The organism is Kitasatospora sp. NPDC028961, assembly GCF_055564815.1.
Window position 1 is genome coordinate 286539 of the sequence record NZ_JBVHVO010000006.1, and the last position, 49285, is coordinate 335823.

The 49285-nt window shown below is 72.2% G+C and carries 41 protein-coding genes and 4 pseudogenes; 22 read left to right on the plus strand and 23 right to left on the minus strand.

Features of this window, described 5'->3' with window-relative positions; translation table 11 throughout:
• The first annotated feature begins 666 nt into the window (after window positions 1-666).
• The 4 genes from ACZ4UX_RS15110 to ACZ4UX_RS15125 all read left to right on the plus strand — a co-directional run bounded on the left by ACZ4UX_RS15110 (window position 667) and on the right by ACZ4UX_RS15125 (window position 4532).
• Window positions 667-1203 carry a hypothetical protein gene (locus tag ACZ4UX_RS15110; protein ID WP_465706944.1) on the plus strand — a complete coding sequence of 179 codons (537 nt, stop codon included), beginning with the start codon at window positions 667-669 and terminating at the stop codon, window positions 1201-1203.
• A gap of 255 nt (window positions 1204-1458) precedes the next feature.
• Complete coding sequence (locus ACZ4UX_RS15115) at window positions 1459-1806, plus strand: VOC family protein (protein WP_465706945.1); 348 nt, start codon at window positions 1459-1461, stop codon at window positions 1804-1806.
• A gap of 170 nt (window positions 1807-1976) precedes the next feature.
• Window positions 1977-3089, plus strand: a complete 1113-nt coding sequence (locus ACZ4UX_RS15120; RefSeq protein ID WP_465706946.1) for a hypothetical protein — start codon at window positions 1977-1979, stop codon at window positions 3087-3089.
• A 1053-nt stretch (window positions 3090-4142) separates the two neighbouring features.
• Window positions 4143-4532 (plus strand): hypothetical protein, encoded by a 390-nt coding sequence (locus tag ACZ4UX_RS15125; protein ID WP_465706947.1) that lies wholly within the window; start codon window positions 4143-4145, stop codon window positions 4530-4532.
• A 783-nt stretch (window positions 4533-5315) separates the two neighbouring features.
• Here ACZ4UX_RS15125 and ACZ4UX_RS15130 read toward each other — a convergent pair.
• The 5 genes from ACZ4UX_RS15130 to ACZ4UX_RS15150 all read right to left on the minus strand — a co-directional run bounded on the left by ACZ4UX_RS15130 (window position 5316) and on the right by ACZ4UX_RS15150 (window position 8743).
• Window positions 5316-5888 (minus strand): Asp23/Gls24 family envelope stress response protein, encoded by a 573-nt coding sequence (locus ACZ4UX_RS15130; RefSeq protein WP_465706948.1) that lies wholly within the window; start codon window positions 5886-5888, stop codon window positions 5316-5318.
• Window positions 5889-6343: 455 nt separating this feature from the next.
• Window positions 6344-6610, minus strand: coding sequence for a DUF4235 domain-containing protein (locus ACZ4UX_RS15135; protein WP_329485119.1), 267 nt, complete (start codon window positions 6608-6610; stop codon window positions 6344-6346).
• A complete protein-coding gene (locus ACZ4UX_RS15140; protein WP_352292540.1) occupies window positions 6607-6924 on the minus strand; it encodes a hypothetical protein in 318 nt (105 codons plus the stop codon). The genes ACZ4UX_RS15135 and ACZ4UX_RS15140 overlap by 4 nt, the downstream gene beginning before the upstream one ends.
• Before the next feature lie 715 nt (window positions 6925-7639).
• The gene (locus ACZ4UX_RS15145) at window positions 7640-8011 is read right to left on the minus strand and encodes a hypothetical protein (protein WP_465706949.1); all 372 of its coding nucleotides are present in this window, start codon (window positions 8009-8011) and stop codon (window positions 7640-7642) included.
• A 354-nt stretch (window positions 8012-8365) separates the two neighbouring features.
• Complete coding sequence (locus ACZ4UX_RS15150) at window positions 8366-8743, minus strand: nuclear transport factor 2 family protein (protein ID WP_329485116.1); 378 nt, start codon at window positions 8741-8743, stop codon at window positions 8366-8368.
• A 327-nt stretch (window positions 8744-9070) separates the two neighbouring features.
• On the opposite strand from ACZ4UX_RS15150, the gene ACZ4UX_RS15155 reads away from it, so the two are divergent.
• From ACZ4UX_RS15155 to ACZ4UX_RS15175, 5 genes are all read left to right on the plus strand, one after another.
• The gene (locus ACZ4UX_RS15155) at window positions 9071-10327 is read left to right on the plus strand and encodes a serine hydrolase domain-containing protein (protein ID WP_465706950.1); all 1257 of its coding nucleotides are present in this window, start codon (window positions 9071-9073) and stop codon (window positions 10325-10327) included.
• Window positions 10328-11010: 683 nt separating this feature from the next.
• Complete coding sequence (locus ACZ4UX_RS15160; RefSeq protein ID WP_465706951.1) at window positions 11011-12174, plus strand: hypothetical protein; 1164 nt, start codon at window positions 11011-11013, stop codon at window positions 12172-12174.
• Between the two features lie 1012 nt (window positions 12175-13186).
• Complete coding sequence (locus ACZ4UX_RS15165; protein ID WP_329491774.1) at window positions 13187-13636, plus strand: SRPBCC family protein; 450 nt, start codon at window positions 13187-13189, stop codon at window positions 13634-13636.
• A gap of 395 nt (window positions 13637-14031) precedes the next feature.
• Window positions 14032-14769, plus strand: a complete 738-nt coding sequence (locus ACZ4UX_RS15170) for a hypothetical protein (protein ID WP_465706952.1) — start codon at window positions 14032-14034, stop codon at window positions 14767-14769.
• Between the two features lie 583 nt (window positions 14770-15352).
• Window positions 15353-17494, plus strand: coding sequence for a hypothetical protein (locus ACZ4UX_RS15175; RefSeq protein ID WP_465706953.1), 2142 nt, complete (start codon window positions 15353-15355; stop codon window positions 17492-17494).
• Window positions 17495-17862: 368 nt separating this feature from the next.
• On the opposite strand, the gene ACZ4UX_RS15180 is transcribed toward ACZ4UX_RS15175, so the two are convergent.
• Window positions 17863-18165 carry a DUF4236 domain-containing protein gene (locus ACZ4UX_RS15180; protein WP_465706954.1) on the minus strand — a complete coding sequence of 101 codons (303 nt, stop codon included), beginning with the start codon at window positions 18163-18165 and terminating at the stop codon, window positions 17863-17865.
• Window positions 18166-18351: 186 nt separating this feature from the next.
• On the opposite strand from ACZ4UX_RS15180, the gene ACZ4UX_RS15185 reads away from it, so the two are divergent.
• A complete protein-coding gene (locus ACZ4UX_RS15185) occupies window positions 18352-18480 on the plus strand; it encodes an RICIN domain-containing protein (RefSeq protein ID WP_465707018.1) in 129 nt (42 codons plus the stop codon).
• A gap of 837 nt (window positions 18481-19317) precedes the next feature.
• On the plus strand, window positions 19318-20007 hold the full coding sequence (locus tag ACZ4UX_RS15190; RefSeq protein ID WP_465706955.1) for an SDR family NAD(P)-dependent oxidoreductase: 690 nt from the start codon (window positions 19318-19320) through the stop codon (window positions 20005-20007).
• A 118-nt stretch (window positions 20008-20125) separates the two neighbouring features.
• Here the strand turns inward: ACZ4UX_RS15190 and ACZ4UX_RS15195 are convergent, their stop codons facing one another.
• Window positions 20126-21019: a LysR family transcriptional regulator gene (locus ACZ4UX_RS15195; protein ID WP_465706956.1), complete on the minus strand. Its 894-nt coding sequence runs from the start codon at window positions 21017-21019 to the stop codon at window positions 20126-20128.
• Between the two features lie 102 nt (window positions 21020-21121).
• Here ACZ4UX_RS15195 and ACZ4UX_RS15200 point away from each other — a divergent pair, with 102 nt between their 5' ends.
• Window positions 21122-22213, plus strand: coding sequence for an alcohol dehydrogenase catalytic domain-containing protein (locus ACZ4UX_RS15200; RefSeq protein ID WP_465706957.1), 1092 nt, complete (start codon window positions 21122-21124; stop codon window positions 22211-22213).
• A 113-nt stretch (window positions 22214-22326) separates the two neighbouring features.
• On the opposite strand, the pseudogene ACZ4UX_RS15205 reads toward ACZ4UX_RS15200, so the two are convergent.
• Window positions 22327-22437, minus strand: a pseudogene (locus tag ACZ4UX_RS15205) (dienelactone hydrolase family protein); the annotation flags it as partial.
• Window positions 22438-22648: 211 nt separating this feature from the next.
• Window positions 22649-23449: an SDR family NAD(P)-dependent oxidoreductase gene (locus ACZ4UX_RS15210; RefSeq protein ID WP_465706958.1), complete on the minus strand. Its 801-nt coding sequence runs from the start codon at window positions 23447-23449 to the stop codon at window positions 22649-22651.
• An 87-nt stretch (window positions 23450-23536) separates the two neighbouring features.
• Between ACZ4UX_RS15210 and ACZ4UX_RS15215 the strand changes: the two genes are divergently transcribed.
• Complete coding sequence (locus ACZ4UX_RS15215; protein ID WP_465706959.1) at window positions 23537-24388, plus strand: helix-turn-helix transcriptional regulator; 852 nt, start codon at window positions 23537-23539, stop codon at window positions 24386-24388.
• A gap of 290 nt (window positions 24389-24678) precedes the next feature.
• On the opposite strand, the gene ACZ4UX_RS15220 is transcribed toward ACZ4UX_RS15215, so the two are convergent.
• Window positions 24679-25344 carry a TetR/AcrR family transcriptional regulator gene (locus tag ACZ4UX_RS15220; RefSeq protein WP_465706960.1) on the minus strand — a complete coding sequence of 222 codons (666 nt, stop codon included), beginning with the start codon at window positions 25342-25344 and terminating at the stop codon, window positions 24679-24681.
• Between the two features lie 187 nt (window positions 25345-25531).
• Here ACZ4UX_RS15220 and ACZ4UX_RS15225 point away from each other — a divergent pair, with 187 nt between their 5' ends.
• Together ACZ4UX_RS15225 and ACZ4UX_RS15230 are read left to right on the plus strand one after the other, a co-directional pair.
• The gene (locus ACZ4UX_RS15225; RefSeq protein ID WP_465706961.1) at window positions 25532-26149 is read left to right on the plus strand and encodes an NAD(P)-dependent oxidoreductase; all 618 of its coding nucleotides are present in this window, start codon (window positions 25532-25534) and stop codon (window positions 26147-26149) included.
• Window positions 26149-27114, plus strand: a complete 966-nt coding sequence (locus ACZ4UX_RS15230; protein ID WP_465706962.1) for an amidohydrolase family protein — start codon at window positions 26149-26151, stop codon at window positions 27112-27114. Before ACZ4UX_RS15225 ends, ACZ4UX_RS15230 begins: the two co-directional genes overlap by 1 nt.
• 1148 nt (window positions 27115-28262) lie before the next feature.
• Here ACZ4UX_RS15230 and ACZ4UX_RS15235 read toward each other — a convergent pair.
• The 3 genes and pseudogenes from ACZ4UX_RS15235 to ACZ4UX_RS15245 form a co-directional block, all read right to left on the minus strand.
• Window positions 28263-28430 (minus strand): annotated as a pseudogene (locus ACZ4UX_RS15235) (IS256 family transposase); the annotation flags it as partial.
• A 98-nt stretch (window positions 28431-28528) separates the two neighbouring features.
• Entirely contained in the window at window positions 28529-29425 is an 897-nt protein-coding gene (locus ACZ4UX_RS15240; RefSeq protein ID WP_465706963.1) for an SCO6745 family protein, read from the minus strand.
• 33 nt (window positions 29426-29458) lie between these two features.
• Window positions 29459-29992 carry a YbhB/YbcL family Raf kinase inhibitor-like protein gene (locus tag ACZ4UX_RS15245; RefSeq protein WP_465706964.1) on the minus strand — a complete coding sequence of 178 codons (534 nt, stop codon included), beginning with the start codon at window positions 29990-29992 and terminating at the stop codon, window positions 29459-29461.
• Between the two features lie 99 nt (window positions 29993-30091).
• On the opposite strand from ACZ4UX_RS15245, the gene ACZ4UX_RS15250 reads away from it, so the two are divergent.
• Together ACZ4UX_RS15250 and ACZ4UX_RS15255 are read left to right on the plus strand one after the other, a co-directional pair.
• Window positions 30092-30784 (plus strand): GntR family transcriptional regulator, encoded by a 693-nt coding sequence (locus tag ACZ4UX_RS15250; protein ID WP_465706965.1) that lies wholly within the window; start codon window positions 30092-30094, stop codon window positions 30782-30784.
• A 605-nt stretch (window positions 30785-31389) separates the two neighbouring features.
• Window positions 31390-31734, plus strand: a complete 345-nt coding sequence (locus tag ACZ4UX_RS15255) for a cupin domain-containing protein (RefSeq protein ID WP_465707019.1) — start codon at window positions 31390-31392, stop codon at window positions 31732-31734.
• Window positions 31735-31819: 85 nt separating this feature from the next.
• Here the strand turns inward: ACZ4UX_RS15255 and ACZ4UX_RS15260 are convergent, their stop codons facing one another.
• The 7 genes from ACZ4UX_RS15260 to ACZ4UX_RS15290 all read right to left on the minus strand — a co-directional run bounded on the left by ACZ4UX_RS15260 (window position 31820) and on the right by ACZ4UX_RS15290 (window position 39192).
• A complete protein-coding gene (locus ACZ4UX_RS15260) occupies window positions 31820-32407 on the minus strand; it encodes an SMI1/KNR4 family protein (RefSeq protein ID WP_465706966.1) in 588 nt (195 codons plus the stop codon).
• A gap of 43 nt (window positions 32408-32450) precedes the next feature.
• Complete coding sequence (locus ACZ4UX_RS15265) at window positions 32451-34052, minus strand: ISL3 family transposase (protein WP_465706967.1); 1602 nt, start codon at window positions 34050-34052, stop codon at window positions 32451-32453.
• A 185-nt stretch (window positions 34053-34237) separates the two neighbouring features.
• Window positions 34238-34672 carry a DUF4259 domain-containing protein gene (locus ACZ4UX_RS15270; protein WP_465706968.1) on the minus strand — a complete coding sequence of 145 codons (435 nt, stop codon included), beginning with the start codon at window positions 34670-34672 and terminating at the stop codon, window positions 34238-34240.
• A 57-nt stretch (window positions 34673-34729) separates the two neighbouring features.
• Window positions 34730-36325, minus strand: a complete 1596-nt coding sequence (locus tag ACZ4UX_RS15275) for an ISL3 family transposase (protein WP_465707020.1) — start codon at window positions 36323-36325, stop codon at window positions 34730-34732.
• Window positions 36241-36936, minus strand: a complete 696-nt coding sequence (locus tag ACZ4UX_RS15280; protein WP_465706969.1) for a hypothetical protein — start codon at window positions 36934-36936, stop codon at window positions 36241-36243. The genes ACZ4UX_RS15275 and ACZ4UX_RS15280 overlap by 85 nt, the downstream gene beginning before the upstream one ends.
• A 650-nt stretch (window positions 36937-37586) precedes the next feature.
• Window positions 37587-38066: a hypothetical protein gene (locus tag ACZ4UX_RS15285; RefSeq protein ID WP_465706970.1), complete on the minus strand. Its 480-nt coding sequence runs from the start codon at window positions 38064-38066 to the stop codon at window positions 37587-37589.
• Window positions 38067-38655: 589 nt separating this feature from the next.
• The gene (locus tag ACZ4UX_RS15290) at window positions 38656-39192 is read right to left on the minus strand and encodes a hypothetical protein (RefSeq protein WP_465706971.1); all 537 of its coding nucleotides are present in this window, start codon (window positions 39190-39192) and stop codon (window positions 38656-38658) included.
• A 296-nt stretch (window positions 39193-39488) separates the two neighbouring features.
• On the opposite strand from ACZ4UX_RS15290, the gene ACZ4UX_RS15295 reads away from it, so the two are divergent.
• The gene (locus ACZ4UX_RS15295; protein WP_465706972.1) at window positions 39489-40151 is read left to right on the plus strand and encodes a hypothetical protein; all 663 of its coding nucleotides are present in this window, start codon (window positions 39489-39491) and stop codon (window positions 40149-40151) included.
• Window positions 40152-40850: 699 nt separating this feature from the next.
• Window positions 40851-41525 (plus strand): hypothetical protein, encoded by a 675-nt coding sequence (locus ACZ4UX_RS15300; RefSeq protein WP_465707022.1) that lies wholly within the window; start codon window positions 40851-40853, stop codon window positions 41523-41525.
• Window positions 41526-41561: 36 nt separating this feature from the next.
• On the opposite strand, the pseudogene ACZ4UX_RS15305 reads toward ACZ4UX_RS15300, so the two are convergent.
• Window positions 41562-42186 (minus strand): annotated as a pseudogene (locus ACZ4UX_RS15305) (transposase family protein); the annotation flags it as partial.
• 35 nt (window positions 42187-42221) lie between these two features.
• Between ACZ4UX_RS15305 and ACZ4UX_RS15310 the strand changes: the two are divergent.
• Window positions 42222-42698 (plus strand): hypothetical protein, encoded by a 477-nt coding sequence (locus tag ACZ4UX_RS15310; protein WP_465609303.1) that lies wholly within the window; start codon window positions 42222-42224, stop codon window positions 42696-42698.
• Window positions 42699-42749: 51 nt separating this feature from the next.
• On the opposite strand, the pseudogene ACZ4UX_RS15315 reads toward ACZ4UX_RS15310, so the two are convergent.
• A pseudogene (locus tag ACZ4UX_RS15315) lies at window positions 42750-43016 on the minus strand (NF041680 family putative transposase); the annotation flags it as partial.
• An 832-nt stretch (window positions 43017-43848) separates the two neighbouring features.
• Here ACZ4UX_RS15315 and ACZ4UX_RS15320 point away from each other — a divergent pair.
• Window positions 43849-44391 carry a hypothetical protein gene (locus ACZ4UX_RS15320; protein ID WP_465706973.1) on the plus strand — a complete coding sequence of 181 codons (543 nt, stop codon included), beginning with the start codon at window positions 43849-43851 and terminating at the stop codon, window positions 44389-44391.
• A gap of 154 nt (window positions 44392-44545) precedes the next feature.
• Entirely contained in the window at window positions 44546-45013 is a 468-nt protein-coding gene (locus ACZ4UX_RS15325) for a hypothetical protein (protein ID WP_465706974.1), read from the plus strand.
• Window positions 45014-48357: 3344 nt separating this feature from the next.
• On the opposite strand, the gene ACZ4UX_RS15330 is transcribed toward ACZ4UX_RS15325, so the two are convergent.
• A complete protein-coding gene (locus ACZ4UX_RS15330) occupies window positions 48358-48822 on the minus strand; it encodes a barstar family protein (protein ID WP_465706975.1) in 465 nt (154 codons plus the stop codon).
• Between the last annotated feature and the right edge of the window lie 463 nt (window positions 48823-49285).

The window sequence follows — 49285 nt, forward strand, 5'->3', positions numbered from 1 at the left end:
CGTGGGGGGGGGGGGGGGGGGGGGGGGGGGGGGGGGGGGGGGGGGGGGGGGGGGGAGGTGGGGGGGGGGGGGGGGGGTGGGGGTTGTTTCTCCCCCCCCCCCCCCCCCCCCCCCCCCGCCCCATCTCGGGCCGATCGACCGGCAAGGAAGTGTGGTTCTGCGGGACCCGGGCAGGCGTGCGGACATGGTGAGATTCGGCTACACGGTGATGAGCGGGCGGGCCGGGCCCCGGCAGCTGGTGCGGGACGTCGTCCACGCCGAGCAGGCGGGCTACGACTTCGCTGCCATCTCCGACGACTACTCTCCGTGGCTGGACGCGTCGCCGAGTCGATTCCTCGCGGCTCCCTGCGGCGACCGCGTCGAGGGCTCCGTCGAAGCGGTCCGGGCGTCCGCCGACGCGGGGTTCGACGAGGTGGCGCCGGTCCAGGCGGCGGTGACCACCGGGAGGTCTACCTCGACTGGTCCGAGCGCACCCTGCTCCCCGCCCTGCGTGAGCTGCGACGCGGTTCCCGTCCCACGCCCGGGCCCCACCGGGCCGCGTCCGTCCGGGAGAACCTGCCCGCCGGCCCTGCGCTGACGTCAACCGCACGACCGCCCCTGCAACCCATCCAGTTGACCGCCCCGTCCACCTGACCGACATCGACGTGACCGAGGAGTGTGCCCCCGATGGACGCCGACCACAGCACCAATGAGTCTGCCCGCACCATGGCGGAGCTGAGTTCGCAGGCCGAGGAGGCCCGCGACCGTCTCGCCGACACGGGCGAGGAGCCCGAAGCCGGCAGCGACGTCGCAGCCCGGGCGCGCGATGCAGCCGAACAGGCCCGGGAACGCGTGCTCCGAAGCACCGAGCAGGCCCGGGAACGGGTCAGCCACGGGGTGGCCGACGCACGGGAGCGCGTCAGCCACACCGCCGAGCACGCCCGGGAACTCGTCGGCCACGGCGCGGACCAGGCCCGGCACGCCGTGGAGGAGGGACTCGGCGGGGCCACCGACAGCCTTCGCGCCGGGGCGGTGCGGGCGAAGGCGGGTTTCGCGGGCTTCACCGACACGGCCGGGTCGGCGGTCGCGCGCGACGGGGAGGAGGGCCCGGCCCGGGACGTGGTGCTCCAGTCCGCCCGGTACGCCGGGCCGGTACTGGCCGCCGCCGGTGCCGCCATGCTCGTCGCCGCCGCTGTCGTGGCGCTCTCCCGCCGCCGGGCCTGACGCGCGCCCCTGAAGGACCGCCCGGCACCGGCCGCCCGGGTTGCGCAGCGCGGTCGCGCTCGCTCCGGGCGGCCTCCGGGGCCCGCCCGGCCGCCCTGCGGCTCTCACCTGCCCCCGTGGGCCGGCCGGGCGGGCCACGGCAGCGCGGTGGCCGCAGGGCCGGGCAGCCCGGGGGGCCGGAACGTGCGCGCGGGCGGCCGGCGTTTCCTGGTACTCCTGGGAGAACCAGAGGTCCACTCGCGTTTGGAGCCGTCGATGACCGTTCGCCGTGTCGTTCCCAACATCCGGTCGGAGGCCGCGGAGGAGAGTCGGCAGTTCTACGGCTTGCTGGGCTTCGAGGAGGTCATGAACCACGGCTGGATCATGACGCTCGCCTCCCCGGCCAGCCCGGCGGCGCAGATCAGCGTCATGACCGAGGACAGGACCGCGCCGGTCGCACCCGACATGAGCGTCGAGGTGGACGACGTGGACGCGGCCTACGCGCTCATGCGGGAGAGCGGTGCCGAGATCGTTCACCCCTTGCAGGACGAGGAGTGGGGCGTACGACGATTCTTCGTCCGCGACCCCAGCGGGCGCGTGGTCAACGTGCTGGGCCACCGCTGACGGTGCGTCCCGCGCGGCGACCGGGCCCGTCCCGCCAGGCGCCGCGCGGCACCGCCCGGGCGTGCCCGGCACCGCCCGGGATCCGCCGATCGCGTAGACAGGGTGACGGGGTGTCACTAGTGTCCCACCGCAGGGGGAGTGGAGTCGCTCGAAGCGGATGGGGGGCAGTGGTGTTCACGGTTGCTGGGCAGCACTACACGGCACGGGAACTTCTCGCCAGGATCGCGGGGTTGGCGGCGGAGAAGGGCAGCGACGTGCTCTGGCACGCCGGTTACGTCGCCGCACTGCCGGAGCTGGCAGAGGCCGGCCGGACGGAGTTCTCCTCGCTGGACGCCGTCCTGGTGAGCCTGGGCGGCTGCCTCGTCGGCGGTGACGGCTACGCCTACGCCTACCGGGGGCAGGTCGACCTCACCGCGCGCAGCATCCTCGCCGGAAGGCCCGTGTTCGAGAACAGCGGTCGGGACAAGACGTTCAACCGGCTGAACTGGGTGCAACAGGGGCACGGGGACGACGCCTTCCTTCGGCTGCGCACCGGCAGTTCGCCGTACAGCGCGGTGCGCGACCTGGTGGACCACTCCGCCGCCTGGACGCTGGACTGCGCCACGTTCGTGCAAGCCGTCCAACTCGGCGCGTGGGCCGAAGCGGTAGGGAGCGACGCGTTCGACCGGCGGGTCGCGCGGCCGTTCGATCTCAAGGAGCACGGATCCACCGGGCTGACTCACCGCAAGCTCTGGTTCAGGGACTCGCAGGGCGCCGAGTTCCGGTTGCGCACCCCCGCTTCCGACCGCCTCCGAACACTTGAGCCCGTCGTCGACACGGACGAGCCGCAGCTGCTGCGCCTGGCTCCGCCGGGGAGCCGGGTGGCGTTCGTCAACGCCGACCCGAAGGCCGAAGGCAGCGACTTCGAGCGGGAGAACACCGTCAAGCTGCCCGACGGGACCTACGCCTCGCACCCGTTCGGCATCCTCTCGGCCGGGGCGACGAAGCGGGCGCTCGCCCAGCAGACCGTGCTGCGCTACGGCGACGAGATCGACGTCACGCTGGCCCGCGCGGTGGCCGGCGAGCACGACTCGATCGGCCCGGACGAGGCCCGCTCCGCACAGGAGGAACTGGACCGGTTGCTCGCCGTCGACGACCGGGAGGCCCTGGTCACGTGGATCATGGACCACCGGATGTGGACGGAGAACCTGCTGTACGACGACTTCGACGAGTACGTCCACGACCTGCTCTACCTCGGCGAGGTGGAGATCTACACGATCACCCCGGAGAGCCACGCCCGGTAGCGGCCGCCGGGCGGCGGTGCGGATGACGGCTCAGCGGGCCACCTCCGCGGGCGTCGGATCTGTGACTCCCGCGGTCCCTGGCGTTGGAGTGATCGGGCCGGGTCGCGGGTCGCGCGCGGTGTGACGTTTCAGCTGTCCAGCCTCCACCGCCGACTCCGGCGGCGGTGGAGGCTTCGCCGTGTGCCGGTGGAGCGGACGGGCCGCCCCTCGCCCCGGGGCCGGTCCGCGAACCGCACGAGGACCTTACGGCCGAGCAGGGTGCCGCGAGCAGGATTTCGCAGGGCCGGGATCCACCGAACGCGTCTGTTCGCTCCCGAGGAGAGCGCCACCGGCGCATGACCGCACCATGATCCAGTACGAGGAACCAGCCAGTACGGCGTCCGAGGTCACATCCTGTCCACGCAGAGGAATTCAACCGACTGGACCGCGGTAGAGCGACGCTCTGCGCCCCCGCGAGCCGTAGCCCCGACAGCCTGCCGTCGCCTCGTGAGGGTCCGGACCCGCCGAAGGACGAGATCAAGCAGTTGATCATATGTGGTGGGAGTCCGATAAGGTGTCCCGCTGTCTGGGAGGGCGTACATGAACGAAAAGGCACGGAATCTCATCCCGTGGGTAGTGCTCGTGGCCGCGGTCGGCGGCCTGGTCACCTACCGGAATCCGTGGCTCGACCCGAACCGGTCCGATTCTCCGGGGCCGGCATCTGCCTCCGGGCCCGCCTTCTCGGCCTGGCCTCCGGCCCCGGCCCTGCCCACGACTGCGCCGAGGCCGACGGCCGACGCGGCGCTGCCGGGCGGCGGCACGTTCATCGGGAGCCGGTGCGGTACCAAGAACTTCCACCACTTCACACCGCCGGTCACATCTGTCCCCGAGCCCACCGGCCGGGGCGAACAGCGGGGTCGCCGCACACCGGGCCCACAGCTGGTCCTCGGCTCCTACGGCTTCGGGCGACACGGGGTCGACGACCAGGGGGAGTTCACCATCGATCTGCTACTGGGCCCCGGCACGGAGCGCGAGCTCGAACTGTCGGGCCCGCTCGGCCCGGAGGGCGTGGCCGTGGAGATCGAAGGACCCGAGGGGATAGTCGGCGGTGCGTACGGCCTGCCGGTCACGCTCTCCGATGACGAGGTCCCGTCCCCGGAAGGCAAGGTCCGCATCACGCCGGGCAGCGGCGGATCGGCGGGGGTCACGCTCCCCGCGCAGGCGCTGTGCCCGGGGTACGACGGCTTCGCGCTCCAGCGGGTGCTCGTCGCACCGATGGACTCGTCGAACACCATCATCGGCGACCCGCCCTACCGGCTCACGGTCTCCATCTCCGACCCCGCCGTCGGCGCGCTGCGACGCGCATCCGGATCACCCCTGACCGGCGACGTCCTGAGCGCGGACAACCGGATCGACCCGGCACACGGCTCCCCGGCCGACGACCCCGCGCGGGCGGCGGTCTGAGCTCCTCCCGAACCGCCCCTGCGCCGCACCGGCGGGGGCGGCGCGTGGCTGGGTGATCAGCGGGCGCGCGGAGGGTGATCGACTCCTTGGTGCAGCTGAGTGGTTGCGCTGGGTGGCCTCTCCAGCGGGGCCGCGGCCGGCCTCGCCCTCGCCGCCGTCCTCGGCACGGCGGATGCACCGCACCGAGCGGAGCCGCGCACGCCGCCCCGCTCGGTGCGGTGCGTCCATCGGGGCCCGAGGCGGCGAGTCGGCCGTCTCGGGCCTCCTGGGCGGCCCTCGCCCGCTTCCACCACCAGCGCCTCGACTGGCGCAGCTGCGTAGCCGGGCCCCGGACGGCCAGGAGGGCGCGGATCTTCAGAAGGCCGGCGCCACCCGCGCCGACGTCACCGTCCAGCTGCCGGCCCGGCTCGACCCTCCTGCTCTGCCTTGCTCTGCACCGCCGGGCTGGCCCGACCGCGCCCTCACGCCACCGCTCTGGCCCGCCACCCGCTGGGAACGTTCGGCGAACGCCTCCCCGACCACGATCCCGCCGGACAACCACGACGATGTCGCCCTCCTGGCCATGCGGGTGCCCTGCCGCTGGAGGAGAGGAGGCTCAGGGGTCGTCCGTGCCTGCGCGGGCGGCCGGTCGTTCCTGCTACTCGGTGCTCGAAGCCCGCCCGTGGATTGCGGGAGCGGACCTGCGGTGATCGGGCCGACTGGGACCGGTCGACCGGTCGACCGGTCGACCGGGCGCCCGGACAGGCCGTACGGGTGGGTCCCGGACGGCCCTGAGGGGCCGGGTCAGATGACCCGTGGTGTCTCGCCCGCCGCCGGGAGGTCGTCCTGCGGCAGGTGGACATCGGTGACGCGGAGGTTCACCTCGACCACCTCCAGGCCGGTCATCTGCTCCACTGCGGCGACCACGGCGGCCCGGAGAGCGTCGACCGTGCGCGGGATGGAGAACCCGTACTCCGTCACGACATCGAGGTCGACGGCGGCCTGCCGTTCGCCGACCTCCACCTCCACCCCGCGAGCGGGGTCGTTCCGATCGGCGCCCCCGTGATCGCCATGTGTGAGCGAAGGCCCGCCGCCCAGCCGGTGGACTCCCGGAACCTCGCAGGCGGCGGTGGCCACGATCCTCGCCACCGCGCCCTTCAGAACGGTCGTTCGGCCGGCGGGCGGCCCGGCGGCGTCCTGCTGCCGGACCGCGGCCACGGGACCGGGGCGCTTCGGCCCGGGGCGGCCGGGCCCGGTACCGGGCGCCGACGGGGGCTCGGCTGCTGCGGCCGCGTAGTCGCCGGGGGGCGTGGGGGCCGTCGTCGCGGGTTTCTGCACCGCACCGCTGCCCGTCGGGTTGGTGGGATAGGTCATCATCGTTCACCTGCCTGCACCTCGTGGCCGACCGTACCGGCCGACCACCGAGCACCTTCCCACCACCGGGTGGACCAACCCTGGTTCGACCGGCGATCGGGGTGCCGGGGCGCCGGGAGCAGGGCGGGCGGCTGAGGTTCGGCTACTGGAGATGACCGAGCAGGGCCGGCCTCGACTTCTTCCGACCCCGCGGACAACACGCCGCGTGCCGTCCCGCGGGGCAGCGGGCGCAGAACGCCCGGTGCCGGCTCGTGCTCGACGCCCCCGCTTGTGCTTCCCTCCCTGGTGGAACCGGTGGAACCAGTGGAAACGGGTTGGCCCGGTATCGGGCCGGTGGGGTCGAGGCCCCGTTCACGCCCGGTCCCCGGCCCGGGCGTGAACGGGGCGACCGCCGGGGGTCGTAGGGCTCGGCGCGAACCGGAGCCGGGGGCGCTGTTCCAGCTCGAAGGGGCCGTGGTTCAGGCGGGCCAGGTGCCCGTCAGGCGGTGGGTGGCGGCCGCGCCTCCCCGTTCGACGGCGGCCTTCACGGTGCCGAAGATCGCGCCCTGGAGGGCGGCCGCGACGAGTATCTCCAGCCAGGTACGGTGCTCGTCGGTCGCGTTCGGCGCGTCGTCGTCGTGGCCCAGGACCTTCCAGGTCTGCTTGAAGAGGGCGCCGGCCAGGAGGCCGGCGGATGCGCCCAGCAGCAGGCCGACCGGCCTGTAGGCGATCTTGGCGGCCTTCACCGGCGCCGTCCGAGCAGGCTGCGGAGCAGGACCACCGCGAGGACGGCTGCCGCGGCGGCTGCCAGCAGCGGCGACCGGTTGGCGCGGGCGGCGCCCACGGCCCGGCCCGCCTTCGAGCGGACCTGCGCCGGGGTGTGGTCCGCCGCGACACGCCCGGCATGCGCCGCCGTACCGCGGGCCTGGGCCGCCAGGTTTCCGGCGCGGTCCAGGACATCCTTCGGGGCGTGGTCACGCATGGTCCGGGCGGTTTTGGTGACCGTGTCGCGAACCGCCTCGGCGGCGTGCGCGACGGTCTCCTGTGCCGGGTTCTTCACAGCTGTCCCCTTTCGTCGGCGAGGGCCGGGTGCGTGGCCCGCCCGTCGGCGTCCGATGTACGGCCGAGTTCTCCGCAGGTGCGGCTGGGCCGGTACAACCCCGGCTACCCCCGAACGCGCCGCGCATCCGCCTTTGTTCGGCGCGGGCGGCCCAGGTGATCCCGTCCGGGTGGAAACGGGGTCGTGGGATGACGGGGTATCGGTGGCGAGGTAGGTCCGAAGCGGACGGCTTCGCCGCCGCGCCGTGGCTGCCCAGCGACAACGCCCTGCTTCTCCAGCGCCTTGCGCAGTGCCCGCACGGGGCCGCCGCTCAGCTCCCAGAGGATGCGCAGGCTCCACCGCCACCCGAACAGGTCGAGTGCGGCCATCAGGGGGAGCTCAGCGGTCGAACCGCGAACTGGCTTGCCTGGCTGCGGCGTTGGCGTGACATGGAGTGTGCCGCCGGCGGCGCGGGGGCGGCAGCCCGACCGCCGTTCTGGACCGGATCATAGGCAGTGCTGAGAGGCGATCCCAGCTTGATCTCCAACCTCGAGCGGGCCAGGCGCGCTTGGAGCGCGGGTTCGCGTTCGATGGTCTCGCCGACGTCATGGCGGGGCACTGGCTTGCGGTTCTTCGAAGTTAGTTTCGGCACGCTGGCCGGGGGAGCGGGGCGTCGGCGCGGATGTCGCGGACCCCGCGGGGGGCCCGGGCCGGGTCAACTCCGCAGCGGGCAGCCTCAGCCTGCGCGTCGGTGCGCGGAGACCAGCCACCGCCAGCGTCGACGCTCCGTGAAGAGGGTGGCGGCGGCCAGTACGGTCACGAGGGCCGCCACCCAGGCGGGCCAGGCCAGCCACGAGGAGACCACCGCCGCCGCGAGCTGGAGCAGTACCAGCAGGATCGTGGCCCAACCCGGCACCGCGACGACCACGTTGGCTTTGTCCCCCGGGGTGGAGAACAACGTCGGAAGGCCGATCAGTGCCAGTACGGAGAGGGTGGCCAGCAGCCACGAGTGGTCGGCCAGCGCCCAGGGGGTGGCCACCCAGGCGACGAGTTCCGTCGAGAAGCGGAGCGCGGACGCAACGCGGTCGTCCGGGCGTTCCGAGGTCATTGCCCCAGCAGCGGTGTCGGTCACCTGCGGACGATCTCACGGCGCGCGGCCGACGGCCAGGGGTCCGGGGCACCGCCGTCGCACCCCGGCTCCCCGCCCGTGCCCCCGGAAGGATGCGGCCCGCTGACGCTCAGGTGGGTGGGGGAGCCGTTCTCCACCGTGTCCCTGCACGGGCGGCGGTGGCACTGCCCGTGTCTGCCTGGGAGGTGATCCTGGCCGTGCGCGTGTCCGTAGTGAGAAGGGCATCCGCTGGGGCGGACGCCCCCTCAACACCGCGGCCTGAGCGACCGCGAACCGCAGCCCCCGAACGCCGGCGGGGCACGTCCAGGAGAAGGACAGCGACAGAAGGACGACTCAGGAGGCGGACGGCTCGATCTCCCCCGCAAAGACGATGAACTGGTCGATGAGGCTCCGCCGTAGATGGACGACGTCCGTTCCCGCCAGGCGGGGGCCTCCATCCGGCGTGGTGAAGACCCACTGGTACCGGGCCCACTCGTCAGGCATGTCCACCGCTGAGCAGCGCACCATCGTGCCGCTCCCCGCCGGGTGGCGCCGGATGTCCAGCACGAACCGTTCGACTGCCGCGATTCCTTCGCTGCGACCCAACGGTCCCCAGAAGACCACGTCTGAGGTCAGGGCCCGGGAGAGCAGGGCAGTCACATAGCTGTCGTCCGAAGTGTTGAAAGCGGAGATGAACGTGTCGATCGCGGAGCGTGCCGTCTCTTCCTGCATCCCCCAGTAATACCAGCCATTGCGCGTGCGCTCATCCCGCGAGCCGCCTTCCGATCACGGTGGACCATCCCGGGCACAGCACTTCGCTGCGACGAAGAGGTCCACCGCAACGGTGGGGGCAGAGGGAAGGAGGGGGTGCCGCTCGGGGCGGGGCGTCGGGCTCCGGGAGGACGGGTGGGTGGGACCGCGGTCCCGGAGGTGTCATCCCGGGGGCGCAGCGGCGAGGGGGTGGTCTCGTCCTGTGCGCGGACGACCCTCATGGGCGGTGGGTGGTTCGCTGGAAACCACCCGGGAGGCCCGGGAATCCTCCATCGACAGGAGTCCTTCGTGAACGAGCGTGTGTCGCCCCGGTTCCGCCTCCGTCTCCGACCCGGCGGGCGGGCCCGCACAGCGGTGGCCGTCATCGCCGGCGCACTGACGCTCGGCACGTTGACGATCGGCGTGCCTACCTCCGCCACGGCGTCCCCGGTCTCCACGGCGTCCCCGGGCTCCGGGGCTTCCACGGCCTTCGCCGCCGACCCGGCGACCGTCGGTGACGCCGCGTCCGGCTCGCGCCGGCCGGACGGAGTCCAGCAGCGGCTGGAGGCCCTGGTGAGGGACTTCAAGGCTCCGGCCGCGCTGGCCACCGTCACCGACCGGGACGGCCGGACCCGCCGGTACACAGCCGGAGTCGGTGACCTGACCACCGGGGCGAAGGTGCCGGTGGACGGCCAGGTGCGGGTCGGCAGCAACACCAAGGCCTTCACCTCGGTGGTCCTGCTGCAACTGGTCGGCGAGGGCAAGGTGGGGCTCGACGCCTTCGTCGACACCTACCTGCCCGGCCTGCTGCGCGGGGACGGCATCGACGGACGGAACATCACCGTCCGTCAGCTCCTCCAGCACACCTCGGGGCTGCCCAACTACACGGAATACCTGGAGGGCGACCGGCTGGACCGCTACTACGAGCCCCGGGAGCTCCTCGACCTCGCGCTCGCCCACACGTCCGACTTCACCCCTGGCGACGGCTGGAAGTACAGCAACACCGGGTACCTGGTCGCCGGGATGATCATCCAGAGGATCACAGGCCGGCCGGTGGGTGAGGAGATCACCCACCGCGTCATCGACCGGATCGGTCTGCGGCACACCTACTTCCCGGTCCCGGGGGACACCACCGTGCACGAGGCGCACCCCGAGGGCTACGACCGGCTGACGCCGGACGGCCCACTCACCGACGTGACGCGGCAGGACATGTCCTGGGGCTGGGCCGCGGGGGCGCTGGTCTCCACGAACACCGATCTGAACCGGTTCTACACGACGCTGATCGGCGGCGGCCTGCTCGCCCCGGAGCTGCTCGCGCAGATGCGCACGACCGTCCCGGCGGACGAGCACCTCGGCCAGGGGGCCCGCTACGGGCTGGGTCTGGTCAGCTTCCCGCTGACGTGCGGCGGCGTCTACTGGGGCCACGGCGGTACCCTCCCCGGCTATGTGACCCGCGGCGGCGTCACGGAGGACGGCCGCGCCGCCAACATCGCGGTGACCACCGTGCCCGCCGTCGAGGCCAAGCCGCGTATCGCCGCCGATGTGGACGCGGCCCTCTGCCGGTAGACCGCCGGGAGGGCCGGCCCCCCTTCGTACCGACTCCCGGGGGATGGCCCCCGCCCTGACGAGGAGAACGGGGCGGCGGCCCGGATCCGGACGTGGCACCTGCCCGGCCTTCGACCGGATCGTGTGCGCCTGCGAGGTGATCGCCACATCACCGCGGGTCGCTGTCCCGGGGCCGGGGCCGGGGCCGCGGTGAGGACCACCCTCAGCTCCCGTTCCCCCGTCCGGATAGCCAGTGCGGTGCGGCCCCGGCGGCACCGCACCCGACCCTGCACCGCACCCCTCCCGCGCAGCGTCCGGGCTGCGACCCGGGTACCGCGCGGCGGCGACCCGCCGGGCCCCGGGACGGCTGCGGAGTACGGGGCCGCTTTGTTGACGGACTGTCACAGGAGCGGCGGGAAAACCGGGCACCAAGGTCCGCCGCGTTGGTACCGTGTCGCGACCAGAACGGCTTGACCGGGGGTGCGCGCTGGTGCGCGTTCCCCTTCGGGGGAGGAGGTTTTCGGGTGCGGATCACCAGGGTGGCGGGCGTCCTACTGGCGGCGGGGGTGCTCACGGCGTGCGGGAGCGGCGGAAGTGGTGGGACCGGTGACGGGGCGAGTTCGGGGGCGGCTGCGGGAGCGGCCTCGACGACGCCGGCCGGGAACGGTGCACCGTCGGCTCCGTCGGATGCCCCCACGCTCGCGATGAAGGTCCCGGCGGCGTACGGGAACACCGCGCGCTGGCAGCTGACGGCCCAGCAGGCTGTGAGCTACGGGGTGTTGCCGAAGGCCGGGCTGGTGGTCACGCTGTCCGGCACGGAGCAGACGTATGTGCTGACCGCGCGGGAGGCCGGCACCGGGAAGGTCCGGTGGGCGAGCAAGCCGGTCAAGGGCCTCGGCGAGGCGTACGCGCCCAGGCTGATGGTGGTGTCCGCCGGGGGCAAGGAGTTCGTGGTGCTGTGGTCCACCGGCAAGTCCGGCGGGGACGCGCTGACGAAGGCCCAGCAGATCTACTCGATCGACGTCTTCGCCGCCGAAGGTTCGGGCCAGGACGCCGTCCCCGCCCAGCACCTGGAGATCCCGATGCCGAGCGGTGGCCGGCACGAGGTGCTCGACGGCGGTGGTGGCAAGCTGCTGCTGGACTCGGTGACCGACAAGGTCACGGTGGTCGACGCGGCCACCGGCGCGCAGCAGACCGTCGAGCCCAAATCGCTCACCGCGCCCACGGGTTGCCTTCAGTGCAACGGCCCGGTCGTGGCGATGACCGGCAAGGGCCCGGTGGTCAGCAACAGCCTGGACGCGACCAGGTTCTGGTCGCCGGCGGGCTGGGACAACACCACGGTGGCACCCCCCGAGGCGGATCCGGCCCAGGCGGCGGTCTGGCCGGTGGCCGGCGGCCAACTGCTGGCCCGCTGGCAGGAGAAGGACCAGGGCAGCCACAACGTGTGGGCCGTCCTGGACGGCGAGAGCGGCCAGGTCAAGGCGTCGGTGCTGTGTGACAAGCCGCTGATCGGCACCGGAGGGGCCCCCGCCTCGGCGCTCTCGCCGAACGGCCGCTACCTGGTCTCCGAGCACCTGGCCTTCGACCTCACCGCGAAGAAGGGCTACTGCTTCGAGGAGACGAAGAGCAGCAAGCCGCTGACCTTCACCGCCGTCACCGACGACGGAACGGCCTATGGCACCTCGCTCACCAAGGACGGCGGCGTCGGCGGCTCCAAGGCGCCCGTCCAGCTGTCGCTGGCCACCGGGACCGCGCAGGCGCTGGACGGTGTGGACGGCATCCCGGTGGCCGACCTGGCCGGGGTGGGCGTCTTCAAGCTCCCGTCGGTCTCGGAGGGCGGCCTGGTCGCCTACCCGCGCAAGGGCTGACCAGCCTTTGGGCCCGCTCCTTCGCACGGCGGCGGGCCCTCCCGGGGCACAGGGGCGGCGGGGAACCGCTGCGGGTACTCCGGCCGCACTTCGTGATCAGGTGGCGAGTCTGCGCCGGTAGCGGCTGTGGCGGGCTCGTCCTTGGTGCGTCCGGCGCCCGATCGACCCGTGGAGAGCGCGGCCGGTCGAGGATCAGTGCGTTCACCAGGTGGCGGATCTCGATGGGGGTCAGGTCGATCGTTGGCTGGCCCGGTCCTGCGGGAGCGGTGGTGGCTTGGGCCACCAGGAAGGCCAGGACGCCGAGGACCGGAGCACGGCCCACCCTCGCCTGATGGGGTTCACGACATCTCGTATCGGCCGCTTCGCTGGAGGTCAGGACCTCAGGCGTTGCGGGGCGCCGGGCCCGCCCATCCGTGGCGGCTCCTTGCGGGTCGGTGTCTCGCCCGCGCCGTAAGGAGTCCGACACCTCTGGCTTACGGCTCGGTCCTGCTGCTGGACCGGATTCGCGCCCCGGAGCAGGCCTGCAATCGGTGGTGTTCGCGTCTAGGAGTAGTGCGCACGTGCCCCTGGCCCGTCCCGCTCGCTGAACCCGCCGAGCGCCACGACCACGGCACGGGGCTGCACCTGCTCCATGCCGCCGTCACGCTCCCACGGCCCCGGCCCCGGCCCCGGCAGCGCACGGCGGGGCCGTGAGCGGCCTTCGGCCTGGCACGGCGAGTCGGCTGCGGCCCGGGCGCCGCACGGTGAGGACCCGCGGGCAAGGGCGAGAAGAGCGGACCCGCCCAACCGTAGGGTCGATCGGGCTCCAGGGCGGCGGCGCGTCAGCCGGTGCCCCGGGCTGCGGCACCGCCGTAAGGCGCACCGCGGCCGTAGGCGTTCGTACTCGGATGCGTGGCGGCTGCTGCCGGTTCGCCCGGGATGGGACGGAATCGGTAAGGGCCAGGCATACCGGCCGACGGTCGGGGCAGGTGCTTGCCCGACCGCGAAGCGATGCGAAGGCGAGTGAGCAGCGATGAGCAAGGTGCAGGAGCAGATCGACGTCGATGTGCCGGTCAGCACGGCGTACAACCAGTGGACGCAGTTCGAGCAGTTCCCGATGTTCATGGAGGGTGTCGAGGAGATCACCCAGCTCGACGAGCGGCACAACCACTGGAAGACGAAGATCGCCGGTGTGTCCCGGGAGTTCGACACCGAGATCGTCGACCAGGTGCCGGACGACCACGTGGCGTGGCGTACCACCAGTGGTGATGTGCGGCAGACGGGGATGGTGCGGTTCGAGCCGATCGACGCGACCCACACCCGGGTGATGATGGAGATGGACTTCCAGCCCGGCGGTATGGCCGAGAAGGCCGCCGACATGACCGGCATGCTCGACCGGCAGGTCAAGGGCGACCTCAAGCGGTTCAAGCACTTCATCGAGAAGCGCGGGACCGCCTCCGGCGGCTACCGCGACACCCTCTGACCCGGGCCACCCCTCCGGCCGCCCCCGGCCCCACCCCACGGATGGGGCCGGGGGCGGGGTCATGCGCGAGCGGGAGCGAAGCCGGCCGACGTCGCGTCGCCGGTGAAGCACCGCGTCACGCGCTGCGCCGGAGCTGACGGGCCGCAGGCGGGGGCACCTCACCCCGGCGCCTTGGGGGCCCGGTCCGCGAGAGGGGCTGGCTCAGCCGAAGGAAGCTGTCCGAGCGCCCCTGCACGAGATCCGCCGACGCTCCGCCCTTCACCTGGGTGGCGTCCACCTCGGCGCTCCGCCGGGATGTACCGGTTCGCTGTGCCTTACCGGCCCCCCCGGGAGCGTGAACCCCGTACGGCGGGGAACCCGCTGGTGACAGCCACGCCGCACACGGGAGACGCTCCATGGACTCAGGCAGGAAGACGCCCGCCAACCGGGCGAAGGCGCTGCAGCGCTTCCCGCGCCACGACCGCCGCGGCGAGGCCCGGCTGCCCGCGGTGCTCGCCACCCTGGCGGCCATGCTGCTCTACCTCGTCCTGCCGGAGCAACTGCTGTTCGTCCCGCGCTTCGTCGTGCCGGGCCTGGAACTGCTGCTCCTGATACCGCTGATCGCGGTCAACCCGCGCCGGATGACCCGGCAGAACCGCTTCTCCCGGATCGTGTCGCTGACCCTGGTCGCCCTCATCGGCATCAGCAACCTGATCTCGCTCGGCCTGCTGGTGCACGCCATGGTCACCGACAAGGCCCAGGAGGGCGGCCCCCTGCTGCTCGCCGCGCTCCAGGTCTGGGCCACCGGCATCATCGTCTTCGGCCTGGCGTTCTGGGAACTCGACCGCGGCGGCCCGGTGGCGCGCACCCAGGCCGAGCGCTCCGAACTGCCGCTGGCGGACTTCCGGTTCTCCCAGGACGAGAACGACGACGCCGTCGAGGAGGTCGCCGACGGCTCGTCCCGCACCAGCGACTGGGTCCCCACCCTGATGGACTACCTGTACGTCTCGGTCACCAACTCCACCGCCTTCAGCCCCACCGACACCATGCCGCTGTCCCCCCGGGCCAAGGCGCTGATGGCCATCGAGAGCATCGCCGCACTCATGACCTCGCTGCTCGTCATCGCCCACGCGGTCGGCGTCCTCGACAAGTAGCACGGCACACCGGTCGAGGTCGCCGCAGGGCGGGGCCGGCTTCCTCGGTGGCGATGTGGGCGCGCAGCAGCTCGATGTCGACCGGGTCTCCCTGCCGCACGCGCGTTGAACCGGGCCATCGCGGTCCAGCCGGCTCCTTTGACGCTCGTCGTCGACCTCGGTGCTGTCACGTTCACGGACTCCGCGGGCCTGCCCACGCTGCTGCTCGCCCGCACGGAGGCGTGCCGCCCCCTGCCCGTCGTCCTCGCCGGGTGAGCGTGGCGGCGACGGGACGGGGTTCGGCGGTGCGTTCGCGTTCGGCCGAGCTGTGACTGCCGGATCTGAGCGGCGGTGCCGCTGAGGTACAGGAGGTGGCCCCAGCCGCCGCTCTGCCCGAGCGGGGCGTGGGCAGCGCGGCGGCGTAGCCGACAGGGGGCCCGCGCGGGGCCGATGAAGAACGCGTCGTCGGCAGGGCAGTGCGGTCAGCCCCGAGGCAGAGCCCATCGGGCCTTTCCCAGCAATGGCCGTTCGTATGCTTCAGCCTATTGCGTTCGCCGCTTCGCTGGCGCTTCATGGAAACAGGGGGAGTGGAGAGGTCGCCGCCATGGGAATCTTCGAGATGCAGTACCGGAAGGACACCTTCCTCGCCCTGCTGAAGTCCAGACTCAGCGGGCTGCCGCTGCCGGTCGCGAACCTTCCCCTGTTACCCGGCCGCTGGCTCGACCGGCTGATCTGCACCGGGGTGGAGCTCGCGGACCCCGGTGAGGCGCCGCCGGGAGCCGGCTTCGCCCCCGGGGAGCTCGCGTTCCGCGCGACCATGGAGGTCCACCACACCACCTACCAGGACGCCCTCGACGCGGGCAGCCTCAACGAGCCCGCCACCCAGGTGGCGCTGGGCCACGTCTGGGTAGGGGCCGCGGCATCCCCCACCGCGTTCACCATGAGGCCGGCGGCGGCGGAGATCGAGGGCCACCCGATCCCCGTGTCGGTGCTTCCGGTGGAGCCGCTCGTCGCCCCGTGGCCGGCGACCGTCAACGTCTTGGCGGCGACCGTACTGGCGGACGGCGACGTGATCGTCATCCGCTGCGCGTCGGTCCCCACCCCCCTGACCGGCCCGGTGGTCGACCGCACCGGCGGATCCGACTGGGCGCTGTTCCTGGACGGCGCATACCTGGCCGAGGACGCCGTGGCGAACCAGCGCGAGCAGTTCGACGCAATGGCGGCGACGGGGGAGTACAAGGTCGAACGGCACCCGACCGGTGGGTGGGGCGCCGTGCCGGAGGGATTCGGCGTCAACATCTCCGGCAAGATCGAGGCGGTCGACACCCCCTGCTTCGACCTCGACATCTCCGTCACGGTGAACACCTCCCTCGCCTTCGTGCCGCAACCCGCGGAGGGAAACGCCCGGGTGATCGTGCGGATCGGCTGGGACACCTCCGACTGGGACTCGGCGGTCTGCGCGATCGCCGCGCTGGCGGCGGGCATCGGCGTCACCGCCATCCCGTTCATCGGCCCGCTGATCGGCGGACTCGGCGTCCGACTCGGCCTGATCTCCTTCATGGCCATCCCCTTCGTCATCGACGCGGAAGTGACGAAGAAGATCCAGGCCATGAATCCCACGAAGCCGACCTTCACCAAGGTCGCGCAGACCGACGACCTCGTGACCTGGGAGGGGACATTCCCCCTGGTCATGAACATGCCCAGCCTCACCCTCGCCATGCAGAGCGGCTTCGCAGACCGCGACGGCATGACCTCCCGCGGCAGCCTCTCCGCCCCGCAGCCCCAGCGCGAACTCCGGGGAATCGCACAAGCCGGCGAATGGCGAATCGAGACGGACTGCAAGAACGGCCGCGTCACCCGGGCGTACCACCCCGGTGCCGTCATCCTCTGGCACACCGCGCCCGAGCCGCTGCGCCTCCTGGGCCCCGGTGTCGTGACCAGCCCGCCCGACACCTGGGAGGCCGCCATCACCGTGGACGCGGGCGGCATCGACATCACGGCACCGGACTCACTGCCGCCGGGGACGGCTCTCGGCCTGTGGGCGCACACCGTGTCGGGCCTGCGGTGGGTGGACCTGGGCGCCGTCCCCGAGGAGCCGCCGCCACTCACCAGGGCCCAGGTCGCCGGCGCACTCTTCCAGTGCCGCGGGCCCCTGCAGGAACCGGAGCTCAGGAAGCACCTCGAATGGCTGGTCGACCCGCCGGACCTGTTGGAGCAGGACCGGCCGTACGTGCGTGAGTGGTCCGTCGCGGCCAGGGGGATCCGGGGGGACAGCCCGATCCACTTGGTCGCCGTGGGCGCGGACGGCCGGGAACGCGCGCTCGGCACTGTGCAGCCGCGCCGTGGTGGGATGTCGCTCCAGGTGGTCACGGCGGCGGACGAGAACCTCGAACTGCACACCGACGTCGTGGGCCACTCGGGCGTGCTCATGGGCCAGCGGTGGATCACCCCGTGGGCGCGGCTCCCGGTGGAGGGCGGCGTGGCATCCCTCGCTGTCTCCGACAGCGTGATCGAGGTTCACTCCCTTGCAGGCGAGACCCTCCTCGCCGACTTCAGCGGCGCGCTGCTGGCCGCCGGGCCGGGCCAGGGGCGAGAGCGACCGCAAGGCGAGGCTGTCCCGAACGGCTCCCCGCCCCGGACTCTCCAGGTCGGCCTGACGACCGTGGTCGCACTCGACGCAGCCCACGTGATCGTCGGCAAGGCCGGACCACTGCACCTGGTGGGCGTCCTCGGCCAGTCCGGCTGACCGCCGCACGACCCGTACCGAGGCGGCCCGTCCGTCCCCTGACGTCTCGTAGCCCGAGGGTACGGCGGCCAGCAGCCCGCTGGTGGTGAAGCCCTTCTCGGTGAGGGCCCGTAAGTCCACCACCGCCGAGCACGAACCGAGCGCCGCCGTCGGGCGCCGGGCACCTGCAGCGGCTCATGCGGCGTGGTGGAGTGGAGAGGTCGCCCATGCGTCAGGGCGGGTGGCCGCAGGGCTCACGGCTCACTGTGATCTGTTCTGAAACAACGCTGGTGGCGGCGCTTCGGCCCGTGATGGAGAGCCGGTGGACGAGCCAGAGGGCATGACATCCGCCTCCTGCCACGAGCCTGCAATCGGCTGGCTCGCCTCGGTCAGTGCAGGATGAGCACGAGCAGGAACAGTGCCAAGACAATGCCTGCGCTGATCCACTCACCCTTGCCGTGCTGCCGGCGGGAGCGCTGCGGCGCTGCGGGTGCGGGCCGCCTCGACGCCTTCCGTGCGCCTGCGGTCCGGCTGTGGGAGAAGCCAGTCCCCGGGACCGACACGGTGGTTCGGACGCGCCCGTTGGCCTGCTTGGTGACCCGGGCGCCCTTGACGCCCGCCGAATAGCTGATGCCACTCTTTGAGGCGGTGACACGCAGCCCTCCGGCCTTGAAAGACTTCCGGTAGCCCACCGTTCCTCCTCTCGCGGGCCGGCTCATCCGCCCCGATGGCCGGCATCGTCTCGCATCTTCCGCCGGGTGTCCTGGTTTCGCCTACGTCGATCGAGCCCTCGGGCCATCCTTGTCCACCAGTGGACCTGCAACGGCGGCGCCAACCAGCGTTGGGGGAAGGTAAACGTCGACGGCGACACCTAGGCGATCGTCAACTTCCACAGTGGCCTCGTCCTAGATGTCGCCGGCGGGAGCCCGGCCGACGGGGCTCCCGTGGTCCAGTGGGCCCCGAGCGGCGGGGCGAACCAGCGCTGGGCCCTCAATCCCGTCGGCTGACACGCTCCGGTACCCCGCCCGGCCCGCCTGCCTGGAGCCGGGCGGGGGAGACCCACCGCGAGCCTGTCCGCACCTGATCGCCGCCCGGGCCGAAGGGGGCGGCACCAGCGGGCTAATCCTTCGCCGACCGCTCGGGAGGCCGGTCGGCCCCGGAGCCTGAAGCCGTGTCTCCGGCCAGATGGCCAAGGCACACCCGGGTCACGCTCTCACCGACGGCGCCGACGGAACAGACAGGCTGGGCCGCCGCCGGGTGTTCCTGCCCGGTGGTGCGGGTGTAGCCGGTGGTGCCGGGGGTGGGGGGCTTGGCCGCTGATGCCGTCGGCGCCGGAGTTGTCGTTGGGGTCGAGCAGTTCCACCCGCGCGGGCCGGAGAACGCGGGCACTTTCGACACCCGTTTCCGCCTCGGCCACCGGCTGGGCGAGTCGCGCGACGCGCGAGGGGCGTGACCGTCCTGACCGACCTGCGGGATGGCCCAGGGGACTGGGGACACGAGGTCCTACCCGACCACCCGGCAGGCACTCACGTACTGGCAGGAACGGTCCCGGGGCAGGGGGTGGCTAGGAGGGAGGTAGCTCTGGCCGGCTGCCTACCACTCGGTCCGCGATTGAGGTCAGGACGTGTCGGCCTGAGAGGTCGGCTGGTGGGTGATCAGCAGGCCGCATGCCAGCCGAGCACCAGCTCGGTGCTCGGCTCGCGGCGGGTCGGCCGACGGGCGGAGCGGTCCGAGACCAGTGAGGCGACCACATGATGGGCCTCGACACCTTGGTCGAGCGGTATCGCGGGACCGCGCCGTAAACCGCTGGCCGATCGCATCATCGCGGAGGGAAGCTGTGTCCCATGACGACAACCTTGATCACCGGGGCCAACAAGGGCCTCGGCCGCGAGACCGCCCGCCGCCTGATCGCTGCGGGCCACACCGTCTACCTGGGAGCGCGCAACATCGAGCGGGGCTCGGCGGTCGCGGCCGAACTCGGTGCCCGGTTCGTGCAACTCGATGTCACCGACGACGCGTCGGTCGCCAGCGCGGTGGCCGCCATTGAGGCCGACGGCGGCCTGGACGTCCTGGTCAACAACGCCGGAATCGAGGTGCGGTCAGCCGAGGGCGACATCATCGGCGCCGCGGAGCTGACCGCCGACGTGATGCGGGAGGTGTTCGAGACCAACGTCTTCGGCCTGGTCCGGGTGACCCACGCCTTCCTGCCGCTGCTGGGACGCTCCGCTGCCCCGGTCGTGGTCAATGTCAGCAGCGGCCTGGCCTCGCTGACCCAGGCCGGCAAGGGGTACCCGGGGGTGGCCTACCCGACCTCCAAGACCGCGGTCAACATGCTCACCGTGCAGTTCGCCAAGGCGTTCCCGCTGATGCGGATCAACGCCGTGGAGCCCGGCTACACCTCGACGGACCTGAACCGGCACGAGGGCACGCAGACCGTCGAGCAGGGCGCCGAGATCATCGTCCGGATGGCTCAGCTGGGGCCCGACGGCCCGACGGGCGGCTACTTCGGCGCGGCGGGCCCCATCCCCTGGTAGGCGGCGACGTTCGGGACGCGGACCCGATGATCCCGACGGAGCCTCACTGAGGTCCACGTGATGGCGTGCGCCCTCGGCGGGGTTGCGGCACCCAATCCGACGGCTCCGGCAGCACGTATCAGGTGGTCGAGCTGATCACTCTGGTGACGGCCGTGATCGCAGGTGCGGGGCGGCCGGGGAGGCGCGCCACGAGCACCCGGCGGATTTCGGGGGGTGCGCCCTCGACGTGCAGCAGGCTGATCCCGGGCGGCAGCGCGGGCGAGAGTTGGGACGGCACCGTCGTCACGCCGAAGCCGCCGGCGACCAGCTGAAGCTTGGTCAGCCAGTCGCGCGCCGAGTGGACGATCCGCGGGCGTCCGGGCAGGCCGGGCCAGACACCGAGCAGCGGCTCGGAGTCCGATGACGGGGTGGCGATCCAGGGGGCGTCGACCAACTCGTCGATGTGCACGGTGGTGCGGCCGGCGAACTCTCCGGTCGACCGCACCGCGACGGCCAGCTCGGTGTCCGCGATGGTCTCGACGTGCAGGCGCGGCGACTCCCCGTCCGAGGGACGGTGGGGCGGACGGGACGTCAGCAGGGCAAGGTCGATCGAGCCCGCACGCAGCGCCCGGCTCAGGGTGGGCGTCGTGCCCTCGATCGTCGTGACCGTGATGTGGGGGTCGGTTTCCGCCAGGCGGGCGAGTGCGGCGGGCAGGATCGCCGCGCCCGCGCTCAGGAACACCCCGAGCCGCACCGGTTCGGTCTGCGGGACGGCGCCGGTGAGGTCGCGCTCGGCCGCCGCGACGGAGTCAAGGATCGTGCGGGCGTGCCGCAGCAGGGTCAGACCCGCGGGGGTGAGCCGTACCCCATCGGAGCGGCGTTCGAACAGGGTAGTGCCCGCGCTTCGTTCGAGGGAGGCGGCTTGGCGCGAGATGGCCGACTGCGTGTAGCCGAGCAGGGTGGCTGCGGCGGTGAAGCTGCCGGACTCGGCGATCTGCCGCAGGACCCGCAGGCCCGCCGTGGAGATGTCCATGCGTCCTACGCATACCACGGATGCCAGATCGTCGCTTCCCGCATGGCGGCGCGAATCCTAGGGTCGATTGCGACGAACTCGGACGAACCTGGAGGTCATCACGTGCGAGCAGCAGTTCTCACGCGGTTCGGCGCCCCGCTCACGGTGCGGGAGGTGCCCCACCCCCGGGCGGGCGGCGGCGAGGTGGTGGTCGAGGTGCTCGCCGCCTACGTGGCCCCGTACGCGGCCGAGGTCTTCAGCGGCGAGCGGAACTACCCTCTGGTCCCTCCCGTCGTGCCCGGGATCGGCGGCGTCGGACGGGTCGTCCACGCGGGCCCGGACGCCACCCGGCTGCGCCCCGGCGACTTGGTGTGGTGCGACTGCACGGTACGCTCGCGCGACGACGCCCTGACACCCGACATCACGCTCCAGGGCTGGAGCTCCCGCGGCGAGGGCGGCGCGCGGCTCGCCCGGTACCTGCACGACGGATCGTTCGCCGAGTTCATGCGGGTCCCGACGGAGAACGTCTTCCCGCTGCCCGCAGCGGCGGGAGACGACCCGGCGCGCTGGGCCGCGCTCGGCGTGCACGTCATCCCTTACGGCGGGCTGCTCGCCGGCGGACTCGCAGCCGGTGAGACGCTTCTCGTCAGCGGGTCCACCGGCAACCTCGGCAGCAGTGCGGTCGCGGTCGCGCTCGCGATGGGGGCGGGCCGCGTGGTCGCCCCGGGCCGCAACCGGGCCGCGCTCGACCTCCTCGCCGCCCGGTTCGGCCCGCGGGTGCGCCCGGTCCCGCTCACCGGGGACGAGGCCGGTGACCGCGCGGCGATGTCCGCGGCGGCCGACGGCCCGATCGACATGGTGATCGACCTGCTCCCGCCGAGCGCACCCAGCTCGGCGGCGCGCACGGCGGCGATGACCGTGCGCGAGTACGGCCGCGTCGTCCTCATGGGCGGCATCGGCATGCTCGGTGGCGACGACCTCGCAATCCCGTACCCGTGGATCATGCGCAACTCGGTCACCGTGCGCGGGCAGTGGATGTACCCGCGCACCGCGAACGCCGGTATCATCCGGCTCCTCTCCTCGGGCGCGCTGGACCTCGCGCCCGAACGGGTACGGTCGTTCGGCCTCGATGCCGTCAACGAGGCCATCGCGTACGCCGCCTCCCACGGCGGCCCGTTCGACCGCACCGCCCTCAGCCCACACCTGGCCCGCTGACCGGGCGACTGTTCCTCACATGTCGGCCCCACGGCCCACCGCCCGCACGGGCGCGGACCAGCGCGGCGGTTGCTCGCGCTTGATCGGGGCCTGGCTGTTCTACCGCACGAACAACCTCTGTGCACCGCGGGCCGACGGTCGACGCCGGCCGGGAGCGCGAGGTGCCCGATCATCGTCCAACCGTCGGCCGGGTACTCGACCGTACCCGTCGTGATCGTCGTCATGAGACTGGGCTGTAGTGATCGTCGAGCCCGGCCCGGCCGGTGTTCAGCCGCCGGCAGAACACCGCGGGTAGCGGCGTGGCTGGACCGCCGCGCCGGCCCGGGCCGGGGGGACGCCGCCGGTTCTCACGCGCCATGCGAGCGCCGGCCACGAGATGATCGGCGCCGCTGGGCGTGCGACGACTGTCTCTGCGGCCTTCGCCGGGCCTGCGGCTCATGCCTGCATGCCGCCGTCAACCGGAAGTACCGTGCCGGTCACATAGGATGCGCGGTCGCTCAGGAGCCAGGCGGCAGCCTGGGCGATCTCGTCAGGGTCGGCCGCACGACGCAGCGGGGTGCGGGCGTTGAGCTGGTCGATGACGCAGGGGGATCGGTCGTTCCATGCACGCAGCATCTCGGTCAGTGTGGTGCCGGGGGCGATGGCGTTGACGCGGATGCCTTCCGGGCCGTAGGTGACGGCGGCCGACTCGGTGAGGCTGTTGACCGCCCGCTTCATCGCACCGTAGGCGGGCAGCGTGGGATTGCCCATCAGACTGCCGACGGACGAGTTGTTGACGATCGCACCCGTGCCGGCGGTGGCCCGGATGGCGGCCACCTCGGCGGACATGGCCAGCCATGGACCCCTGAGGTTCACGGCATAGAGGTGGTCGAAATCCGCCTCGGGCACGTGGTCCATCGGGGCCGGCGGCACGCTGGTCGCCGCGTTGTTGAAGGCGACGTCGAGCCGGCCGTACAGGTCGACGGCGCGGTCGACGGCGGCACGGACACTGGCTCCGTCGGCCAGGTCGCACACCGCGTACTCGGCGGTGCCGCCGGCCGCCCGGACTTCCTCGGTCACCGCCTTGAGCTGGTCCTGCGTGCGGGCCGCGAGCAGCACCCGGGCGCCCTCCCGGGCGAACAGGCGCGCCGCGGCGGCGCCGATACCGCGGCCGGCACCGGTGATGAAGGCGACCTTGCCGGCCAGCAGGCCCATGGCGGCTGGGGCGGAGATGTCGGTGGTCTGTGCGTTGTCCATGGCAGCGAGCCTGCGTCCCGCCGCGGCGCCGATCCAGGTACCAGCGGTACCTGGATCGGCCCCCGGCACCCGCGCACACTGGGCGGCGTGGACAGACGAGAACTGGCTGGCTTCCTGCGCAGCAGGCGTGAACGCATCGACCCCGCCGACGTGGGACTGCCCGCCGGGCCGCGCCGCCGCACCCCGGGGCTGCGCCGCGAGGAGGTGGCGCAGCTGGCGTTCATCTCGACCGAGTACTACTCCCGGCTGGAGCAGGCACGGGGCCCGCACCCCTCACGCGAGGTCATCGCCGGTCTGGCCCGGGCCCTGCGTCTGTCGGACGCCGAGAACGACCATCTGCACCATCTCGCCGGCGCCCCGCCCGGTCCGCCGGCCGGGCCCTCACGAGAAGTGCGGCAGAGCATCCTCGACCTGCTGCGGCGGCTGCCGCACGCCGCGGCGATCGTGCTGTCCGCGACCTACGAGGTGATCGCCTGGAACGACCTGGCAGCAGCTCTCCTGGAGGACTTCTCCGCCCTGCCTCGGCGCGAGCGCAACCTCGTGCGCCGTGCCTTCCTCGCACCGCAATCGGGGGAGCGGCTGCCGTACGACCCGTCCGAGGCGCGGGCGTTCGCCCGCGCCGCGGCCCGGCACCTGCGTGCCACCGCCGCCCGCTATCGGGACGATCCCGAGGTGGCCGCGCTGGTGGACGACCTCCTCGCAGGCAGCGCGGAGTTCGCCCGGCTGTGGGCCGCCCACGACGTGAGTGCCGAGCCCACCCTGCGCAAGACCGTCCACCACCCGCTGATCGGCCCCATCACCGTCAACTGCGATGTCCTCGACATCACCGACCGAGACCAACAAGTCGTGATCTACACGGCCGAGCCCGGCTCCCCCGCGGAGGAGGCGCTACGGCTGCTGTCGGTGATCGGCACGCAGCGCATGGACGTACCCGGCTGAGTCGAGCCAGGGCGGCAGCCCGGTCGCGGGCGGTGCCCGTTCGCCGCGGCCGTGTTTCGGTCGGGCGGGGCATCGTCGAACCGGGCATGGACGACGGTTTCGGGTCCGGCGGGATGGGCTGCTCGACGGCGGGGACCGGCGGGTGCCGGGTCCACCACGTGGTGGCCGGCGCCTGGCGTTGTGCCTGCGTTCGAGTCCCTGAGGGGTGCGGCAGTTCCTGACGCTCGGTCGGCAGTGAGAGGCGGGCGACGGCTCGCTGCGTTCAGCCTTGGAGGGCGGGGGCGGGGTCTTTATCGCGCCGCGAGGCGGGCGGCGACCTCCTCGGCGGGACGGCCGGCGTGGAGGCCGAGCACGTCGGCGATCAGCGCGTCGAGCGGCGGCCAGGGCAGCTCGCCGTGGTCGTTGTAGAGCACGACCAGGCCGTGCAGCGCCGTCCAGAGCAGCAGCCCGTCCTGCCACTGCCGGGCAGGGGCGGACTGCCCGCCGCCGTGCTGCCGGACGGCGGCGAGGGAGGCGATGACGGAGCCCAGCAAGGCCTTGCCGGCGTCGTCGGCGCCGTGGTCCTGGAGGAGGTTGAGGTCGGCGGGCATCCGGCCACCGAAGAGCGTGCGGTACTCGCCGGGGTGCTCGGCCCCCCAGCGCACGTAGGCGGCGCAGCGGCCGGCCAGGTCGTCGAGGGGGTCGGCGGCCGGTGCCGCCGCCTCGTCCATCAGGCGGGCGAGTTCGGCGTAACGCAGGCGCAGCACGTGCTGGACCAACGAGCCGAGGTCGGGGAAGTGGCTGTAGATGCTGGCGGGGGCGACCCCGACCTCGCGGGCGACCTGCCGCAGGGTCAGCGTCTCCGGCTGGTCGAGGGTGGCCAGCAGGTGGGCCGCAGCCGCGACCAGCTCGGCCCTGAGCACCTGCCCCTGCCCGCGGGGGTTGCGTCGGCGGCGCGGGGCCTCCTCACCGGCCATTCCCGGGTCCTCCCTGTCGGCGACGGAAGATCACTTTACCTTTCGGCGTCGCGCAGCCGCCCCGGTCCGGCGCGGCGGACCACGATCGAGCGCGGCGGAGGCCGCGGAGCGCCCGGGACGGCCTTGACACCCATAACCAACACATGTTCACTCAAGTAACCAACACCTGTTCAGTTATGGAGTCGTCATGCGCATCGCAGTCCTCGGCGCGACCGGGCGGGTCGGCCGCCTGGTGGTGGAACAAGCGCTCGACCGGGGCCACCAGGTCGTCGCCCTCGTCCGCAGCCCGCAGCAGTACGACCCGCCCGCGCGGGGCTGGGTCGAGGTCCGGCGGGCGGACGTGACCAGGGCTCAGGAGTTCCCGGAGCTGGGCGACGTGGACGTGCTGATCTCCGCGCTCGGCATCCGCAAGGGCGACGGCCCGGGCACCCTGCTCGCCGGCGCGCGGCTGCTGGCGGGCCTGCCGGTCCGCACGCTCTGGCTCGGGGCGCTCGGCTCGGGCGCCTCGACCGGCGCCGGCGGCGGGATCTACCAGAGCGTGATGAGGATGTTCGTCGGCAAGGAGCTGGCGGAGAAGGGCGCGGCCGACACGATCGTGCTGGCCGGCGGCGCCACCGTCTTCCACGCGCCCGACCTGTGGGCCGGCGAGCTCAGCGCGGCCCGCCGCAACGTTCCGCTGGCGCAGTACCCCAAGCCGCTGCTGCCGCCGCACGCCTCCCGCGCCACCGTCGCCGCGCTCATGCTGGACGAGGCCGAGCTGCCCACGGTCGGAGCCGGCATCCTCGTCCCGACGGCGGGCGCGTGATGGCGGGCTACATCGCGATCGAGGAGGCCATCGCGATCCCGGGCCTCGCAGAGCGCCGCCCCCCGTTCCCGGTGCCGGACGGCATGGACCCCGCCTTCGTCGCCGACGTGACCCGGCGGCTGCCTGACGTCACCGGCCTGAGGCTGCCGGACATGGACGCCAACGGCATCGCCGTGCAGGTGCTGTCGCTGACCGTCCCCGGCATCGAGGCGGACCCGGACCCGGCACGCGCGGTGGCCAACGCCGGCTACGTCAACGACTCGCTGGCCACGATCGTCACGGCGCACCCCGACCGGTTCGCCGCGTTCGCCGCCCTCCCGCTGCAGGACCCGGCCGCCGCGGTAGCCGAACTCCGGCGCGCGGTCGGGGAACTCGGCTTCAAGGGCGCCCTGGTCAACGACCACGTCCAGGGCAGGTACCTCGACGACCCCGCCTTCGACGCCGTCTGGGCCGCCCTGGTCGAGCTGGGCGTGCCGCTCTACCTCCACCCGGGCATGCCACCAGCCGACTCCTGGCACGTGCTGTCCGGGCACCCGGAGATGAACGGCGCGCTGTGGAGCTGGCAGGCGACGACAGGCGGGCACGCCATGCGGATCGTGCTCTCCGGGGTCTTCGACCGCCACCCCGAGGCCCGGATGGTCCTCGGCCACGCGGGGGAGTTCCTGCCCTTCCAACTGTCCCGATTCGACTCCCGGTACGCCACGCTGAGCGCCCCGACGCCGCTGCTGCGTAGTCCGTCGCAGTACTTCGGGAGCAACGTGCTGGCCACCACCAGCGGAGTGCTCTCGCCGGCCACGGTCGAGGCGCTGGTGCACGTGCTCGGCCCGGAGTCCGTACTCTTCGCCGCCGACTACCCCTACGAGAACACCGGCGCCGCGGTCGCCGCCCTGGAGCGGACCGCCCTCCCGTCGGAGGTCAAGCGCCGCATCGGCTCGGCGAACGCCCGGGCCCTGCTGCGTCTCTGACCACCCGCCGAATCGCAGCGCCGCCGCCCCGGCCGAACGTCCGGCCGCGAAAGGCCCCCGTCCAGCCCCTCCACACCGCCCTCGACGGACCTGCGGCCTACGCCCGAGCGAGGCGCTGGAGGTGCAGACCAGCGAGCGCGGCCGCGAGCGCAAGGCCCAGCAGCTGGCCCGGCGCTGCACCGTCTCCGGCGTCAGCGCCCGGGTCGGGCGCGCGATGACGTTCGAGGTCCGCGGGCTCGGACGCGGTCCGGGCCCGCGACGTCCACCTCAACCTGACCGGCGAGCAGGCCGCCGCCCTGGCCCGCGCCGAGAACGAGGAGGGCGTCAAGGCCGTGATCGGCGAAGCCCTCGCCGACTACTTCAACGGCGGAGCCTACGGCGGCTTCCACCCCGACGACTTCGACCTGCACCGACCACCCCCGGTGTGGCTGAGCGCTTCAGCTGGCGGATGAGTACTTGAGTGGGATGCCTGCGTACCATCGGGTCGTTGTCCGCTGTGCGCTCCATAGCCGCAGCGAGGGCCTCGTGATCGCCTCTTCCGATCGGGCGGTGCAACCCGGAGAGCGCCGTTTGCCGGACCGTGCTGTCGATGTGACGGGTGAGCGCGGTGAGCGGCTCGTCGCGGCGCGGATCCTGAGCATCGGCCAGGCCGGCGGCGAGCGGCCGGGTCACGCGGGGATCCGGCTCGCTCGCCGCCCAGGGAACGAATCGGTCGACGAGAGGTCCGTCGAAGGGCGCGTCGTCGCTCTCGTCGAGGAGGTTGGTCAGGCGGAGGACCTCCGCGCCGAAGTAGCGCTCCAACGGGTCGGGCCGGTCGACCCTCGGCAGAGGGGGCAGCCGGCGGCGCCTCACCGGAAGTGATGCGACGCGGCGCAGCGGAGCGGAGCCAGCGTGCCCCGGGATGGGATCGGGGCCTTGACCCGTGGTTGAGGATCCGGGCCGGCAATGGCCGGGCCCCTTGGTGGGCCGCCCATGGTCCTGCGGCTGGATCCTCGGCCCGGCGCGCGACGGCGCCGGGCCGAGGACGGGCTACCGCTTTAGCCGGGCACGCAGGGCGCGGTAGGTGGCGGAGCCAGCGGCGAGGGCGAGGGCGGCGCCCAGAGCGCCGAGGAAGTCGGTCGTCGTACGCTTTCACGCCTGGACCTCCCGCGCGGTGTGAGCTGCTGGAGCAGGCCGCCGACGCCGGTGAGCTGCAGCCCGCTCGCGCGGGCACGGGCGACCAACTGCCCGGTCAACGGGTGGTCCAAAGCATCCGGCCGCAACGCCGGCGGCCGCATAGCCTCCACGCCTTCGGCCGAGCCGGTCACGTCTGGCATCAGGTGCTACTTCCTTGGTCGGGAGTTACACCGTGAGTGAGTCCGGGATCGGCGGGGCCCGGCGGATCGTGATTCGCGTTGCTCGTGCGAAGGACCGTTTATGCGGGATCAGACTGGCCGGGAACGGTCTGGAATGTCCCTGCTGGGGTGAACGCGTTGGTGATCGGCGCGATGAGGGAGGCGAAGCGGCGGGCGCCGGTGTTGCCGATCGGTGCCCATAGCGCGGCGCAGTGCTCGTCCGTCTCCACTTCGATGCGCTCGCGTGCCGCACTGCCGGTGTCGGTGACGACGCCGTGGGAGTCGAGCCAACCGCGCGCGACGAGGCGGGCCGTCGCCGCGTTCCACTCCTCGTCGTCCCACTGGCGGGTCGTTCGGGCGAGAGCTGTGGGGAGGCGGCCGGTCGCGGTGTGCAGGACGAGGCAGTCGCACGGTCCGAGGCCGTTGTCGGCGAGTACGACGAGATGGGCGTCGCCGCGCCACTCGCGTGCCACCGTGATCCGCTGCCACAGTGCGACAAGGGGATCGGAGGGAAGTGGGACCGACGCGTTCGCGGCGGCCAGTACCTTGCCGGCGTAGTCGGCACGGGTGAGGACGGCGTCGATCAGCAGGCGCGCCTCGGCAAGGTGGTCGTCCGTGAGATGTACGTTGGCGCGCCGCATCGCCCGGCCGGCGGCCAGGAGCCGGGCGGCCTGCCACCGCTCCGGCGGCGCGGCGTCCCATACGCCCGCCATGGCCCGCACCGACCGCGGGCTGAAGTTGTAGAAGGCCGCGAGCGTGACTTGCCACGGAACCGCGCCCATCGCGGCCGATCGGAAGGCCAGGTACGCCGGCCCGCGGTCGGTCACGCCGAGCTCGGCCGCCTCCTCGGCGGTCTCGGGGGCGAGGTAGATGAACAGGTGGGCGGCGCTGACAGCGCGGCTGACGTCGCGGACGGCGTTCAGGTCCATCGGGCCGGCGCCGGTACGGGCGGAGTGGGGAAAGGCGTCGAGGCGCATGGCGGTGGTGTCTCCGGGAGTCGGGTGGCGCTGTCAGGCGGGTGTTTCGGCAGTGGCGATCAGCACTGCGCGTCCGAGGGTGTGGCCGGCGATGGTGAAGCCGAGGACGGCCGGGGTGGCGTCGGCCGGGACGCCTGCCGTGGGGATGTCGAGGGCGTGCACCACGACGAAGTAGCGGTGCGGGCCGTGGCCGGCCGGCGGGGCGGCGCCGATGTAACGGGCCGCGCGGGTGTCGTTGGGCACCTGGTAGGCGCCCGCGGGCAGGCCCGAGCCGATGTCGTCGCCGGCGCCCTCAGGCAGGTCGGTGACCGTGGCGGGGATGTCGACGACCGCCCAGTGCCAGAACCCGGACCCGGTGGGGGCGTCGGGGTCGTAGACGGTGACGGCATAGCTCTTCGTGCCGTTCGGGGCACCGCTCCAGGACAGCTGCGGGGAGGTGTCCTTCCCGCCGGGCAGGCCGGAGGAGTGCTGCTCGGGCGGCCACGCGGCGCCGTCGGCGACGGTGGTGCTGGTGACGGTGAAGGAGGCCGCCTGGGGGAGGCGGGCGAAGGGATCGTTGGCAAACACAGTGGTCGTTCCTTACCGGACGGGGATGTCCTCATCGGCTACAGAATCGACAGTAACACTAATAATCGATTATCCACCCGATCGGTCTAGGATGGGCTCATGACGCAGACAGCGCACTCCTCGACCCCGCCGGGGAAACAGATGCTCTCCGAGCAGGTCTACGCACACCTGCGGGACGCGATCATGCGCGGGGACTACTCCCCAGGCGCCCCTCTCAAGCCGCAGGATCTTGCCAGGGAGCAGGGCGTGAGCCTGGCCGTGGTGCGCGAGGCGCTCGTGCGGGTGGTCGGCGAGGGGCTCGCCGACCGGCTGCCCAACCGCGGTTTCGCGGTCCCGTCCTTCTCCGACCAGCGCTGGCAGGAGATCGCGGAAGCCCGTCGAACCCTCGAACCGGTCGTCCTGCGCATGTCCATCGAGCGCGGCGACCTCGACTGGGAGGCCCGCGTGCGGGCCGCCCACCATCGTCTGGTGCGCACTCCGGCGTACGTGCCGGAGGAGGGCGAGTACTACACCGGCGCTTGGGCCGAGGCTCACCGCGTCTTTCACCGCACGTTGCTGGAGGGGTGTGGCAACCGCGCGCTGCTGGAGACCTTCGACCGGTTGTGGACCGCCAGTGAGCTGTCCCGCCGTTGGTCGGCGCACCGCAACCCCGACCGGGACGGCGCCAAGGAACACCGCAGGCTGGAGGAGGCGGCACTGGCCCGCGACGCCGACACCGCAGCCGCGGTCCTGGTCCAGCACCTCACCCTGACCGCGGCTGCTCTGACCGACGATTCAGGCCAGGCCACCTAGGCTTACGCCACCACAGAGAGGTCGAGGCGCGACGCCGGCGTCCTCGAGGCGATGCTGGAGGGCGTGACCGCCGAGGCTGCCAGGCGGGGCGAGGCTCGTCCCTGGTCAGCGTGGATTCCACGACTGTCCGGGCTCACCATGATGCGGCCGGGATGCATCTGGACCCCGAGTGCTGACCGCGCAGGAGGCCGCCGCCGAGGAAGGGAAGGCCGGCAAACGGGGGGAGGCCCGCAGGGACAAGCCGGACGGGACGGCTCGAACCGCCCGGAGGAGGAAGAGTGGCGACGCGTCGGAGCAGGCACAGGGTCCGTCAGAAGGCCGTCCTGCTCGGACGCTCGCGGGTCGGGCAGGCCGGCAAGGGATCATGCCGCCGATGACCGGAAGTGTCGCCCGCCGGCATTCGTCCTGACCGAGGCGCAGGCCGCCCGCTCCGCTGGACCTCCTGTCCGGTCGAGGGCCACGTCAACCGGACCAAGATGATCAAGCACCGATCTTCGGCCGTACCAAGCTCGACCTCCCGCGCAAGCGCGTCCTGCTGTCGGCACGTTGACCGTTCCCCCGTACGATCAATGCCTTCCAGATCTTACGAGGAGCCCCGCTTGGAGATGTTCCGCTTCGACCGCGCCGAGAAGGTCATCGACCGCTTCGACAGCGTGGGGGCCACCGCGACCCGTGTCGCAGCCGGCGAGGGGCCCACCCACCTGACCTGCCTGACCATCGAGGCCGGTGGAACCATCGGCAGTCATCCCTCCCCGGTCGGCCAGCTCTTCCTGGTGATCACGGGCGACGGCTGGGTCGCGGGCCCGGACGGACGCCGGATCCCCGTCACAGCCGGCGACGGTGTCCGCTGGGGACCCGGCGAGGAACACGCCTCCGGCACTACCACCGGCCTCACCGCCCTCGCGCTGGAAGGCCCGCCGCTGGCCCTCTTCCTCCCGGATCTGCCCTGACACCACCCGGACCGGCGGCTTCACGGAAGTCGCGCCAGAGCCAGTTCCGGTTCTGGCTCACTTTCCGTGGAGTGGTTACGGAGAGTCAGATCTTCGGGGCCATGCGATGGCGGTTTGGATGGGCGCGGAGCTGGGGTGAGGTGAGTTCGAGGGCCCGGTTGTCGCGTCCGGCGCTCATGTGGTTGAGCCAGCGTTCGTACCAGTCGAGGAAGTCGGTGGCGGAGGAGACGTTGGGGCCCCAGAACCCGTCACTGTTGCCGATGAGGACACGGCCGGCGAGGGGACCGGTCACCGCGATGACGCATACGTCGGTGCAGCCCATTTCGATGACGTGGAGGAAGAGGTCGCGTTCGTGCCCCCCGGGTTCTGCGTCGTCGAATCCGTGGGGTGCCCCCGGTTCCTCACGCGGGTTCATGACCAGTAGGGAACACCGCTCCAGCGGCATGAGGCCGTAGAACGGCGCCGCGCCTGAGCCGCCGACGTGCGTGAGGAACTGCCGGTAGGCGTCGGGCAGGGCGATGTCGTGCTCGGCCTCGAACGCAGCGACGCGTGCTTCTGCCAGCTTCGGACCGGGGCGGAACTTGTGTTGCTCTTCTCCGAAGGAGTGGCTGCGCAGCGGTTGGAAGGGGATCGCGGCCAGCTTGCGACGCAGGCGGGGTATGCGGGGATCCATGGTGCATCTTCTCTCGTCCCCGTCACCCTATGGGTGGCTCTGGTCAGCTGGCCAGAAGAACCCTCTTCCTCAGGAGAGCGAAGCCGGCGCGGCCGAACATCTGGCGTTTGAGCATCTTGATCCGGTTGACGTGTCCTTCGACGACACCGGAGCTCCAAGGCAGGGTGAGCCCGGCCATGACGGCATCGCGGTCGCGTTCGATGCCCGCGGCGAGAGTGTGAAGGCTGGGGAGATCATCGCGCCGGACGGCGTCGAGCCACTGCGGCAGCCGCTCGCCCTGGCGCTCGGTGAGCATCTCGGCGAAGGCCCGGACGTGACTGGTGAGGGCGTCGAGTTCGGGGCAGTGCACCAGGACGGCCTTGAGCCGAAGATGATCGATCTCCGGGAGGGTCTCGGAGCGCCGGAGGATCCAGCCAGCAACGACTCGGGGTGACGGCGGCCGAGCCGTGATCGGGTTGGGAGAGATCCGCTTCGCCCGGAAGTAGGCGCGAACGCGCTGGTAGCTGCCCTGATAGCCGAGTGGCACGATCTCCTCCCATACCGTCCAGGCGTTGGTGCAGCCCTGGTTCCAGCGGTCATCCAGGTACGGCTTGAACGCGTCCAGCTTGGACGGCCGGCCCTGCCACTGCCCGCGGAAGGGGTCCTCCGGGGTAGCTGCGTCGGCGAAGAGTTTGACGGTGCGCGAGGTCATGCGGAGTTGGCGGCCGATCGCCCTCCGACTGAGTCCGGCGGTCAGTAGTTCGTGGACAGTCGCGTGGTTGGCTCGGGTTCGGTCGGCGAAGCGGTGTCCCCTTGGCCAGGGCGATCCGGACGGGTCTTCGAACTTCTCCGGCCCGGGGGCAGGCTGGGCTGGATCTGGTGCCAGCACCTGCAGGCATCCGCGGTGGTCAGCGACGCACCGCTCGGCGGCTTCGCTGAGGTTGTGCCAAAGGTGCCACCTGTCCGCCACCTGCACCGCCTGGGGCGCCCCAGCGGTGGCGCCTTCGGCGAAGAACGGGGCCCGATCGCGGCAGACCACTTCGACCCCTGGCCGCTTCGCGAGCCAAGCGGCCAGGCTGGAGGCTTCCCGGTCGGGCAGCAGGTCCACCGGGCGTCGGCTTTCGACGTCGACCAGGACGGTTCCGTAGTGGCGGCCTTTGCGGGTCGCGTACTCATCGACGCCGACGACGCGCGGGGCGGGAACTTCCAGGTCGGGCAAGGACTCGACCAGCCGCAGCACCGTGCTGCGGCTGACGGACAAGCCGAAGACTCTCGCTATGCGGGCCCCGGCTCGACCGGCGAGCGCAAGGCCGACCGCGGCCAGCGTCGAACGCAGGCGCTCGGTCCGCCGGCCGTATCGACGAGTCAGCCCCGGCATCTGCTCGACGAAGGTTCGGCGCCCGCACGAGATGGCCGGGCAGAGGAACCTGCGGACACGCAGGCAGAGGACGACCCGTCTGCCACCGCTCGGCACATCAGCGGGAAACCGCAGGTAGGAGCTGTGAATCCGCCGAGACCAGCCTCCACAGCCAGGGCAATCGAACCCGGCCACCGTGCTCTGGGCCTCGATGCGTACCGCCTCTTCGTTCACGTCGACCGACAGCACAGCCACGTCTGCGATCGACGGGAACAGTAACTCCTCCAGCCGGAGCACTACTTCTTCCACGGGCCGAACTGTCAGCTACACCGCCCTGGGGACGGATCATTTTCAGGCAGCTTCCCAAAGGCCCGCCCTCCCGACGAACGTCACTCAGCGTGGCGATCCACGGAAAGTGAGCCAGAACCCGAGTTCGGTTCTGGCTCAACTTCTGTGACCGGTAACGCTGGGTTATTCGGTCAGAGACCGAAGAGTCAGGTTTCCTGAGGCTCAGGCTCAGGCTCAGGCTCGGGTGCGAGGGCGGCGCGGATGCGGCTGATGGTCTGTCGCCACTTCGGTCCGTCCACTGTCTGGTCCCAGAGGTCGGCGAGCTCGGAGTTCTCGGCAATCACGCGGTCGAGCGCCTCGACAGCGAGCGGCCGGAGATCGATGGCGAAGATCGGAAGGGCTTCGTCGGGGCCGTAACTTGTGCTGATTGCTTCGCCGCCCGGGCACTGGGCGGCGATGAGAGCTGCGGCGGCAACGGCCTCTGCTCCCTCAGGACTTTCAAGGTAATCGAGGGTCTGGATGGTGCGGATCAGCGTGGTCCGGACCAGGGTCTCGCGCTCGCCCTGGGCGGCTTCGTCCAAGGTGTAGGCGAAGTCTGCGGCCATGTCGTTCTCGAATGGACCGATGTCCCAGGTCCCCATGATGATCTCCTCGCGCCACTGTGCGGCTGATCATCGCAGCGGCCACCGACAATGCCTTCAGGGGGCCAGCAGGACCCGTTTCCGTAGGAGTGTGAAACCCGCGCGGCCGAACATCTGGCGCTTGAGCATCTTGATCCGGTTGACGTGGCCTTCGACGACGCCGGAGTTCCAGGGCAGGGTGAGTCCTGCGATGACGGCGTCCCGGTCGCGGTCGATGCCGGCAGCGAGGGTGTGGAGGCTGGGAAGGTCGTCCTGGCGGACCGCGGCGAGCCAATCGGGGAGACGCTCGCCCTGGCGCTCGGTGAGCATGACGGCGAAGGAGCGGACGTGTCGGGTCAGGGCGTCGAGCTCGGGGCAGTGGGCCAGGACTGTCTTGAGCTGGATCTGCTCGGCTTCGGACAGCGCCGCGGGCCGCCGGAGAATCCAGCCGGCGACGGTGCGGGGCGATGGCGGCGGGGCGGTCACCGGCTGTGGCGAGGTGCGTTTGAGCCGGATGTAGGCCCGGACGCGCTGGTAACTGCCCTTGTAACCGAGCGGCATGATCTCCTCCCAGAGCTTCCAGGCGTTGGTGCAGCCCTCGCTCCAGCGGTCGTCGAGGTAGGACTTGTAGTCGTCGAGGACGGAGGGCCGGTTCTGCCACTGGCCTTGGAAGAGCTCCTCCGGGGTCACCGCGTCGGCCAAAGCTTTGACCGTGCGCCAGGTCATGCCGAGTTGCCGTTGCACGGCGCGCCGGCTGTGGCCTGCAGCCAGAAGGGCGTGCACCGCGGCGTGCCGGGCCCGGGTGCGGTCGGCGAACCGGAAGCCCCTCGGCCAGGGCTGGTCCGTATTCTCCTCCTGGAGTACGGGTTCGGTGGTAGCGGCCGGATTTGGAGCTGGAGTTACCGCGCGGAGGCACTGTCGATGGCGGGCGACGGCCCGCTCGGCCGCCTCACTGAGGTTGTGCCACAGGTGCCAGCGGTCCGCGACCTGGACGGCCTGCGGCGCTCCGGCGGTGGCGCCCTCCGCGAAGAACGGTGCACGGTCCCGGCAGACCACTTCGATGCCCGGCCGCTGGGCCAGCCAGGCCGCCAGGCTCGATGCCTCCCGGTCGGGCAGCAGGTCCACGGGCCGACGGGTCTCGGCATCGACCAGCACCGTCCCGTAGGTGCGGCCCTTGCGCGTCGCGTACTCGTCGACACCCACCACCCGCGGGCTCGGCGGTTCTGGATCGGGGAGCTCCTCGACCATCCGCAGCACCGTGCTCCGGCTCACTGATACCCCGAACACCCCGGCCAGGCGAGCACCGGCCCGTCCGGCCAGCGCCAAGCCGACCGAGGCGAGCGTCGCCCGCAACTGCTCGGTCCACCGGCCGTGGCAGCGGGTCAGCCCTTCGATCTGCTCGACAAAGGTCCGCCGCCCGCACGACGGGTCGCCGCACACGAAGCGCCGCATCCGCAGACTCAGCCGCACCCGTCTCCCCCCGACCGGCCCGTCGACGGGAAACCGCAGGTAGGAGCTGTGCACCCGGGTCGACCAGCCCCCACACCCCGGGCAGCTGTAACCCTTTGCTGACGACTGGACCCTCACGTTCACCGACTCGACGCCCACGTCGACCGACAGCACCACGACGCCCGCGACCGACGGAAACAGCAGCCCCTCCAAGCGGGGCACCAGATCATCCACGGTCCCGCACTGTCGGCCACCACGGTCCAGCAGCTGGCGATTTTCGGGCAACTTCCCGCCGCCGACCACACCGCCCCATAGTCACTCACCGTGCACAGACCACGGAAGTTGAGCCAGAACCGGAACTCGTGAACAGAACCACGGCGGGCGGCGATCCTGCCGACCACCTCGGCCGGGAGAACGCCGCCGCCGGCTTCCCGGTGGGCGTCGGTGAGGCGCTCGGCGATCAGGTCGGTAAGCTCCGCGGTGCGGCCCTTGAGGTCGACGACCGCGCGCACCGGCAGGACCAGGCCGGCGCTGTCCCACGCGTGGGACACCCCGATCCCCCCGGTGACCGTAGTCTCGATCGCCTCGGCGACGGCCGCCAGGTCGAGCAGCCGGTAGGCCGTCGAGCGGCCGATCCCGAACTCGGCGAGCGCGTACGCGCCCCAGCTGTCCATCCCGAGGGCGGTCCATACCTTCGCCCGGTGGGCGGCGCGCACCCGGCGGGCGAGAACCAGGACGTCGGCGCGGGCGTCCTCGACCGCGGTGCGCAGCTGCTCGGTCAACTCCCGGGCGCGCGCCGCGTCGACCGGGCCAGCCTGCTCCTGGTCCTCGCCCATACCGGGAGGGTGCCCCGCTCCGGGCCGCCGGTACCGTCGCTCCCGGGTGTCCCAGCCGTGTCCTACCCGTCCGTCCTGGCACTGTCCCAGACTGTTTTCCCTGGTGACGGTGCGGGGTAGCTGGGGCTGGGGCCGGGGCCGGGGCCGGGCAGCATGGGGTCATGGAGAGCGAAGTGCCGCTGGCGGGCGGGCGTATCACCCCTGGGGTCGTCAGGCTCGGCGATACCGTCCGGCGGCCCGTCACGGCGTCGTCCCCGTTCGTCGCGGAGCTGCTCGATCATCTTCAGCGGCAGGGGTTGGGCCTCGGGCTGCGTGCTGTCCCCGCCCTGGACGTGGTGCGCCCGGCCGACGCCGACGAGACCGTGGTCTGCTGGCAAACCGTCCGAGCACGGGGACCGGCCGGCCGGGCTGGTGCTGTCCCGGCAGGAACTGCCGGTCCTGCTCGCTGCGGTGCTCGCCGGCCAGTCTCTGCTCGGTCGTCGTCGCTCCCGGCCGTGTCGTCGTCCGGCCGTTGCTCGCACGGTCGCCGTCCTGGCCGTTGGGCGGCCAGGACGGCAAGGGTGCGGGAGAGGTCGCGGTCATGGCGGAGTCCGATGTCCTGGAGGGCCTCGGGACCGCTGCCGTCCGCTTCCGGACGGTAGTCCGAGGTGTTACGCCGGGGTCGGGCAGACCAGGGTGATGATGGTAGGCGGGGTCAGGTCCTGGTAGGACTGGTAGGTGCTCGTGCCGTACTCGTAGTAGAAGTACTGCACCGAGAAGCCGAGCTGGGCGCTGGTGGTGCAGTCCGAGTCAGGGGTGAAGCGGTAGCCGAAGGCCACGGTACGGCTCTCGCCCGGCAGGATCGGCACCTGCGGGTAGGTCAGGTTGTAGCTTGCGCTGTCGGGTACGGCACTGCACCAGCCGGCGCCGCCCGCGCAGCCCACGAACTCGTGCCGGACCGTGAGCCACGAAGCGTTCACGTCGAGGGCGTTGACCGTCGCGTAGAGGAAGGTCACCGGCTGGTCCTGGCGGTTGGTGAACGTCACACTCAGTGTGCCGATCTGGCCGGCCGTCAGGGTGGTGTCGTCAACGGTCGCCGTGAAGTGCGGCTGCGCGGGGTCGGCGGCGAAGGCCTGCCCGCCTGTACCCATCAGGGTGAGGAGGAGTGTGAGGAGTGTCAGGACTGCGAGGAGGCGCGCACGCCCCGTCGCCGATGCGGTGATCGACATGGACGCCCAGCGTAGGGATCGACCCCCGCGCCGTCTGCCCCGCGACCGGGAAACCGGCCATGGTCGTTCCGGTACGGATGAGGCCCCGAGTGAAAGGTGGTCACGGATGATGCTTCGAGACGTCGGGTGCAGCGCCGTCGAGACCTGCGTGCGGAAGTGGTGGGGCCCGCGGATGATGGCCGAGTCGGGCCCTCCGTCCAGCGATGCGACGAGCCGCACCAGCCCGGACCTCCTGTCTCCTGGGCTGCTTCGGCGTCGCCGGTTCCTGCTCTAGCGCACGCTGGGTACGGGCGCTGGCAGGCGGGACCGGCGCAGGGAGCGCGGCGGTGGGGATCAGGGAAACCGGTACAGGGCCGTTCTGAGCGTCGGCTGCTGCCGGTCGAGCAGGGCGCCGACTTCCGTCAGCCGCCCGGCGAGACCGCAGCCGTACCCGCCCCGGTCCGGCGTCCGCTCGCGGCCGGAGGCCTGACCTTCTCCGACCCGGACCGGCAAATCTGACCGGGATTGCCGGTCAGCGGGCGAACGTCTCGGTCAGGCGCACGCTGTAGCCCTCGGACTCCATGTAGGCCGCGGTCGCGGCGAACGGGTCGGGGTGGTTGAGCTGGAGCGGGGTGAAGGAGAAGTCCACGGCGGCCTGGACGGGCGGGACCAGCTCGCCGCCCGACTGCGGCGCCGGCGGCGTCTGCCACCCCAGTTCCACCGAGGCCCGGCCCCGCGCGTCGCGGCTGAGCAGGTGCTCGGTGTAGGGGAACTGGTGGAGCACGTGCCCCTCCGCATTGGCCCACACCATGTTCAGGCACGGCGCCGGGCCGACGATCGGAAGGTTGCAGGCGGTGGCCACGTCGTGGGTCGCCCATGCCAGGACGACCTCGTCCGCCCCGGCCGCGGCCGCGATGTTCGACAGCTCCGAGATCCCCGCCAGCGCGTCCTCGCCGACGTGCAGCGGGCGCACCCACACCAGGCCGACCAACTCGCCGCGCACCAGCGGCATGATCACCGGCCGCCGCGCGATCCCCTCGGCCGCGCCGGTCGCGGCGGCCTCCTTCATCGTGTCGACCAGCGCGATTCACATCGACGCGTCCACCGGGCCACCTCTTCACTGACGGAGTTTCAGGACATCGCCGACCCTCCCACGGCGGTCTTCGCGCTGTCAGCGAATCCGCTCCACCATCACCCTTGACCGGGCACACGCAATACCGGGCGGGGTGTTCAATGGCCCGATCACCGCACGCTGAGCTGGGAGGACACCACCGTGGGACGCAACAAGCCGGGCAGCCACGCCGGGAGCGCGGAGCCGTCGAGTACACCCTCCAGCAGCTCCAGCCGCCCGGCTACGACCGGTGGATGACTCCGGCCGCCGACCTCGACCCCGAGCGGGCCGCCACCGAACCCGGCCTCTCCGTGCAGGCCCTCAACCTGATGCGCCGCCTGGTCCGGCTGCGCCCGATCTACGGGCCGAAGATCCCGGTGCAGGCCGTGTGGCTGGACGTGGTCCTCGACGGCGGGGCCCTGCGGCTGCGCCGCCTGGACGGCGGCGTCGGGAACCTACCCGCCGGCGAGCTGGCGGGCATGCTCGGCGGCGGGGTCGAGGTGCCGGACGTGCGCAACGTGGTGCACGAGCTCCACGCCACCGGCATGCTGCTGGTCGAACCCGACAGCGAGGACGACGTCGTGCTGCGCGTGGTCGTTGGCAAGCCTGCCAAGCCCGGCGACCCGTGGGTGTTCGGCGACATCGCCAGCGGCCTGGTCCCCAAGGCGTGCATCCCCGGCGACCCGCGGACCCTGGGCGCCGAGAACTTCGCCGCGCTCGCCTACCTGCGCTCCCACCTGTCGGAGGGCACTGTCGGTACCGCCGAGGAGTACGCGACGTTCGAGGGCGTCGGCTCCGTCGAGCGGGCCCAGGAGCTCTTCGACGCGGTCGCCGACCTGGTGGACGTCCGCGGCTGCCCGGCCTGCCCCACCGCCCACCTGTGCACCCGCGACCCCGAGGCCCAGCCAACCGCCTGACCCCGCCGCCCGGGGAACGGGGTGACACTCTCAGGAACCGTCCCACCCCGTTTCGCACGGTTGGAGCGCTTCGGTGATGCGCTGGGAAGGAACGGACCACGCGTACCGGCCCCGCTGTGCCTTGCAGTGACAGCCGCTCGTCCGGCCTGATCCCATCGCCGGAGGACGGCGTCCCAGGTGGCCCGCTGTCTGCCGCACGAAGGGCGGTGCGCGCCGAGCGCGGCGCGCACATCGGCCAGTTCAGCTGGGACGGCGGCGCCGGTTCCGCCAGGGATGTCGACCCGGACCACCAGCTCGATTGAGGACTCACCCGCCCGCGTGGTCGAGGACGGCCCGGCGAATAGCGCAGGCCGGTGACGATTTGGGATCACGCTGGCCGAAATGAATGCAGCCCTGGACGAGAACGGCCGGGAGTCTCCCCAACGCGGCCTGCGCATGGTCGACTTGATAGTCGGCCGTGCGATGAAGGGGATGCTGCGCATGTCGGAAGTCCCGGTGACCACATATGTTTCCACTGAGAGCAGAGGCCGACGGCGGCGCCGTTGGCCTGTGTGGGCGGTGCCCGTTGCCGCCGTCCTCCTCGCGGGTGCGGTCGCGTGCGGCGGGGACGGTGGGGGCGGGCAGGCGCCGGCTGACACGGGAGGGCGGGCGGCATCCGGTCAGGCTCCGTCGGCGAAGACGGATCAGAGGAGTCTGGAGATGAAGGGCCTGGTCGCGTTGGTGGCCGGAAACCTCACCGAGCTCGTGGTCTTTGACGAGACGACCGGCAGGACCAAGGCGGGAGCCTTCCTGCCCCAGTACGCGGTGCCGAGCGTGTGGAGGCGGCATGCCTTCTCGCCGGACTGGCACTCCGTCGTGTGGACGACGAAGGGCGGCGACCTGTTCTTCGGGGAGTACACGAGCGGCGCGGGCCCGAACGGGAACTACGGGGACACGCCAGTGAGCATCGGCGGCAAGCCGACGTACTCGGGCGGCAAGCTCGGCTACACGCAACCCCGCTTCGGCCCGGACGGGAAGCGGGTGTACTTCCTGGCCAACAACGACAAGGTGTACTCCGCCGACCCGAAGAGCCCGGATGATTTGAAGGAAGAGACGACCCTTGAGACGGGCACATTCTCCCAGGACCACGGGTTGGCCTGGGACATCGCCGCGTCCGGCCAGGTCGAGAAGCGACAGGCCGCATCCCCCGGGCCCAAGAGCGAGGCGACCGCCCCGGACGGCAAGAGGACCCTCATCAAGAACGGGTCGGGCTGGTTCCTCAAGGAAGCAGCCAGCACCGCCGAGCCGAAGTTCCTCTTCGAACACCTTCTCGACCACGATGAGAAGCCGTTGGTGAACAAGGGCATGACCATTGACGTCCTGGGCTGGTACTGACCTGCCGGCGGCCCCTGGGTACCGGCCGCACCGCACGCGGTGGGATTTGTTGTGTTGCTGTTTCCAGTCGGGCAGGTCTTCGCCCTTGCGTCGGCGGTGGGGCATGACGAGCCCGGTGCCCGGGTAGCCGCCGTCGGCGATTGTTGTGTCTTGCCGACGGCGGCCTTGGCGCCGGACTCCTCCCATGCCTTGCAGTCGTTGCGGTTCCGGCGAGCGGCCGGCCCACGACGACGACCAGGCGTGTGTCGGCGTCGATGACGACCTGGTGGTTGGTGGAGTACCGGTAGTTCTTGGACTGCTCGGCCACGGAGTGGTCGCGGGTGGGGACCAGGGTGCCGTCCACGATGAGCACGGTGCCCTTGGCGAACCGCTTGCGGGGCTGGAGAGCAAGCATCGGCCCGAGGTGGTCGATGATCCGGTCCGCCGCCGACTAGGACACCCCGAACAGCGGGACGAGCTGGCGCATGGTCAGGTTCGTGCGCCAGTACGCGGCGACTAGCAGTGTCCGGTTCTTCGACGGCAGGCCCCACGGCCGTCCCTTGCGGACCGCGTCTGCACCTTCGCGCCGCAGAAGTGTCACCAGCTTTCCGAGCTGCCGCGGGCTCAGCCCGGTGAACGGGACTATCCAGGACGGCTTGGACGCCGTGATCACACCAGCCACAGTGAAATCGTCTCAAAGATCGACGGCATGGCACGATGACCGGCATGTCAGGTCAGGTCTGGGTGTCACTCATATCGCTGGGCGGCGTTGTCCTCGGCGGCTCGTTGTCCTACCTCGTCCAGCACAGAACTCAACTCTCGGCGGAACGCGCTGAACAGCAACGGCAGCTGCTCGCCTTGTCGGAGGCCCGGCGCGGGGAACGGCTGGCGCTGCTGGAGCGGTTCGTCGAGGTGGGGGCCGAGGCCGAACGTTCCGCCTTTAGTCGGCCCTCCGAGTGGGAGGACACCGACGTCTGGTTCCTCACGACCCGGGACGTCATGAACAGGCTGTGGGTTGCGGAGCGGCTCATCCGCATTCAGTTCCCGCTGCCGGTGCACGACGCGGCCCGCGCGTACTTCCTCGACCTCAACCGGACGGTATGGGAAGGCTTGCCCGACGGTGAAAGCGTGCGGGACTACCTGGAGGACAACCGGCTGGCGTTTCTGGACGCGGCTCGCGCAGTCATGGGGTAGCGCACCGCGGTCCCCCGGAGATCTTTTACGGGACAGCCCTTAGCTTGATCTTTAACCAGTGCGGCGTGGGCGAGGGCTGCTGAGCTCAGGTTTCTTCTTCGCTGACGGCTTCGCGGGGCCGGTCTTTCCGGCCGTGTAGACGTCGTGCCGAGGGGTGGGCCGGGTGTTTTTGCGACCGGGAGGTCGGCCTGGGCCGGGGCGGCTGGGTTTCGGCGCGCCGGCCGGGCAGGCGGCCTTCGGGCGGAGGTTTCGGAATCCGCGTCGCACGCGGGCCGGAGTCAGGCGTTCGGGCGGCGAGGGCTTCTCCTCCGCACGCTGCTCACCCTGATGCCCGCACTCGGGGCCCCGGTCCGCCTCCTTGATGGTCGCCCCGTCACCCGGCCACACCACCTTGGAAGGCTCCGCCGAAAACCTTGGCGAGCGTCCCGGACATCTTGGAGACGCCCCCTGCGGCTGGCCGCGAAAACCTTGGAAGCCAGGCAGAAAGTCCAGCTCAAAGCATTAATGACGGCCGCCCGGACACCTTGATGCCCCGCCAGGTCGCCGGGGTGGGGCATCAAGGTGGGGTGGGGACTTCAGGCCTGGTGCTCGTGGAAGCGGGCGTACCCGATCAGCTTGGCGGCGAGCTTCTCGCCGGCCATGGGTGGCGCGGTCGACCTCGACGAACGCCCGGTGCAGCCACCGGGGCGGCCCGGCCTGCACGTAGTGCAGGCCGCCGTCGGGGATGACCGCTCTGCCCGGGCGAGAGCCCGCCGTTGCGGCGCCGACACCTGGTTCACGCCGTCCACCTACCTGACCGCCTGGTGCAGGACGTCGCGGCAGTCGAGCAGGACGACCCCGGGTGGTGTGGGGGCCGACGCGGCCGGCCCCCACCTGTACCCAGACGTCGGCGCCGTCTCCGGCCAGGCCGGACCGACGCGAGCGGCCCGGTACTGCTCCGGCGATGACCACCACGTCTTACCAGTGACGCTGACCAGCGGGGTGATGTTCCGGGAACGGGAGTCACCGGCAGGCGCGGTGCGGCACCGTGCGGGTGTGACTATGACACTGGACCGCTTGGCCCTGCCCGCCCGCCCGCCGTCGCCGCCACGCGCGGCTGATCCTCGCGCTGACGGAGCTGATCGGTGCCTGCGCCGTGGCGGCGGGCGAGGTGTATCGCCCGATCGCCGCCGCCCCGCCGGAGCAGGATGCCGTGGCGGTGGCCACCCTGCCCTGCGTCCAGGTCAGCCTCACCGCCGCGCCTCTCCTGGACGAGGCCCGCGCCGAGGACGACGCCCGGTGGCCGGCCGCCCTCGTGCGGGAACGGGAACAGGCCGAGCGGACGTACACCGCGCGCTGCGCCGTGGCTGTGGCGGCGGAAGCGGTGGAAGGGCCGCTGCGGCCCGGCGTGCCGGCGGCGACCGTGGACCAGCGGGCGGCGATGAGGCTGACGGAGGCCGGCTCCGACGTCGTCGCGCGGTGGCGCGAGGATCCCCGGCAGGCCGTCGACCTGGTGCGCCGGCTGGCGGCCTCCGGTGAGGTCGGTGTGGAGGAGGTCCTCGACGCGGCGATGGACGAGGCGGTGCTGGTCGGGCTGCTGGCGCTCCAGGGCGTGCGGACCACGCGCGACCCGAGCACGGCCGCGGAACGCTGCCTGGGCGCCGTCGCCCACATCTCGCTCGCGATCACCCTCGCCAGCGCCGACCTGGACTGATCGGGGCCGGCACCGCCTCCGCGGGCGGGCGGGATCGGCAAGGCCGTCTGTTTCGGGCTGGGGGGCGGGAACCGATTCCGGCGAGTTGAACGTGTTCAATGTAGCGACGGGGTGACGTCGTTACCGCGCATCAGGACACCCGAGGGGATTCTTCATGCAGGCCGAACGCGTTCCCGCGCGGCGCAGGTGGTTCAAGTGGTCCGTCATTGCCCTCGGAGTCGGCTTCGTCCTGTCGCCCGTGGTCTACCTGGCCCTCCTCGTGTCCACGTTCGCCGCCGTGGACGGCAGCCCGAAACGGGCCGGCTGCTCGGAGGTCATGGAGTTCGCGGGCGCCTCGATGCCCGCACAGGCCACCGGGGCGAGCTGCACGGACACCAACTCGTTGATGGACCGTGGCTACACGGCCGAGTTCCGGATGCCCCGGGCCGACCTCGCCGACCGCCTGACCGCGGCCTTCCCCCGCGTGCGGCCGGTGGAGACGTACGGACCGGTGCTGCGCTTCGTCAACTCCCAGGAGATGGACGGGACGCGCCCGCAGGGGCAGGCGATGTTCGTGGAGCTGGACGTCACGTACGAGGACGACGCGACCGCGCTGGTCCGGGTGAAGGCGTTCGACGTCTGACCCGTCCCGCCCGCCCGGCCCGTCGTACGGCGCTCGCGCCTCTGACCCTTCGCCAGGCCGAGGCGGGCCCACGACAGCAGGCCCCGGACGCGAAGTCCGGGGCCTGCTCTCGTGGGCCCGGCCGGCCGCCGGAGCCTGGTGCGAGCAGGTGGCGGCCGACCAAGTCGGAGCTCCGCCAGCGGGCAACGGTGTGCGGGCGGAGCACTCTGATCCTGTCACGCCCCAGGAGGGCGGCCGGCTTCTGCGGGGCGGGTGCGGGGCTCGAGGAAGAGGCCGAGGAGGCCGGCGGGCACGAGCTGCTGGCCGGGACCTGGACGGGGCCCCGTCCGGCCGGGCGCGGGCTGGGAGCGGGGCGCCTCACCGCCTGCGACAGGTCGGGGGCCCAGTACGCCGAGCGCCCCACGGAGGGCCGCCTGGTGCCCGGCCACGGCCCGGGCGTGCCTGACGACCAGGGCGAGCTGCTCACCGTCCATCGCCGCCAGTTGCTCCAGCGTGTCGGCGGCCAGTTCCGGGTTGATGCCCTCCAGTAGCTTCTGGGCCTCCTCCCGTAGTTGGGGGGCCTGTTCGGCGCGGCGGCGTCGGCGCAGGGCGGCCTGGCGGCACGCCTGTCCGCAGTAGAGGCCGGGCCGCCCTGTGCGGGCCGCGTCGGGAAGTCGCCGCCCGCAGCGGGGGCCGGCACACACTGGGGCCGTCGGTTCCGTCACTGTCACACCGTGACGGAACCGGAGGGCGACCACAAGCCGCCCCGCTGTTGGGGTGGTGGGGGTGTCTGGTGCGGGTGCGGTGTCTGGTGGGCCCGGTGCGGGGCTGCCCGTGTGGGTGGTTCGGCCCCTTGGGTCGCCCGCCAGGCGGCGCAGGCCGCCGAGGCCGCCCACCGGCCGCTACGCCGCCGCCGCCCTGCCGTCCTGCCCGGTCGCCCGTCCGCCCGGCCGGGCCCGCCCGCCTTGCCCGGCTCTGGCTGCTGTCCTGTCGGGGTGCTGGAGGGGGTTTCGTGACGGGTTGATTGTTATGGAACCCTGCCTTGCCTGGCCCTGCCCTGCCTGGCCCGGTCCGGTCGGTCCCTGTCCCTGCCCGCCCTGCCTGCCCGCCTTGCCCGGCCCTGCCTGCCCTGCGCGGCTTCGGCCGCGGGGGCCTTGCCCGGTCCGGTGGGCCGGGTCCGTTCCTGGCCCGTCCCGCCTGGCCCTGGCGCGGGGCTGCTCGGCTCCGTCGGGTTCTTGGTTGTCCGGGCCCGGGTTCGGGTCTGTGACCTCGCACGGTTTCGAGCGCCCGGAGCGCGTTTTGGTAGACCAATCCGGGTTGGTGCGCCGGGCTCGGTCCGGCGGTCCGGATCACTGGGGGCCGGTCGGGTTGGGTGACGGTCGGTGGCCGGTCGTGCGGGCCGGCCGGGGTCCGGTGGGCGGTTCGGGTGCCGGGGCCTGTGCGGGGTGTTTCCGTGAATTGACGGCCCGTCGGGAATGCCGCCGGTTTCCGCCGTGGATTCTCCTTCGTGGATTGTCCTTTCGATTCGGCGGGATTGCTGCCGGTCGGGGTTGTTTCGGCGGGTCGTGAATTCGCGGTGCGGGTTCGCCGGTGGATTTCGGCGGGGGAGCGGTGCGCGCTCCGTGTTCCGGGGTGGTGGGGGTGGCCGTCGGCGCGGTTCGTGGGCCTCGCCCGTCGCTGCGGAACGCGGCGGTGCCCGGCACCGGGCCGGGTGCGGGTTCCGGGTGGCTGCGGGGCCGGGTGGGTGGCCGCCGTCTTCGGTTCGCGGTCTCGCCTGGTTCGCCGCCGTCCTGGGGGCCGTCGCGGGGGCGGCCGGGTCGGCTGCTGGTCGGCCGCTCCCCGGGGTGGCGGACCGGGACCGCCAGGAGCTGCCGGCGCCGCCTGTTTCTCCCTGGCTCCGGTCCGCTGCGCCTGTTCGCCCTGGCTCCGGTCCGCCGCGCCTGGCCGTCCTGGTCGTCCTGGTCGCCGTGTGCCGGGTGGTGGGTGCCCGCTGCTCCCGGCCGCCGGCCCCTGCAGGCCCGGCGCGGGGCTGTTGCCGGTCCGCCGTCGGGGCGATCAGGGACGTCCTGTACGAGCCGCTGCCGGATGGGACGGTGCGGCTCTCGGCGGTCTGACCGGGCCGGGGAGAGACCCGCCCGCCCCTGTCGGGTGCCCTGTCGCGTGGGGGGTGCTGTCGCGCCGGGTGACGTGGGCGCCGGGCCCGGATCCCCGTGGGTGGGCGGCCGGCGACATGCCCTCGCGGCAGGGGGCCGCGGGCGCCCGGGTCCGGCCCGGCTGCTCCCCGGCCGGGAACGGCCGACCTCCGACCCCCCGGTCCCCGACCCGCCGGGCCCCGACCCCCCGGTCCCCGGTCCCCGGCCCCGGCGCCCTGGTCCTCGGCTCCGGCCGGGGTGCTGCCGCGGGGCCCGCCGAACGCCGCCGAAGCCCGCCGGGACGCAACCGGGTGCCGCCGCGCCGCCCAGGCCTGGCCTGGCCTGGCCTGGCCTGGGGCGGCGTGGGTGGGGGTTGTCCCAGCCCTGTCCTACCGGTGTCTCAGCCCGCCGGTTATGTCCGTTTCGCTGGGACGGTCTCAGGCCGTATCCCCTGGTGGGGGCGTTTTCGGCCCGGGCCTGGACAGGGTTGGGACACGGCCTCGCGCCCGCCGTCGCCCATGTCGGCCGTTGCCGGTCCGCAAGGGCGCTCTGGGCGGTGTCGTTCTGGTCGTGGTTCTGGCGGTGGCTGCCGGGAAGGCCGGCTTTCTCGGCGCTCTCGTCCTGGTGGTGGTGCTCGGCGGCCGGGGTGGCGGACTGCAACGCGGGGGTGCAACGCGGGGGTGCGACGCCGTATCGCGTGGGGGTGCAACGGGGCCGTGTTGCGGGTCTGACCAGGCACTATTCGGCTGGGGGCGGGGGAGGGGCGGGCGTGTTGCACCTCGTGTTGCGCCGCCACGGGGCGCTGCCGGGCCGCCGCGCCACGGCCCCCGGCCCTCCCCGGGTGCGGCCGTCAGGCCGGCACTCCACGCGCGGCCGCAGGCCGCCCGTGCGGGGGACCAGGAGGGGTTGGAGGGCCGGGTGGTGGTGTCCGGCTGCGCCCCTGCACCCGTGCGGCTGCCCTGCCCTGCCCTGTCCGGGGGTCGTACGGGTTCCGGAAACCGGTCCCGAATTCCAGCGCCCGCGTCGTTCGTGAATTCCGTTCACGTGCTGCCAGATGGGACGGTGCTGCGCCCGTCTGCGGTGTTCTTCGGCTGTTCCGGGATTCGCGGCGTGCAGCAGCGGCCGGTGGCACCAGTTCCGACGCCGGTCATTCCGACTGCCGGACGTACTCCGGTGATCTCCGGAACGTATCGGCGTTCCGCCGATCGGACTTCTCAGGTTCCTGTCTCTGATTTATCCGAGGAGGGTGTTGAAGGCGGTCGGTGGTTTGCCGATGTTGTTGCTGTGGTTGGCGGCTGCTCTTTCCAGAATTTTTAGGAGTGTGGGGTGTTCATCCGGTTCGTCGGCCAGGAGTTGCGTGGAGTTGGTGACGACGATCAGGTAATGCTGTGCGGGGATCCAGTGCAGGTCCCTGAGGCATTCCGAGAGGGCGTTCCAGTTCCATCCGAAGTAGGCGGGCAGGGTGAGCGTCCGGGAGGTTTCTTCGAAGACGCCCTGGCCGGTGCGCATCCGTGCGCCGTCCAGGTATGCGACGTGGGTGGTTCCTTGCGGGGGCAGGGGCCATGAGGTGCCGGGGTGGGTGGTGGTGTGGATCCACGGTGGCGTGGGTGTCCAGATGTCCAAGGTGTGGCTCCACAGGGGTTGGGGGGTGCCGTCGTCTGGCTGCCCGGTGGTGATCTCCGCCGGGTCGGTCCCCACGCTAGTCAGCTCCTCTCTGCCCCCGTCCCGCCGCACACCCGTCGCCCCGCCGCTCTGCTGCTCCCCGTCCGCCTCCCGGCCGCTCCGGCCCGGGCCTTGCCGTTGCTGCCGGGGCCCGGGGGAGGACGCCCTGCTTGCCGCTGCTCCCCGGGGGCACCCGCTCCAGCACGCGGTGCCGGGCGCACCCGGGTGGGGAGTGACCCAGGGTGGGGAGACACCCAGGGGTGTGCCGTCGCTCCCTGGTGCCGCAGGCCGCCAGGCCCGCCCCGCCACCGCGCCCGCCACCGCCCCGGTCCCGGCTACGCCCTGCTGTGTCCCCGCCAGGGGGCCGCAGGCCACCACCTGGCCTCGCCCGCCATCTCCAGCCGGGGCCCGGGGGGGGGGGGGGGGGGGGAGAGGGGAGGGGGGGGGGGGGGGGGGGGGGGGGGGGGAAGACACCCCCCCCCCCAGGAGTAATAAGAGA

Bases quoted from the DNA above. Each gene is read 5' to 3' on its own strand.
- ACZ4UX_RS15115 (WP_465706945.1), top strand. From the start codon at position 1,459: ATGACCGTTCGCCGTGTCGTTCCCAACATCCGGTCGGAGGCCGCGGAG.
- ACZ4UX_RS15170 (WP_465706952.1), top strand. From the start codon at position 14,032: ATGGACTCAGGCAGGAAGACGCCCGCCAACCGGGCGAAGGCGCTGCAG.
- ACZ4UX_RS15295 (WP_465706972.1), top strand. From the start codon at position 39,489: ATGACTCCGGCCGCCGACCTCGACCCCGAGCGGGCCGCCACCGAACCC.
- ACZ4UX_RS15280 (WP_465706969.1), bottom strand. From the start codon at position 36,936: ATGGGCGAGGACCAGGAGCAGGCTGGCCCGGTCGACGCGGCGCGCGCC.
- ACZ4UX_RS15300 (WP_465707022.1), top strand. From the start codon at position 40,851: ATGAAGGGCCTGGTCGCGTTGGTGGCCGGAAACCTCACCGAGCTCGTG.
- ACZ4UX_RS15285 (WP_465706970.1), bottom strand. From the start codon at position 38,066: ATGGGTACAGGCGGGCAGGCCTTCGCCGCCGACCCCGCGCAGCCGCAC.
- ACZ4UX_RS15150 (WP_329485116.1), bottom strand. From the start codon at position 8,743: ATGCAGGAAGAGACGGCACGCTCCGCGATCGACACGTTCATCTCCGCT.
- ACZ4UX_RS15130 (WP_465706948.1), bottom strand. From the start codon at position 5,888: ATGATGACCTATCCCACCAACCCGACGGGCAGCGGTGCGGTGCAGAAA.
- ACZ4UX_RS15175 (WP_465706953.1), top strand. From the start codon at position 15,353: ATGGGAATCTTCGAGATGCAGTACCGGAAGGACACCTTCCTCGCCCTG.
- ACZ4UX_RS15255 (WP_465707019.1), top strand. From the start codon at position 31,390: ATGTTCCGCTTCGACCGCGCCGAGAAGGTCATCGACCGCTTCGACAGC.
- ACZ4UX_RS15310 (WP_465609303.1), top strand. From the start codon at position 42,222: ATGACCGGCATGTCAGGTCAGGTCTGGGTGTCACTCATATCGCTGGGC.
- ACZ4UX_RS15190 (WP_465706955.1), top strand. From the start codon at position 19,318: ATGACGACAACCTTGATCACCGGGGCCAACAAGGGCCTCGGCCGCGAG.
- ACZ4UX_RS15195 (WP_465706956.1), bottom strand. From the start codon at position 21,019: ATGGACATCTCCACGGCGGGCCTGCGGGTCCTGCGGCAGATCGCCGAG.
- ACZ4UX_RS15230 (WP_465706962.1), top strand. From the start codon at position 26,149: ATGGCGGGCTACATCGCGATCGAGGAGGCCATCGCGATCCCGGGCCTC.
- ACZ4UX_RS15270 (WP_465706968.1), bottom strand. From the start codon at position 34,672: ATGGGGACCTGGGACATCGGTCCATTCGAGAACGACATGGCCGCAGAC.
- ACZ4UX_RS15260 (WP_465706966.1), bottom strand. From the start codon at position 32,407: ATGGATCCCCGCATACCCCGCCTGCGTCGCAAGCTGGCCGCGATCCCC.
- ACZ4UX_RS15210 (WP_465706958.1), bottom strand. From the start codon at position 23,449: ATGGACAACGCACAGACCACCGACATCTCCGCCCCAGCCGCCATGGGC.
- ACZ4UX_RS15240 (WP_465706963.1), bottom strand. From the start codon at position 29,425: ATGCGCCTCGACGCCTTTCCCCACTCCGCCCGTACCGGCGCCGGCCCG.
- ACZ4UX_RS15145 (WP_465706949.1), bottom strand. From the start codon at position 8,011: ATGACCTCGGAACGCCCGGACGACCGCGTTGCGTCCGCGCTCCGCTTC.
- ACZ4UX_RS15250 (WP_465706965.1), top strand. From the start codon at position 30,092: ATGACGCAGACAGCGCACTCCTCGACCCCGCCGGGGAAACAGATGCTC.
- ACZ4UX_RS15165 (WP_329491774.1), top strand. From the start codon at position 13,187: ATGAGCAAGGTGCAGGAGCAGATCGACGTCGATGTGCCGGTCAGCACG.
- ACZ4UX_RS15220 (WP_465706960.1), bottom strand. From the start codon at position 25,344: ATGGCCGGTGAGGAGGCCCCGCGCCGCCGACGCAACCCCCGCGGGCAG.
- ACZ4UX_RS15160 (WP_465706951.1), top strand. From the start codon at position 11,011: ATGAAGGTCCCGGCGGCGTACGGGAACACCGCGCGCTGGCAGCTGACG.
- ACZ4UX_RS15290 (WP_465706971.1), bottom strand. From the start codon at position 39,192: ATGAAGGAGGCCGCCGCGACCGGCGCGGCCGAGGGGATCGCGCGGCGG.
- ACZ4UX_RS15110 (WP_465706944.1), top strand. From the start codon at position 667: ATGGACGCCGACCACAGCACCAATGAGTCTGCCCGCACCATGGCGGAG.
- ACZ4UX_RS15225 (WP_465706961.1), top strand. From the start codon at position 25,532: ATGCGCATCGCAGTCCTCGGCGCGACCGGGCGGGTCGGCCGCCTGGTG.
- ACZ4UX_RS15325 (WP_465706974.1), top strand. From the start codon at position 44,546: ATGCAGGCCGAACGCGTTCCCGCGCGGCGCAGGTGGTTCAAGTGGTCC.